General features: G+C 72.4%; 43 protein-coding genes and 1 riboswitch (2 of these 44 running past the window's edge). Of the genes, 28 read left to right on the top strand and 15 right to left on the bottom strand.

Translation table 11 applies throughout. From position 1 onward, the window contains the following. From QSK20_RS23895 to QSK20_RS23855, 9 genes are all read right to left on the bottom strand, one after another. On the bottom strand, positions 1 to 1,874 hold the 5' portion of the coding sequence (locus QSK20_RS23895) for a hypothetical protein (protein WP_285790843.1). Its footprint begins 1,324 nt before the window's first position; the window shows 1,874 of its 3,198 coding nt (coding positions 1-1,874); it begins with the start codon at positions 1,872 to 1,874; its stop codon lies off the left edge, out of view. A gap of 334 nt (positions 1,875 to 2,208) precedes the next feature. Next, entirely contained in the window at positions 2,209 to 4,737 is a 2,529-nt protein-coding gene (locus tag QSK20_RS23890; protein WP_285790842.1) for a pectate lyase family protein, read from the bottom strand. A 176-nt stretch (positions 4,738 to 4,913) separates the two neighbouring features. Continuing rightward, the gene (locus QSK20_RS23885; RefSeq protein ID WP_285790841.1) at positions 4,914 to 6,539 is read right to left on the bottom strand and encodes a pectate lyase family protein; all 1,626 of its coding nucleotides are present in this window, start codon (positions 6,537 to 6,539) and stop codon (positions 4,914 to 4,916) included. A 120-nt stretch (positions 6,540 to 6,659) separates the two neighbouring features. Beyond that, on the bottom strand, positions 6,660 to 8,012 hold the full coding sequence (locus tag QSK20_RS23880) for a pectate lyase family protein (RefSeq protein WP_285790840.1): 1,353 nt from the start codon (positions 8,010 to 8,012) through the stop codon (positions 6,660 to 6,662). A gap of 253 nt (positions 8,013 to 8,265) precedes the next feature. Next, entirely contained in the window at positions 8,266 to 9,474 is a 1,209-nt protein-coding gene (locus QSK20_RS23875; protein WP_285790839.1) for a Gfo/Idh/MocA family protein, read from the bottom strand. Beyond that, on the bottom strand, positions 9,471 to 10,955 hold the full coding sequence (locus QSK20_RS23870; protein WP_502888999.1) for a mannitol dehydrogenase family protein: 1,485 nt from the start codon (positions 10,953 to 10,955) through the stop codon (positions 9,471 to 9,473). The genes QSK20_RS23875 and QSK20_RS23870 overlap by 4 nt, the downstream gene beginning before the upstream one ends. Then, positions 10,952 to 12,256: an enolase C-terminal domain-like protein gene (locus QSK20_RS23865; RefSeq protein WP_285790837.1), complete on the bottom strand. Its 1,305-nt coding sequence runs from the start codon at positions 12,254 to 12,256 to the stop codon at positions 10,952 to 10,954. The genes QSK20_RS23870 and QSK20_RS23865 overlap by 4 nt, the downstream gene beginning before the upstream one ends. After that, the gene (gene uxaC, locus QSK20_RS23860) at positions 12,253 to 13,677 is read right to left on the bottom strand and encodes a glucuronate isomerase (RefSeq protein ID WP_285790836.1); all 1,425 of its coding nucleotides are present in this window, start codon (positions 13,675 to 13,677) and stop codon (positions 12,253 to 12,255) included. The genes QSK20_RS23865 and uxaC overlap by 4 nt, the downstream gene beginning before the upstream one ends. A gap of 32 nt (positions 13,678 to 13,709) precedes the next feature. Continuing rightward, entirely contained in the window at positions 13,710 to 15,038 is a 1,329-nt protein-coding gene (locus QSK20_RS23855) for a Gfo/Idh/MocA family protein (protein WP_285790857.1), read from the bottom strand. 240 nt (positions 15,039 to 15,278) lie between these two features. On the opposite strand from QSK20_RS23855, the gene QSK20_RS23850 reads away from it, so the two are divergent. From QSK20_RS23850 to QSK20_RS23815, 8 genes are read left to right on the top strand one after another with little or no spacing between them, the layout of a single operon-like run. Further along, positions 15,279 to 16,397: a LacI family DNA-binding transcriptional regulator gene (locus QSK20_RS23850; RefSeq protein WP_285790835.1), complete on the top strand. Its 1,119-nt coding sequence runs from the start codon at positions 15,279 to 15,281 to the stop codon at positions 16,395 to 16,397. A 19-nt stretch (positions 16,398 to 16,416) separates the two neighbouring features. Next, positions 16,417 to 17,757 carry an ABC transporter substrate-binding protein gene (locus QSK20_RS23845; RefSeq protein ID WP_285790834.1) on the top strand — a complete coding sequence of 447 codons (1,341 nt, stop codon included), beginning with the start codon at positions 16,417 to 16,419 and terminating at the stop codon, positions 17,755 to 17,757. Positions 17,758 to 17,785: 28 nt separating this feature from the next. Further along, a complete protein-coding gene (locus tag QSK20_RS23840) occupies positions 17,786 to 18,769 on the top strand; it encodes a carbohydrate ABC transporter permease (RefSeq protein WP_285790833.1) in 984 nt (327 codons plus the stop codon). Beyond that, on the top strand, positions 18,766 to 19,644 hold the full coding sequence (locus QSK20_RS23835) for a carbohydrate ABC transporter permease (protein WP_088984600.1): 879 nt from the start codon (positions 18,766 to 18,768) through the stop codon (positions 19,642 to 19,644). Before QSK20_RS23840 ends, QSK20_RS23835 begins: the two co-directional genes overlap by 4 nt. Positions 19,645 to 19,648: 4 nt before the next feature. Then, positions 19,649 to 20,260 carry a hypothetical protein gene (locus QSK20_RS23830; RefSeq protein ID WP_285790832.1) on the top strand — a complete coding sequence of 204 codons (612 nt, stop codon included), beginning with the start codon at positions 19,649 to 19,651 and terminating at the stop codon, positions 20,258 to 20,260. Then, on the top strand, positions 20,257 to 21,186 hold the full coding sequence (locus QSK20_RS23825) for a DUF6807 domain-containing protein (protein ID WP_285790831.1): 930 nt from the start codon (positions 20,257 to 20,259) through the stop codon (positions 21,184 to 21,186). Before QSK20_RS23830 ends, QSK20_RS23825 begins: the two co-directional genes overlap by 4 nt. Further along, positions 21,183 to 22,178: a sugar kinase gene (locus QSK20_RS23820; RefSeq protein ID WP_285790830.1), complete on the top strand. Its 996-nt coding sequence runs from the start codon at positions 21,183 to 21,185 to the stop codon at positions 22,176 to 22,178. The genes QSK20_RS23825 and QSK20_RS23820 overlap by 4 nt, the downstream gene beginning before the upstream one ends. Positions 22,179 to 22,180: 2 nt before the next feature. Then, on the top strand, positions 22,181 to 22,783 hold the full coding sequence (locus tag QSK20_RS23815; RefSeq protein WP_285790829.1) for a bifunctional 4-hydroxy-2-oxoglutarate aldolase/2-dehydro-3-deoxy-phosphogluconate aldolase: 603 nt from the start codon (positions 22,181 to 22,183) through the stop codon (positions 22,781 to 22,783). Positions 22,784 to 22,888: 105 nt separating this feature from the next. Here QSK20_RS23815 and QSK20_RS23810 read toward each other — a convergent pair whose 3' ends face one another. Next, complete coding sequence (locus QSK20_RS23810; protein ID WP_285790828.1) at positions 22,889 to 23,905, bottom strand: LacI family DNA-binding transcriptional regulator; 1,017 nt, start codon at positions 23,903 to 23,905, stop codon at positions 22,889 to 22,891. A 194-nt stretch (positions 23,906 to 24,099) separates the two neighbouring features. Here QSK20_RS23810 and QSK20_RS23805 point away from each other — a divergent pair, with 194 nt between their 5' ends. From QSK20_RS23805 to QSK20_RS23795, 3 genes are read left to right on the top strand one after another with little or no spacing between them, the layout of a single operon-like run. Further along, positions 24,100 to 25,251 carry a Gfo/Idh/MocA family protein gene (locus QSK20_RS23805; protein WP_285790827.1) on the top strand — a complete coding sequence of 384 codons (1,152 nt, stop codon included), beginning with the start codon at positions 24,100 to 24,102 and terminating at the stop codon, positions 25,249 to 25,251. Then, complete coding sequence (locus QSK20_RS23800) at positions 25,248 to 26,399, top strand: dihydrodipicolinate synthase family protein (RefSeq protein ID WP_088984595.1); 1,152 nt, start codon at positions 25,248 to 25,250, stop codon at positions 26,397 to 26,399. The genes QSK20_RS23805 and QSK20_RS23800 overlap by 4 nt, the downstream gene beginning before the upstream one ends. After that, positions 26,396 to 27,238 (top strand): sugar phosphate isomerase/epimerase family protein, encoded by an 843-nt coding sequence (locus QSK20_RS23795; RefSeq protein WP_502888998.1) that lies wholly within the window; start codon positions 26,396 to 26,398, stop codon positions 27,236 to 27,238. Before QSK20_RS23800 ends, QSK20_RS23795 begins: the two co-directional genes overlap by 4 nt. Before the next feature lie 50 nt (positions 27,239 to 27,288). On the opposite strand, the gene QSK20_RS23790 is transcribed toward QSK20_RS23795, so the two are convergent. Further along, a complete protein-coding gene (locus tag QSK20_RS23790) occupies positions 27,289 to 28,464 on the bottom strand; it encodes an FAD-dependent monooxygenase (RefSeq protein ID WP_285790826.1) in 1,176 nt (391 codons plus the stop codon). A 66-nt stretch (positions 28,465 to 28,530) separates the two neighbouring features. Between QSK20_RS23790 and QSK20_RS23785 the strand changes: the two genes are divergently transcribed. The 6 genes from QSK20_RS23785 to QSK20_RS23760 all read left to right on the top strand — a co-directional run bounded on the left by QSK20_RS23785 (position 28,531) and on the right by QSK20_RS23760 (position 33,447). After that, on the top strand, positions 28,531 to 29,157 hold the full coding sequence (locus QSK20_RS23785) for a TetR/AcrR family transcriptional regulator (protein WP_285790825.1): 627 nt from the start codon (positions 28,531 to 28,533) through the stop codon (positions 29,155 to 29,157). Positions 29,158 to 29,309: 152 nt separating this feature from the next. Then, positions 29,310 to 29,489: riboswitch (cobalamin riboswitch) on the top strand. A 29-nt stretch (positions 29,490 to 29,518) separates the two neighbouring features. Beyond that, positions 29,519 to 30,535: an ABC transporter substrate-binding protein gene (locus QSK20_RS23780; protein WP_285790824.1), complete on the top strand. Its 1,017-nt coding sequence runs from the start codon at positions 29,519 to 29,521 to the stop codon at positions 30,533 to 30,535. Between the two features lie 74 nt (positions 30,536 to 30,609). Continuing rightward, the gene (locus QSK20_RS23775; protein WP_285790823.1) at positions 30,610 to 31,602 is read left to right on the top strand and encodes a FecCD family ABC transporter permease; all 993 of its coding nucleotides are present in this window, start codon (positions 30,610 to 30,612) and stop codon (positions 31,600 to 31,602) included. Next, positions 31,602 to 32,369, top strand: a complete 768-nt coding sequence (locus QSK20_RS23770) for an ABC transporter ATP-binding protein (protein ID WP_285790822.1) — start codon at positions 31,602 to 31,604, stop codon at positions 32,367 to 32,369. The genes QSK20_RS23775 and QSK20_RS23770 overlap by 1 nt, the downstream gene beginning before the upstream one ends. Then, the gene (locus QSK20_RS23765) at positions 32,366 to 33,076 is read left to right on the top strand and encodes a (2Fe-2S) ferredoxin domain-containing protein (RefSeq protein ID WP_285790821.1); all 711 of its coding nucleotides are present in this window, start codon (positions 32,366 to 32,368) and stop codon (positions 33,074 to 33,076) included. The genes QSK20_RS23770 and QSK20_RS23765 overlap by 4 nt, the downstream gene beginning before the upstream one ends. A 20-nt stretch (positions 33,077 to 33,096) precedes the next feature. Further along, positions 33,097 to 33,447, top strand: a complete 351-nt coding sequence (locus QSK20_RS23760) for a hypothetical protein (protein WP_285790855.1) — start codon at positions 33,097 to 33,099, stop codon at positions 33,445 to 33,447. Between the two features lies 1 nt (position 33,448). Here QSK20_RS23760 and QSK20_RS23755 read toward each other — a convergent pair whose 3' ends face one another. Continuing rightward, positions 33,449 to 34,093 (bottom strand): TetR family transcriptional regulator, encoded by a 645-nt coding sequence (locus tag QSK20_RS23755; protein WP_285790820.1) that lies wholly within the window; start codon positions 34,091 to 34,093, stop codon positions 33,449 to 33,451. 113 nt (positions 34,094 to 34,206) lie between these two features. Here QSK20_RS23755 and QSK20_RS23750 point away from each other — a divergent pair, with 113 nt between their 5' ends. From QSK20_RS23750 to QSK20_RS23735, 4 genes are all read left to right on the top strand, one after another. Beyond that, positions 34,207 to 35,097 carry a Vgb family protein gene (locus QSK20_RS23750; protein WP_285790819.1) on the top strand — a complete coding sequence of 297 codons (891 nt, stop codon included), beginning with the start codon at positions 34,207 to 34,209 and terminating at the stop codon, positions 35,095 to 35,097. Positions 35,098 to 35,177: 80 nt separating this feature from the next. Next, entirely contained in the window at positions 35,178 to 35,852 is a 675-nt protein-coding gene (locus tag QSK20_RS23745; RefSeq protein ID WP_285790818.1) for a DUF5701 family protein, read from the top strand. Continuing rightward, positions 35,849 to 36,604, top strand: a complete 756-nt coding sequence (locus tag QSK20_RS23740; RefSeq protein ID WP_285790817.1) for a nucleotidyltransferase domain-containing protein — start codon at positions 35,849 to 35,851, stop codon at positions 36,602 to 36,604. The genes QSK20_RS23745 and QSK20_RS23740 overlap by 4 nt, the downstream gene beginning before the upstream one ends. Before the next feature lie 43 nt (positions 36,605 to 36,647). Next, entirely contained in the window at positions 36,648 to 37,547 is a 900-nt protein-coding gene (locus QSK20_RS23735; RefSeq protein ID WP_285790816.1) for a pentapeptide repeat-containing protein, read from the top strand. A 151-nt stretch (positions 37,548 to 37,698) separates the two neighbouring features. On the opposite strand, the gene QSK20_RS23730 is transcribed toward QSK20_RS23735, so the two are convergent. The 3 genes from QSK20_RS23730 to QSK20_RS23720 form a co-directional block, all read right to left on the bottom strand. Further along, the gene (locus tag QSK20_RS23730) at positions 37,699 to 39,813 is read right to left on the bottom strand and encodes a glycoside hydrolase family 99 protein (protein ID WP_285790815.1); all 2,115 of its coding nucleotides are present in this window, start codon (positions 39,811 to 39,813) and stop codon (positions 37,699 to 37,701) included. 131 nt (positions 39,814 to 39,944) lie between these two features. Continuing rightward, positions 39,945 to 43,310, bottom strand: coding sequence for a CARDB domain-containing protein (locus QSK20_RS23725; RefSeq protein ID WP_285790814.1), 3,366 nt, complete (start codon positions 43,308 to 43,310; stop codon positions 39,945 to 39,947). Between the two features lie 306 nt (positions 43,311 to 43,616). Further along, positions 43,617 to 45,578, bottom strand: coding sequence for a glycosyl hydrolase family 28-related protein (locus QSK20_RS23720; protein ID WP_285790813.1), 1,962 nt, complete (start codon positions 45,576 to 45,578; stop codon positions 43,617 to 43,619). A gap of 414 nt (positions 45,579 to 45,992) precedes the next feature. Here QSK20_RS23720 and QSK20_RS23715 point away from each other — a divergent pair, with 414 nt between their 5' ends. The 7 genes from QSK20_RS23715 to QSK20_RS23685 all read left to right on the top strand — a co-directional run. After that, positions 45,993 to 46,994 carry a LacI family DNA-binding transcriptional regulator gene (locus QSK20_RS23715; RefSeq protein WP_088985934.1) on the top strand — a complete coding sequence of 334 codons (1,002 nt, stop codon included), beginning with the start codon at positions 45,993 to 45,995 and terminating at the stop codon, positions 46,992 to 46,994. Positions 46,995 to 47,511: 517 nt separating this feature from the next. Then, positions 47,512 to 48,891 carry an ABC transporter substrate-binding protein gene (locus tag QSK20_RS23710; RefSeq protein WP_285790812.1) on the top strand — a complete coding sequence of 460 codons (1,380 nt, stop codon included), beginning with the start codon at positions 47,512 to 47,514 and terminating at the stop codon, positions 48,889 to 48,891. A gap of 83 nt (positions 48,892 to 48,974) precedes the next feature. Beyond that, positions 48,975 to 49,937 carry a carbohydrate ABC transporter permease gene (locus tag QSK20_RS23705; protein WP_285790811.1) on the top strand — a complete coding sequence of 321 codons (963 nt, stop codon included), beginning with the start codon at positions 48,975 to 48,977 and terminating at the stop codon, positions 49,935 to 49,937. 8 nt (positions 49,938 to 49,945) lie between these two features. Next, positions 49,946 to 50,833, top strand: a complete 888-nt coding sequence (locus QSK20_RS23700; RefSeq protein ID WP_285790810.1) for a carbohydrate ABC transporter permease — start codon at positions 49,946 to 49,948, stop codon at positions 50,831 to 50,833. A 32-nt stretch (positions 50,834 to 50,865) separates the two neighbouring features. After that, positions 50,866 to 52,509, top strand: coding sequence for a glycoside hydrolase family 13 protein (locus tag QSK20_RS23695; RefSeq protein ID WP_285790809.1), 1,644 nt, complete (start codon positions 50,866 to 50,868; stop codon positions 52,507 to 52,509). Between the two features lie 141 nt (positions 52,510 to 52,650). Continuing rightward, positions 52,651 to 55,518 carry a discoidin domain-containing protein gene (locus QSK20_RS23690; RefSeq protein ID WP_285790808.1) on the top strand — a complete coding sequence of 956 codons (2,868 nt, stop codon included), beginning with the start codon at positions 52,651 to 52,653 and terminating at the stop codon, positions 55,516 to 55,518. 91 nt (positions 55,519 to 55,609) lie between these two features. Beyond that, positions 55,610 to 57,671, top strand: partial view of a galactose-binding domain-containing protein gene (locus QSK20_RS23685; protein WP_285790807.1) — the start only. It continues 2,222 nt past the right edge of the window; 2,062 of the gene's 4,284 nt are visible here — the first part of the coding sequence; its start codon is at positions 55,610 to 55,612; the stop codon falls past the right edge of the window.

Below are 57,671 nucleotides of genomic sequence, written 5' to 3'. Positions count from 1 at the left end.
GCGATGAGTCGCGCGGCGTCCCCGATCCGCCGGACGAGCTGAAGCTTGGCCTCGTTGACCGGCCGGTTGGGCACGGATCCGCCGTCGGTCGCCTCCCACTCGTTGTCGATCTCCCGGACCAGTTCGGCGTGCACCGGACGGCGGGCGGTGGTGTCGATCTCCACGGCTGCCGCGTACATCTCGGATCGCCAGCAGGGGTCCTTCTCCGGCTTCGCCGTCTTCCGCAGGTGCCGGACCAGCCGGGCGACCGGTTCCTGACGCTGGGGGAGCGGGAGGAGCCCGGGCAGGGACGGCCGGTCGCGCCGCTCGGCGGCCAGGTGCCGGGAGAGGAGAGTCAACGCGATCAACGCCTCCGGATTGCGTCGTGACGTGGAGAGGCTCCGCAGTAGCCGGTCGAGCAGGGGCCGCTCGGTCAGGTAGCACATGCCCAGGTACGCCTGGACGACGCCGTGCAGGAACTGGGCCTCGTTCTGGCGGACTTCCACGATCGCCCACTCGTCGCCCTCGACGAAGGCGTGCGTGATGTGGTGGTCGAGGGCCTCGGGCCGGATTCGCTTGAGCCGGCCGCGCAGCGCACCCAGGACCTCTCGCTGGTCGGCGGAGCGGTCCTGCAGCACCCTCTGGTGGTCCAGGTGGCTGACCCCGCGCAGCAGGGCGAGGCACGCGAACGCGGACAGCACCTCCAGGGTCACCGTCCGGTCCTCGCGGCTCCGGCTGACGTCCCTCTTGAGGGTGCCGTCGAGGAGCGCGTCGCGCCAGGCGTCGAGCAGCCGCCACCGGGCTTCGTACCGGTCCACGGGCCGTAGCACCCCGGCGGCCTCGGCACGGGACAGCCGCGGCAACCGGTCGCACCGGTGCAGCGCGCGGATGACGGTCAGGAAGAACGGGGAGTCGGTGACGTCCGCCGCTTTGACGAGGTCGACGACCTGCCCCCAGGAGGAGCTGGCCACCTCCGGCGTGCCGTCGAGCCCGTACTCCAGGGCGGCCCCCTCGCAGAGCGGCTCCAACCCGACCAGGATCGCTCGCATGCCCCGCAGCGGGTCGTACGGGCGGGAGGTGACGATCAGCGGCAGTCGTGCCTCGGTGGCCTGACTGATCGCCTCGCGCAGCACGTTCTCCTCGCTCTGTTCCTCGTCCCGGCCGAACGGCTCGTGCAGGCCGTCGGCGATCACCGCGATCCGGTTGCCCATCCGCAGGTGCCGCCAGATCCGACCGCCTGAGCTGTCACTGAACAGCCTCGCGTCCACCAGTTTCTGGAACTGCTTCTTCGCCAGTTCCTCGAAGTCGAGTTGCGTGGTGATCGGGACGTCGCGCATCCGCACCGGGACCGGCAGGATTCCCCGGCGGGCGAGCTGCCGGGTCAGCTCGACGGCGATGGCGGTCTTCCCGGTGCCGACCCCACCGACCAGCACGACCGGGCAGCGCACCTGCGGGTCGCGGATCCGTTCGATGAGCACCTCGCACAGCTCGTCGCGGCCGACGACCCGGTCGATGCTGGGATCGGCGGTCGGCACCAGAGCGGTGGCGGACAGCCGGGCCCGCCGCTTGTACCAGCGGTGGACCCGTAGCTTGTAGACCAGGTAGAAGACACTCAGCCCGAGTGCGGCGGCGACCAGGGGCGCGAAGAACTTGCCGATGGCCGCGCAGTCCGTCTGGTGTGGGCCCTCGCACGGGTTCCAGCCGGACGGGAGGCGGATTCCCCGGCCGTCGGGTAACCGCCCACCGAGAACATGGTCGTTGACCAGGTCTGCGACGATCCGGTACCCCGGAAGAAGCGTCTGGGTGACCAGACAACTGACCGTCACGAGCAAAACGACCAGGGCCACGACGCGCCACCAGCGCTGCTGGAACCACCAGCGGGAGCGGGTGGGCATGGTGGCGGCGTGGGCACGGTACCGACGTTGCCGGGAGTGACCGGCCCGCGTCTGGGCCTCGCGGGTCGTCCTCGCCCACCAGATCCGAGGGCTCCACAACCACCTGCGCCAGAGCGGACCGCGCATGCCCCGTACCCCCGTCGTTGGCGGCGAGCGGCGAGCGAGAGACCGTCATGTACCGGTCAGGCTGAGGGTAATGCCGGTCTACCGGACCGGTGGCGCGAAACGGTGGAACCTGACCCGGTCGGGGAACGGCCGGGGCCACCGGCGAGCAGCTCGCCGGTGGCCCCGGTTGGTGGGGCGGGGGACGGGAGACACCACCCCACCGCCGTCGTCAGACGGTGATCCGTCCGGCGCCCGCGCCGGCCGTGACCGACGCCTTGACCCCGGTGGCGTTCTCCACGCTGTACGGGTACGGGATGGCCGCCACGTCGCCCGCGCTCTCCGGGGTGCCGGAGTTGACGAAGTGGTTGTTGCGCTGGACCAGGTCACCCGGGCCCGAGTCGGCGTAGCCCACTGCGGTCGGCCGGGTCACGTTCTCGAAGTAGTTCCCCTCGACCAGCACGCCGGCCCCCATGGTGGAGGCGACGCCGTAGTCCGCGCCGTTGTAGTAGTTGTTGAACACGTGCACCGGGTCGCCGAAGCGCACCCGGGGGTGGCGCTCCTTGCTCCCGTCGAACCAGTTGTGGTGGTAGGTCACCCGCAGGTGGCCCCGGTCCGCGGTGTGCCCGTCGTCGTGGCCGAGCAGCATGCTCTTGGTGTGGTTCATGACCCGGTTCCACGAGACGGTGACGAAGTCGGACTCCCGCTTCACGTCGACTGCGCCGTCGTAGCCGCCGTCGAAGGTGTTGTGGTCGACCCAGACGTTCGTCGAGCCCTGGATGTTGATCGCGTCGTCGTCCCAGCCCCGGAAGGTGAGGTTGCGGATGATGACGTTGCGGGCCCCGCTGACGTTGAACCCGTTGTCGACGACGGCGTTGCCGACCCCGAGCACGGTCTTGTTCGACCGGACGTCGTTCATCTTGTCCGGCATGGTCAGTGAGCCCTGCACCCGGATGATCAGCGGCGACGACGACTCCAGCGCGTCGGCCAGGGCCTGGCCGCTGGTGACGGTCACGGTCTGGCCGCCGGCCCCGCCGGTGGTGCCGCCGTTCTGGGTGGCCCAGCCGACCAGGTCCCCGCTCGGCGGGTTGGTCGGCGGCGGCGTGGTGGCCGGCGGCGTGGTCGCCGGGGGAGTGGTCGGCGGGGTGGTGGTGGGCGGGTTGCCGGGCAGCCCGACCTTGCCCACGCCGGCCTGGGCGGTGACCACGGCCTTCTGGTCGCAGGCCGTACCGACGGTGTACTGGTACGGCGGGTTGCCGACGCTGCCGCCGGTCTGGCCGGAGCCGGAGTTGACCAGGCAGTTGTTCCGGGCGACCAGTCGCCCGTCGCCGGAGGAGCCCTCGCCCAGGTGGTACGGGTCGTCGACGTTCTCGAAGTGGTTGCCCTCGACGATGACCCCGGCGTCCTCGGTGGAGGCGACGCCGTAGTTGCCGGTGTTCAGGTAGTAGTTGTTGTAGACGTGCACCTGGTCGCCGAAGCGGACCCGGGGGTTGCGCTGGTTGGTGTTGTCGAAGAAGTTGTGGTGGTAGGTGACCTTGAGCCGGCCGACGTCCTGGGCGGCGTTGCCGTCGTCGTGGCCGAGGAGCATGTTCTTGTCGGTGCCGTCGGCGTGGTTGTAGGAGACCGTCACGTACGACGAGCCGCGCTTGATGTCGACGCCACCGTCCGAGCCGGTGGTCCAGGTGTTGTGGTCGATCCAGATGTGGTGGGAGAACATCTGGACGTTGATCGCGTCGTCCGCCCAGCTCCGGAAGTTCAGGTTCCGGATGATCACGTTGTGCACGGCGTTGGCCGGCGGGCTGGTGATCGCGTCACTGAGCGGCAGGCCGATGTTGAGGCCGCCGCCGGTGAAGCCGGAGTTCGCCCCGACGCCGACGATGGTCTTGTCCGAGGTGACCTCGTGCATCGGGCCGGGCAGGGCGATCATCCCGCTGACCTGGATGATCTTCGGTCCGGTCGAGGCCGCCTCGGTGACGAACTGGCTGGCGCTGGTGACCGTGACGGTCGGGCCGCCCGCCCCGCCGGTGGTGCCGTTCTGCCCCCAGGCGTCCACCGACGCCCAGCCGTCGGCGACGTTCGTGCCCGGGTTGCCGGTCGGGCCCGGTGTCGGCGTGGTGGGCGTCGGGCTTGGGGTGCCCCCGCCCGAGGTGACCTGCACGTTGTCGAACTCGGCGCTGGAGTAGAAGGTCGCCAGGCCGATCCGGCCGCTGGCGTACCGGCTGTCCGACGCCTCGGTGACAAGGTTGCCGTCGACGTACCCCTTGAGGGAGCTGCCGGCCACGTCGAGCCGCAGGGTGTAGGTGGTGCCGGCGGAGACCGGGACGCTTGCGGTGTCCAGGGTGGTGGACGAGCCGCCGGCCAGGCTCTTCAGCTCGACGGTGTTGTTGCTGCGCAGCGCCAGGTAGTAGTAGCTGGTGCTGCTCTGCGCGCGGGCCAGCAGCGCGACGAAGCGGTTGCTGCCGTTGAACGCGGTGGGCTTCACCGTGGCCTGCACCGAGTAGTCGGTCCAGCTCGACGTGCCGGCCAGCGAGCGGGCGTCGCTGCTGGTGCCGGTCTGCCGGTAGGTCTGCGACGCCACCGACCAGCTCCCGCCGGAGGGGGTCCAGCCGGAGGAGTTGCCGTCGGCGAAGTCGTCGGAGAAGAGGGTGTCGGCGTAGGCGGTGGCGCCCATGCCGAGGGCGAGCGTGACCGCGCCGAGCGCGGACCCGATCGCGAGCAGGAGACCGCGGCGTCGTCTGCGCCGCGTGTCGGTCCGGTTCACGGAACCTCCCAGTGGTGGTGTGGTCGCCCGGGACGGGCTATCCATCGATCAAGATCGATGTCTTGGGGACGGGTCGGCCCCGGTTCGGCGCAATCGCCGGGGGGGTGTGCGGTGGGGCCGGGTGCGCCGGGACGGGCGCGGTGGAGCAGGTGCGCCGGGACGGGCGCGCCCCGGCCCTAGAAGTTGATTTTTCCGGTGCCGGCGCCGGCCATGACCACGGATTTCACGCTGGCCGGGTCGGTGAGCTGGTACGGGTAGAAGGTGCGCGGCTCGGTGACCGTGCCGCCGGAGTCACCCGGCTCGCTGGTGCCGGACAGGACGTTGTCCCGCGCCACCATTCGACCCCGGGAACCGGAGTAGCTGATCGACCAGGGCACCTCGACGTCCTCGAAGTGGTTGCCCTCGACCACGCAGCCCGAGTTGAGCTGACAGGCCACCCCGACGTCGGTGTTGTAGACGAAGTAGTTGTTGAACACGTGCACCGGGTCGCCGAAGCGGACCCGGGGGTTGCGCTGCGGGGTCCGGTCGTACCAGTTGTGGTGGTAGGTGACCCGGAGATGACCGGTGTCCTGCGCGCCGTTGTTGTCGTCGTGGCCGAGCAGCATGTTCTTCGTGTGGTGGTGGGTGTGGTTCCACGACACCGTCACGTACGACGAACCGCGCTTGATGTCGATCAGCCCGTCGTAGCCGTTCGACAGGTCGTTGTGGTCGATCCAGACGTGGTGGGAGAACATCTGCACGTTGATCGCGTCGTCCACGGTGTTCCGGAAGTTCAGGTTCCGGATGATCACGTTGTGCACGGCGTTCGCCGGTGGGGTGGTCACGTTGCTGACCGGCAGGCCGATGTTGAGGCCGCCGCCGGTGATCCCGGAGTTCGCGCCGATCCCGATGATGGTCTTGTCCGAGGTGACGTCGTGCATCGGGCCCGGTAGGGCGATCATCCCGCTGACCTTGACGGTCAACGGTCCGGGCGTGGCGATCGCGGTGAGCAGTTCGCTGGCGGTGTCCACGGTGACGGTCGGCCCGCCCGCCCCGCCGGTGGTGCCGTTCTGCCCGAGGGCGTTGACCGAGGCGAAGCCGATCGGTGGCGCGCCCGGGTCGATCGGCGGCTCGGTCGGCGGCAGGGTCGGCGTCGGCCCGCCGGTGGGTCCGCCCGTCGGCGGGGCCCCGGTGGCGGTGGCCACCTCCACGTCGTCGAAGGTCGCGCTGGCGTACGACGTGGCCAGCCCGGCCCGGCCGGCGGCGAACGCGGCGTCGGTGGCCTGCACCAGCAGCGCGCCGTTGACGTAGCCGCGCAGCGAGCTGCCGACCGCCTCCAGGCGCAGCGTGGCCCAGGAGCCGACGGTCACCCCGGCGGTGGCCGAGCCGAGCACCACCGGGTCGCCGCCGGCGCGCTTCACCAACTGCACCCCGCCGCTGGCGGTGGCCACCAGGGCGTAGTAGTTGCTGCTGCTCTGCGCCCGCGCGATCACCCCGACGTGCCGGGCGGAGGTGGCGAAGGCGGTCGGTTTGACCCGGGCCTGCACCCCGTAGTCGGTCCAGCTGGCCTGGCCGGTCAGGACGCGGGCGTCGCTGCTGGTGCCGGACTGCCGGAACGCCCGCGAGCCGTCGGTGACCACCGACCAGCTGCCGCCCGAGCGCGACCAGCCGTTGGCGTCACCGTCCTCGAAGGTGTCGGTGAGCAACGTGTCCGCCCACGCCGAGGACGTGGTGACCAGCACCGTGCCGGCGACCAGGGCGCCGGCCGCCAGCGCCGTGGCGAGACGTCCGGCCGGGCGACCCCGGATCGGGAGTCGGTTCATCGGAACCTCCTGTGGTGGTAGGGGGGTGAGGGTCGCGGTGGGCCGCCGCGTGAGCGCGGACGCGGCGACCCACCCTCCCCGGGCGGTGCGTGGGGACGGGACACGCACCGCCCGTGGCTTCTACAGCGGCAGCCGGTCCGCCCCGGCCAGCACCCCGACCACGAGCGGGACCGCCGTTGCCGGCAGCGGACGATGCGTGCGCAGCGTCGGCGTCCAGCCCGCGTCGGCGCCGAGATCGGGGTCGTGGGTGGCGTTGTACGCCGCCACCAGGTCGACCGGGCGGGGCAGCGACCGGTGGGCGTGCACCCAGTTCCCGCGCGCGGTGATCGCGGTGCCGCCCCAGTCGTAGAGCAGGTCCTCGACGGCGATTCCGGCGCCGAGGGTGAAGTGGTTGTTCTCGGCGTACACCGCGGACTGCACGCCGACGCCGATCGCGTAGTCGAAGCCCGCGCCGAGGCGGTACCAGTTGTTGTAGATGTCGACCTGGCCGAAGCGGACCCGGGGCAGCCGCTGGACCACCTGGTCGAAGAGGTTGTGGTGCAGGGTCACCTTGAGCCGGCCGACGTCCGGGCCGACCGTGTTCGACGAGCCGATCAGCATCAGCTTGTCCCGGCCGGTGAACCGGTTGTACGAGGCGGTCACCAGGCTGGCGGTGTGGGTGACGTCCAGCGACCCGTCGTGCACCTGGTACGGCCGGCCGAAGTACACCGGCTGGGCGCTGTCCGGGTTGTCGCCGTCGGTGAACGTGTTGTGGTCGATCCAGACGTTCTCGCTGCGGCGTACCGAGATCTGGTCGTACTGGGAGTTCCAGTTGCCGGCCGAACCGTCCGTCGGCGACCAGGCCGGGAAGCAGTCCCGGGCGTCGTCGAAGGTCAGGTTCCGGACGATGACGTTGCTGGCCGTGTCGATCATCAGGGTCAGCCCGGTCAGCCGGGCCCCGCGCATCCCGACGATGGTGGTGTTCGGGCCGACGTTGATCTGCGTGTACCGGGTCTGGTTGGTCACCGAGCGCACCCGGGCCGCCTCCAACGGTCCGCTCGGCGCGACCATGCCCCACACCGCCGGGTCGTACGCGGCCAGGTACGCCGGGAGCGAGTACTCCGGGTCGGCCAGGTCGGTGCAGTCGAGCAGGCTGCCGTCGGGGCCCTCGAAGCCGTCGACGACCCCGTCGACCACGATCACCTTGGGGGTGGCGTTGGCGCGGTTGGTGGCGTTGTCCCCGCCGAGGGCGCGGATCAGGTCGGCGCGGCTGCGGACCAGGTGGACCTGGTCGGCGGTGGCGGCCGAACCTCCGGTGGTGCCGGGTCCGGCGGCGGCCCAGCCGTCACCGGCCGGCAGGGGCTGGCGCGCGAACCGTTCCACGTGCCGGGGGATGGTTCCGTCGTCGCTCCCCGGCGCGGCGGTGACCGCCGCACCGGGGACGAGGAGCAGGGAAAGGGCGACCAGGGCCGCCCCGGTTATGCGAAGACGCATGGGACTCTCCGAAGTGGTCTGTCGTGCGGCGGACTCCGCGTCCGAAGCGGAATACCGATGATTCGACAGTAAGGAAAATCACTAAAGAGAGTCAATGAACACAATATGCAGCTATTTTGCAGTTAATTGTGGCAGGTGGTATTCGCCCGACCGTCGGTCGTCGGGAACGTGGTGGTCACGTCCGTTTTCCGGGGAACGCTGTCACCCCTCGTTTGCAATGGTTTGCCGGTGGTCCCGCTTCGGACCGCCCGCGTCAGCCGCCCTCCCTCTCCGCCAGCGTGGTCCGCACCGGCGGCACCGCCCACGGCACCGCCAGCTCCGACAGGAGCGCACCCGTCTCGGCCGCCCTGCGGAGCACCCCGTTCACCCCACGGATGGTGACCACCCGGTCCGGGCCCTCCCCGGTCGTGGTGACCAGGTCGCCGTCGAGCAACGTCGGCTCGGGCGCGTGCCGGATCACCTCCAGCACGGCGGTGAACGGCGCGGTCCGGGCCAGCGGCGCGATCAGCGGCGTGCCGGTCGCCCGGTGGTCGAGCAGGTTCTCCAGCAACCCGACCCGACCGGGCACGCTGCGCGGTTCGGCGTCACCGGGCAGCAGCAGCCGGTCCGTCGGGTACTCCAGCACCGCCCGGCCGGCGGTGCCCTCCACCAGAACCTCGCCCCGGACGAAGTCCTCCCCGGCCAGGGTCACCGCCGCCACGACGGGCGGCGCGCCCCGGAACGTCACCCGCATCGCGGCGGTGTCGTCCACCTCGATCGGGCGAACCCGGTACCGCTCCAGTTCCACCACGGTCGGCGTGACCGGTCGCCCGGCGATCGCCTCGGCGACCGCCAGACACTGCATCCACGCGTGCGCGATCGGGTTGGCCAGCACCCCGTCCAGCACCGGGTGCCCGTCGAGCGTCCGCCGGCCGGCCCACGGCGCGCGGGCGTAGTAGCCGTCCGGACGCTGCCAGGCCGCCACCGTCGAGATGCCGAGGACGGTGCCCAGCCGCCCCTCGGCCACCGCCGTGACCAGCTCGCCGAGCGCGGCCGACCCGAGCGCCTGGAACCCGACCTGGCAGGCCCGACCGGTCTCGGCGAGCACCGCGCTCAACGCGTCGTGCTCGGCCAGGGAGAGCACCGGTGGCTTCTCCAGCAGGACGTCCGCCCCGGCGGTCAGCACGTCCCGGGCGATCGGCAGGTGGGTGTGCGGGGGCGTGCAGACCACCACCGCGTCCGGCCGGGTCGCCCGCAGCATCTCCCGGTGGTCGGTGAACACGCCCGTGCCGTCGGGCACCGGCGCGTCCGGGTCCGGCTCCACCGGGCGGACGTCGACCAGGGCGACCAGCCGCAGTCGTCCCGCCGCGTGCAGCGGCGCGATCACCCGCCGGTGCCACCGGCCGTGCCCGTTGGCGCCGATCACCGCGACCCGGGGGACCGGGCCGCCCGCCGTGGACACCGGGCGGTCCGCAGCGGTCATGCCGCGCCCGCCAGCGTCGCCGCGACGCCGTGCCGGTCGAGGTCGGTCAGCCAACCGGTCACCGCCGTCCGGACCTCCTCGTCGCCGCCCATCTCGGCCGGGAACACCTCGGTCAGCCCGAACAGCGCCTCGGTCACGCCGGCGGGGGTGTCCGGGTGCGCGGCGAGGGCGGCCCGGATCCGGTCGGCCAGCGGGTCGTCCAGCGGCAGCGGCGTACCGTCGTCGGCCCGACCCTGGACGAAGCGCATCCAGGCGGCCACCACGAGCGTGGCCCACCGCGCGTCCCGGCCGCCGGCACGCAGGTCGCCGATGGTGTGCAGGACGCGCTGCGGCAGCTTCTGCGAGCCGTCCATCGCCACCTGGATGGTGCGGTGCCGGATCGCCGGGTTGGCGAACCGGGCGAGCGCCTGGTCACCGTAGTCGACCACACGAACCCCGTCCGGCGGGGTGAAGCTCGCCGCGACGTCCTCCGCGACCAGCCGGCGCAGCACCGCCTCCAGGTGCGGCAGGGCCAGCGCGTCGGCGATGGTCTCCCGGCCGGCCAGCGCGCCGAGGTACGCGGCGGCGGAGTGCACCCCGTTGAGCGCGCGCAGCTTCAGCCGCTCCCACGATCCGGCGTCGTCGGTGAGCACCGCCCCGGCCGCGGCCCAGTCCGGCCGGCCGCCCGGGAAGACGTCCTCGATCACCCACTGCATGTACGGCTCGGCCGCGACCGCCGCGAGGTCGGCCACGCCCAACGCCCGGCGTGCCTCGGCGAGGGTCTGCTCGGTGCTGGCCGGCACGATCCGGTCCACCATCGTGCCCGGGAAGGTGACGCAGGCCGCGACCCAGGCGAGCACCCGCTCCGACACCCGGGCGTACGCCAGCGACTGCTCGACCAGCCCGCGCAGCCGGTGCCCGTTGGCCGGCAGGTTGTCGCAGCTCACCAGCGCGACCGGCCCGGCGTCGGCGGCGGCGCGGGCGAGCAGGCCGCGCACCAGCAGCCCCGGCACGGTGCACGGCGGCCGGTCGGTGGTCAGGTCGGCGACCACCTCCGGGTCCGGGCGGAGCCGTCCGCTGACCGGGTCGAGCTGGTACGCCTTCTCCGTCACGGTGAGCGTGACCACCCGGATGGCCGGGTCGGCGAGCAGGGCGACCACGGCCGCCGGGTCGCTGGCCGCGTGCCGCAGCCCGGCGAGCGCGCCGACCACCTGGGTGTGGTTGCCCTCGGCGGAGCTGGTGGTCACACTGAACAGCCCGTCCTGCGCGGCGAGCGTGGTGACCAGCCCGGTGCTGCGCGGCGCGACGCCGACGATGCCCCAGTCGCCGCCGGAGCGCGCGATCGCCGCCTCGGTGTAGACCGCCTGGTGGGCCCGGTGGAACGCGCCGAGCCCCAGGTGGACGATGCCGGCCCCGACCGTTCCGGGGCGCACCAGTGGCCGGCTCGCCTCGGGCAGCCGGCGCAGCGTGCCCAGTCCGAGCCGGGACGTGTCCGGGGTCATCGCCACACCGGGCCGTCCGGGAAACGGAACTCGGCAATCGACGCAGGCTTCATGGTGGCGCTGTAACCGGGTTCGGTGGGCAGCAGGTAGCGCCCCTCGCGGGTGCGGACCGGGTCGACGAAGTGCTCGTGCAGGTGGTCGACGTACTCGACCATCCGGCCGTCCAGGCTGGTGCCGACCCGCAGGTAGTCGAAGATCGCCAGGTGCTGGACGTACTCGCAGAGGCCGACGCCGCCGGAGTGCGGGCAGATCGGCACGCCGAACTTCGCGGCCATCAGGATCTCGGCGAGCACCTCGTTGACCCCGCCCACCCGGCACGAGTCGATCTGCATCACGCCGATCGCCTCGGCCTGGAGCAACTGCTTGAAGATGACCCGGTTGGCGGCCACCTCGCCGGTGGCGACCCGGCACCGGCCGCCGGTCAGCTCGGTCATCGCGCGCGCGATCCGGGCGTGGCCGAGGATGTCGTCGGCGTGCGTCGGCTCCTCGATCCAGTACGGGTCGACCTCGGCCAGGGCGGTCATGTTGGTGATCGCCTCGTCGACGTCCCAGACCTGGTTGGCGTCCATCATCAGCAGCGCGTCCGGCCCGATCTCCTCCCGGATGATCCGCGCGCGGCGCAGGTCGTCGGCGGGCGGGCCGCCGACCTTCATCTTCATCGCCCGCCAGCCGGCCGCGTACGCCTCGCGGGTCAGCGCCCGCACCTTGTCGTCCGGGTAGCCCAGCCAGCCCACCGAGGTGGTGTACGACGGGAAGCCGTCCCGCTCCAGCAGGGCGATCCGGTCGGCCATCCCGTCGCGCCCCTTGTCCAGGATGGTGGCCGCCTCGTCCGGGGTGAGCGCGTCGGTGATGTGGTGGAAGTCGACGCTGGCCACCAGCTCCTCGGTGGACATCTCGGCCAGGAACTGCCACATCGGCTTGCCGGCGAGCTTGGCCCGCAGGTCCCAGACCGCGTTGACCACCGCGCCGGTGGCCATGTGGATCACGCCCTTCTCCGGGCCGAGCCAGCGCAGCTGCACGTCGGCGCTGAGCGACCGCCAGAACGTGACCTGGTCGGCGGCGATCTCCTCGACCGTCTTCCCCTCGACGTGGTGGGCCAGCGCCCGCACCGCCGCGCAGGTGATCTCGTTGCCCCGGCCGTTGGTGAAGGTGAACCCGGCCCCGGTGACGCCCGCGTCGGTGCGCAGCTCCACGTAGGTGGCCGAGTAGTCGCCCTTGTTGATCGCGTCCGAGCCGTCGCCGGTGCGCGCGGTGGGGAACCGCACGTCGTGCACGTCGACGCCGGTGATGGTGACGGTCATTGCTGTACCCCGATCTTGAAGACCTTCTTCGGCAGCCGGTACGCCAGGTCGACGATGGTCTCGGCCGCCTCGTCCTCGGCCAGCCGGTGCTCGGCGACCAGTCGGGCCAGGAAGGCCGCGTCGACCCGACGGGCCACGTCGTGGCGTACCGGGATGGAACAGAACGCGCGGGTGTCGTCGACGAACCCGGCGGTGTTGTAGAAGCCGGCCGACTCGGTCACCGACTCACGGAAGCGGCGCAGCACCTCGGGGGAGTCCAGGAACCACCAGGGCGCGCCGAGGTAGAGGGCGGCGTACCCGCCGGCGAGCGGGGCCAGTTCCCGGCTGAAGGTGTACTCGTCCAGGGTGTAGACCACCACGGTGAGCCGGGGGTCGTTGCCGTACGCGTCCAGCAGCGGGGTGAGCGCGTGCAGGTACTCGGTGGCCTGCGGGATGTCACCGCCGACGTCCCGGCCGTGGGTGGCGTACAGCCACTTGTTGTGGTTGCGCACCGAACCCGGGTGCAGCTGCATCACCAGGCCGTCGTCCAGCGACATCCGGGCGAACTCCACAAGCATGTGGGCCCGGAACGCCTCCGCGTCGGCCGCGTCGGCCTGTCCGCGTCGGCCCCGGTCGTACAGCGCCGCCGCCTCCGACCCGTCGAGGTTCAAGGTCAGGGCGGTGGGGTGGCCGTGGTCGGAGCAGGTGGCCCCGGCGGCGACGAAGGCCGCCCGCCGTTGCCGCAGGGCGCGCAGGAACCCGGCGTACGTGCCGGTGTCCTCCCCGGAGACCTCGGCGAGCTGGTCGACGTTGGCCGACCAGTTGTCGAACTCCATGTCCACCACGTTGTCCGGGCGGAACGTGGTGATCACCCGGCCGCCCGGCCCGCCCCAGCCGTCGGCGGCGAGCTTGGCGTGCCGGCCCAGGTCGTCCAGGGGCGACTCGGTGGTGGCGAGCACCTCGATGCCGAACCGTTCGAACAGGGCCCGGGGGCGGAACTCCGGCCAGGTCAGCTTGGCGGCGACCGCGTCATAGACCTCGTCGGCGGTGGCCGGGGAGAGGGCGGTGTGCACGTCGAAGACGTCGCGGAGGGTCTGCTCCAGCCAGAGCCGCGACGGGGTGCCCCGGAACAGGTGCCAGTGGTCGACGAAGCGTCGCCAGATCCGCCGGCCGTCGCTCTCCACCGGGCTGCCGTCCACCGTCGGGACGCCCAGCTCGGCCGGGCGGACCCCCTGGCTGAGCAGCATCCGGGTGAGGTAGTGGTCGGGGACGATCAGCAGCCGCGCCGGATCGGGGAAGGGCTGGTCGTCGGCGAGCAACGCCGGGTCGACGTGCCCGTGCGGCGAGATGATCGGCTGGCGGGCCGCCAGGGCGTACAGCTCCCGGGCCAGGGCGCGTTGTCCCGGTTCGGCGGGGAAGAGCAGGTCGGGATTCGTCGGCACGGGTGTCGCTCCTCGGGCGATCGGCGGGCGGATCAGGGCAGGGTCAGCAGGTCGGCGACCCGGACCGGCTGCCCGGTGTCGAAGGATCGGTTGGCGGCCAGGCCGGTGAGCAGCGCCAACGCGCCGTCCTGGGCGGTCGCCGCGCGACCCATCGGGTCGGCTTCGCCGCCGAAGAGCACCCGGGTCATCCGGGCGTCCGCGCCGCCGTGCCCCGCCCGGGTGTACCCCTCGACCGGTACCGTCTCCGGCGGGGACCAGAACGGGCGCAGGGTGATGGTCGCCGAGCCGGCCTCGGCCGCCGCCTCGTTGCCGTGCAGGGCGGCGCCCTTGAGCGCGCCGGCGGCCTGCGGGCTGACGAAGTCGCTCTCCACGACCTCCAGCTCCAGCCGGCCCCGGCTGCCGTTGACCATCACCCGGTAGCCCTCCCAGGGGGCGTACGCGGTGAGGTGGTAGGTCATGGTCGCGCCGCTGGAGTAGCGGGTCAGCACCGCCATGTCGTCCTCGATCGTCACCCCGGGGGCGAACACGTTGCGGTCGCGGTGGTAGCCGTCCTCGCCCTCGGCGTCGAGGTACAACTCCCGCAGCCGGGGGTGCGCGGCCATGTGCAGGGCGAACGGGTCGTCGGACGCGGCGGGGGAGCCGTGCACCCGGTCGTAGTCGCGGGCGTAGCCGTGGCGGCGGCCGTGCTCGCCGTAGAAGAAGAGCTGGCCGGCGGCGTAGACCTCGACCGGGGTGGCGTCCAGCCACCAGTTGACCAGGTCGAAGTGGTGGCTGGCCTTGTGCACCATGAGCCCGCCCGAGTTGGCCCGGTCGCGGTGCCAGCGGCGGAAGTAGTCGGCCCCGTGCCGGACGTCGAGCAGCCACTCGAAGTGCACCGAACCGATCTCGCCGACCGCTCCGTCCGCGAGCAGCTGCCGCACCTTCTCGTGCAAAGGGTTGTAGCGATAGTTGAACGCCACCCGCACCTGCCGGCCGGTCCGCGCCACCGCGTCGAGAATCCGCTGGCAGCGGGGCGCGTCGACGGTCATCGGCTTCTCGGTCACCACGTCGCAGCCGGCGTGCAGCGCGGCCACGATGTACTCGTCGTGGGTGACGTCGACGCTGGTCACCAGCACCACGTCGACCCGCTCCTTGGCGAGCATCGCGGTGAACTCGTCGGCGCGGTAGGTCGGTACGGCGGAGTGGCCCAGCTCGGCCAGCCAGCGGTTGTGCGCGTCCATCCTGGCCTGGTTGACGTCGGCGAAGGCGACCAGTTCGGCGGTTTCGGCGTGGTCGAGCACCAGGGCCCGGACGAACATCTCGGCCCGGGCTCCGGCGCCGACCAGGGCGTGCCGGACCCGCGGTCCGGTTCCGGATGACATCACGATCGCCTCCCGGCGGCTGCAAAGGTTTGCAGCGAAGTAACCATGCCGGTTACACCTGCGTCAACGGTCGATGTCAAAGCGGTGGTGTACATCCCGATTTGACCCGTTAGCTCCGGGGGATGGGAGCGCGGCCGAAACCGAACCGACATCGAAGAACCCGTTGACAGCAACACAACCGTTTGCATTAATTGGCGGCACCCACGTGACCGCAGCCACACCCGCAACCAAGGGGTCGCCGTGCCAGCCACCATCCGAGACGTCGCGCGGGCCTCCGGCGTGCACATCTCCACGGTTTCCCGCACGTTCTCGGCCCCGCACCTGGTCAACCCGGAGACCCGGGTCCGGGTCCTCGCCTGCGCCGAGGAGCTCGGCTACCGACCGAACCGCGCCGCCCGGGCCCTGATCACCGGGCGCACCCACAACATCGGCCTGATCATCGCCGACATCGCCAACCCGTTCTTCCCGCCCCTGATCAAGGCGGCGGAGAGCCAGGCCCGCCACCGCGACTACCACGTCTTCGTGGCCGACACCAACGAGGACGTGGTCGCCGAGGAGGAACTGGTCCACGCGCTGGCCAAGCAGGTGGACGGGGTCCTGCTCTGCAGCCCCCGGATGAGCAACAGCCTGATCGAGCAGCTCAGCCGGGAGGTGCCGTTGGTGGTGATAAACCGCCAGGTCGCCGGCCTGCCCTGCGTGATGATGGACGTGGGTCAGGGCGCGCGGGCCGCGATCGAGCACCTGCTCGACCTCGGCCACCGCAAACTGGCCCTGCTCAGTGGCCCCCGGGGCTCCTGGACCAGCCGGGAGATCCGACGGTCCGCCGTCGCGGCGGCCCGCAGCGGGGGCGCGGAGCTGACCGTGCTCGGCCCCAACCCGCCCACCGAGACCGGCGGCGCCGGACTGGCCGACCAGGTCCGCCGCAGTGGGGTCTCGGCGGTGCTCGCCTACAACGACCTGATGGCGATCGGGCTCATCGAGGGCCTCGACGCGTACGGGATCCGGGTGCCGCAGGACGTCAGCGTCGTCGGGATCGACGACATCGCGCTGAGCCGGCTCACCCGACCCAAGTTGACGACGGTGGCCACGCCTACCTCGGCCGCCGGCCGGACGGCCGTGGACATGCTCCTGCAACACGACACCGGCGTTCGCGCGCGCGGTGTCCGCAGCGGCACGTCCGACGACCGTCGCACCACCGCACAGGTAATGCTCCAGACCGAACTGGTCATCCGCGACTCGACCGCACCCGCAACCCCGGACGGTCGAAGCCGTTCCGGTGCCGTCGCCGACCCGGACCCGCACTGTCCTGCGGGCCCGGGTCACCCGGTGGCGGCCACCGGTGGCGTCGTCGCCTCCTAACGCCAAGGAGTGAGCGCACATGCACCCCGCAACCACCCCCACCGCCGGCCCGCCCTCCGGGCCTTCCCACCGTACTCCCCGCCGTCGGCTGCTTCGCGGCCTGCTCGCGGCGGTCGTCGCCGTGCCGCTGGTGCTCGGTGCCGCGGCCTGCGGCGACGACGAGGCGGCCAGCTCCGACCCGAACGCCCCGGTCAAGCTCTCCATCTTCTGGTGGGGTGGCGAGGCCCGGGCGAAGCTGACCGAGGAGGCGCTGGCCCTCTACACCAAGAAGCACCCGAACGTCACGTTCGAGAAGACCTGGCAGGCCAACCAGGGCTACTTCGACAAGCTCGCCACGCTCACCGCGGGTGGCAACCCGCCGGACATCTTCCAGATCGACGACAACTACCTGTCGGAGTACGCCTCCCGGAACACCACCCTCGACCTGACCAAGTACAAGGACGACGGGGACCTCGACGTGTCGAAGTTCCCGGAGAGCCTGTGGCAGTACGGCGTGGTCGACGGCAAGCTGGCCGGGATGGCCTCCGGGGAGAACACCCAGGGCCTGGTCTACAACAAGACCCTGCTCCAGAAGAACGGCCTGCCCGAGCCGACCACCGGCATGAGCTGGGAGGAGCACATCGCCTGGGCCGAGCAGGTCGCGAAGAAGACCAAGCTCGGCACCCAGGACCCGAGCGCCGACTACAAGGCGTTCTGGGTGTGGCTGCGCCAGCAGGGCAAGGACCTCTACAACGGCTCCGACCTCGGCTTCACCGTCGAGGACGTGACCAAGTGGTTCGAGCTGTGGAAGGGCGCCCGGGACCGCAAGGCGACCCCCACCCCGGACGTCATCCACGAGGGCAACGCCACCGACATCACCAAGCAGCTCGTGGTGACCGGCAAGGCGGCGACCTCCTGGGTCTGGGTCAACCAGATGCCGGAGCTGAAGAAGAACACCAAGGACGAGCTCGGCGTGATCGCCTACCCGGGTGACCCGAGCGCCCAGTGGGCCCGCGCCTCGATGTACTGGTCGGTGTTCCGGGGCAGCAAGCACAAGGACGTCGCGGTCGACGTGCTCAACTTCCTCGCCAACGACCCGGAGGCGGTCAAGATCCTCGGCACCGACCGGGGGCTCCCCTCCAACCTCGACCTGCGCAAGCAGGTCAGCGACGCGGTCTCCGACCCGGCCATGAAGCAGTCCATCCAGGTCGAGTCGGACCTCGCGCAGAAGTTCGGCGCGGCGCCGCAGGTGCCGATCAAGGGACACAGCAAGGTCCGCTCCGAGCTGACCAAGGCCGCCGAGAACGCCCAGTACGGGCGGGCCACCCCGGCCGAGGCGGCGAAGCAGTTCGTCGACGCCTGCAAGTCCGCCATCGCCTGACCCGCCAACGCTCGGAAGGAGTCGGCCCGTGGCCCTGACCACCGCGCCCGACCCGACCCGCCGCGGCACCGGATCCGTCCGGCCCCACGCCAACCGGCGCGGGGCCGGCGGATACCGGAACAGCGAAGGTCTGGCGGGTTACGTCTTCCTGTCGCCCTGGCTCATCGGCCTGATGGCCGTCACGGCGATCCCCATGCTCCTGTCGCTCTACCTGAGCTTCACCAACTACGACATCCTGACCCCCTGGTCAGAGGTCGAGTGGGTGGGGTTCGCCAACTACGAGCGCATGTTCACCAACGACCCGTCCTACTGGCACGCGGTCCAGGTGACCCTGAAGTTCGCCCTGATCGCGGTCCCGCTCAAGCTGGCCGCCGCGCTCGGGGTGGCCCTGCTGCTCAACCACGCCTGGCGCGGGGTCGGGCTGTTCCGGGGCCTGTTCTACCTGCCGTCGCTGCTCGGTGGCAGCGTCGCGCTCGCCATCGTCTGGGTGAACATGTTCAACCGCGACGGTGCGTTCAACTCGCTGCTCGGCCTCTTCGGCATCGAGGGCAAGCCCTGGGTCAACGACCCCGACTGGGCGCTGGAGACCCTGATGGTCCTGGCGATCTGGCAGTTCGGCGCGCCCATGGTGATCTTCCTGGCCGGCCTCAAGCAGGTCCCGACCGAGCTGTACGAGGCGGCCTCGGTCGACGGGGCCAACAAGTGGCGGCAGTTCCGCAACGTCACCCTGCCCATGCTCTCCCCGGTGATCTTCTTCAACCTGGTGCTGGAGACCATCAACGGCTTCCAGGGCTTCACCGCCGCGTTCGTGCTCAGCAACGGCACCGGCGGCCCGGTCGACTCGACCCTGATGTACACGCTCAACCTGTACATCGCCGGCTTCACCGACCTGAGCATGGGCTACGCCTCGGCGATGGCCTGGGTCTTCCTCATCGCCATCGCGATCATCACCGTGGTCTTCTTCAGCACCGGTCGGTTCTGGGTGCACTATTCGGACGGGGAGGACCGGTGACGGCGATCGCAACCCCGGCGGCCGTCCGGCGGCGCGGTGGCGCCGGCCGGCAGACGGTACGCCTGCTCGTGCTGGTCGCGATCCTGGGCGTGGTGCTCTACCCGCTGTTCTGGATGCTCGGCACGTCGGTGAAGTCCCAGCAGGAGATCGTCAACAACATCGGCCTGCTGCCGGAGGTCTTCACCCCGGGCAACTACCGGGACGGGTGGACCAACTTCGACGTCAGCTTCGGCCGGTTCTTCCTGAACAGCGCCATGGTCAGCCTGCTGTCGGTGGTCGGCAACGCGGTCTCCTGCCTGCTGGCCGCGTACGCCTTCGCGCGGCTGCGGTTCAAGCTGCGCGGCGTCTGGTTCGCCGTGATGATCGGGACGCTGCTGCTCCCCGGTCACGTGCTGATCGTGCCGCAGTACATCCTCTTCCGGAGCATGGGCATGGTCGGCGGCGACTGGCCGTACCTGCCCCTGCTGGTGCCGCAGTTCCTGGCCACCGAGGCGTTCTTCGTCTTCCTCATGGTGCAGTTCATGCGCGGCATCCCCCGCGAACTGGACGAGGCCGCCAAGATCGACGGAGCCAGTTCCTTCGGCATCTTCCGGCACGTGATCCTGCCGCTGAGCCGACCGGCGCTGGTCACCACGGCGATCTTCTCGTTCATCTGGACCTGGAACGACTTCTTCCGGCAGTTGGTGTTCCTCTCCGAACTCCAGGACTACACCGTCCCGGTGGCGCTGACCCTGTTCATCGACTCCACCAGCCAGAGCGCGGTCGGACCGATGTTCGCCATGTCGGTGCTCTCCCTGCTGCCGGTGTTCCTGTTCTTCGTCGCCTTCCAGCGGATGCTGGTCGAGGGCATCAACACCAGTGGTCTGAAGGGGTGAGGTGATGAGCGTCGACGCGCCCGCCCGGCGGGACTGGCGGGACACCGCCCGCGACGCCAGTGACCTGGCGGTGCTCGGCTTCGCGCTGGTCCTGGCCGCGCTGCCGGTGCTGACCGCCGGGGCGGCCGTCGCATGCGCCAGCGCGGCGGTGCACGACTGGCTGACCACGGGAACGTGGCCGTCGGCGCGCGACAACCTGCGCCGGTACGGCCGGGCGCTCCTGCCCGGCGTACCGGTGACCCTGCTGGCCCTGGCCGTCGCCGCGCTGGTGGTGCTGGACCTCAGCGCCCTGGCCCGGGGCGCGGTGCCCGGGGGCCCGCCGATGGTGCTGGTCACCGCCGTGGTGGTGGCCGCGGCCCTCGGTTACGCCGCGGTGACCGTGGTCGAGGTCGGCCGGACCGGCGGTCGGGGCTGGCGGGCGGCGGCCCGGACCGCCGCCCGGTCCTGCCTCGACCGGCCGGCGCTCTGGGCCGGCACCGGGGCGGTGGCGGCGGTCGTCGTGCTGCTCACCGCCCTGGTCCATCCGGTCGCGGTGCCGGTGCTCGCCGGGTACGCCGTGGCCGCCCTGCACGCCGTGAGCCGTCGTCTCCCGGCGACCCGATGGGAGCACCCGTGACCGGAACGACCAGAACGCCGCCCGGCGACCATCTGTCCGACCCGCGCCGGCCGACCCGGCCGGACGTCGACCCGGGGAGCCCGGACGACCCCTGCCTCCGGGTGGGGGAGCGGGAGGTGGCCCGGTACGTCCTCGACCCGGCCCTGGACGTCACCCACGGCCCCCGTCCCTACCTGCACCCGGTGCGGACCCTGGCCGGCACGGCGGTCACCGACGCGCTCCCCGCCGACCACGTCTGGCACCTCGGGGCCTCGCTGACCGTGCAGGACGTCAACGGCACCAACCTGTGGGGCGGGCGCACCTACGTCCGGGGCACCGGCTACACCTGGCGGGAGGACCATGGGCGGATCCGCCACGTCGACTGGGCGCGGCGCGACCCCGACCGGCTGGAGCACCGCCTGCACTGGTGCGACCGCGACGGCGGGGTGCTGCTCACCGAACGACGCCGGCTCGCCGCGCGGGCCCTCGACGACGACGGCTGGGTGCTGGACCTCGACTACACGCTCACCGCCCCCGACGACACCGACGTCACCCTGGGCAGCCCGGCCACCAACGGTCGCCCCGGCGGGGCCGGCTACGGCGGGTTCTTCTGGCGGGCCGTCGCCGCCACCCCGCCCCGGGTCTTCACCGCGCTCGCCGAGGGGGAGGAACGGGTCAACGGCAGCGCCGAACCCTGGGTCGCGTTGGCCGGCAGCACCGCGGAGGGCGCGACGTACACGCTGCTCTTCGCCGGTCTCGCCGACGGCGACCGGTGGTTCGTCCGCAGCAGCATGTACCCGGGGGTGTGCGCGGCGTTCGCCTTCGAGACGCCCCGGGTGATCCCGGCCGGCGCGTCCCGGTCGAGCCGGCACCGGATCGCGGTGCTCGACGGGCACCTCGACCGGGACGCCGCGACCGCGCTGGCCGCCCGGCTGGACCGCCCGTGACCGGCGGCCCTCCGGCTCCGGAGGTGGTCACCGTCGGGGAGACCATGGTGGTGTTCAGCCCCGACGGGCCGGTCCCGCTGGAACAGGCCGAGCGGGTGGCGGTGCACGTCGGCGGCGCGGAGTCCAACGTCGCCATGTACCTCGCCGCGCTCGGTCACCGGGTGGCCTGGGCCAGCCGGGTCGGGGACGACCCGTTCGGCCGGATGGTGCTGCGGCACGTCGCCGCCGCCGGGGTCGACGTCACCGGGGTCACCGTCGACCCGGACGCGCCGACCGGCGTCTACGCCAAGGACCCGACCCCGGACGGGACCCGCGTCCACTACTACCGGGCCGGCTCGGCGGCGTCCCGGCTCGATCCGACGCTGCTCGACCGTCCCGGCGTCGCCGACGCCCGGCTGCTGCACCTCAGCGGCATCACGCCGGTGCTCTCCGCGTCGTGCCGGGCACTGGTCGAGGCGGCGCTGGTGGCACGGGCGCGGCCCGGCGTCACGGTGAGCTTCGACGTCAACTACCGGCCCCGCCTGTGGCCGGTCGAACGGGCCGCGCCGGTCCTGCGGGACCTCGCCGACCGCGCCGACGTGGTCTTCGTGGGTCTGGACGAGGCGTGGACGCTGTGGCGTACCCCCGATGCGGCGGCGGTGCGCCGGCTCCTGCCCGGACCGTCCGTGGTGGTGGTCAAGGACGGGGCGGTGGGCGCGACCGCGCTGGCCCGCGAGGGCCGGACGAGTTTCGTGCCGGCGCTGCGCGTCCCGGTGGTCGAGCCGGTCGGCGCGGGCGACGCGTTCGCCGCCGGCTACCTCTCCGCGTGGCTGCGTGACCTCGATCCGGTGACCACCCTGCGCTGGGGCCACCTGGTCGCCGCGCACGCCCTGCGGGTGCCCGGCGACCAGGCCCCGCTGACCGCGCGGGCGCACCTCGACGACCTGGCCGGCGTGCCGGCCGACCGCTGGCCGGCGGTACGCCTGCCCGAACCCCGCCCCGAGAGGACATGACCATGTCTCCGCACGACTTCGCCCCGGTCTTCGGCCGTGCCCGGGTGATGGTGATCCTGCGCGACCTGCCGGCGGAGGAGACCGTCCGGCTCGCCGGCCGGGCCTGGGACCTGGGTATCGACGTGGTGGAGGTGCCGGTGCGCACCCCGGACGCGCTGCCCGCCCTGCGGGCCGCGGTGAAGGCCGGCCAGGAGCGGGACCGCCGGGTGGGGGCGGGCACCGTCTACACCGTCGAGCAGGTACGCGAGGCCGCGGACGCCGGGGCGGCGTTCACCGTGGCGCCCGGGTTCGACCCTGCGGTGGTGGACGCCGCCACCGGGTGTGGCCTGCCGCACCTACCGGGGGTGGCCACCCCCACCGAGGCGCAGCGGGCCCGGGACCACGGGCTGCGGTGGCTCAAGGCGTTCCCCGCCGCCAGCCTCGGTCCGCAGTGGTTCCGTGCGCTCGCCGGGCCCCTGCCCGAACTGTCCTTCGTGGCCACGGGCGGGATCGACGCCGGCAACGCCGGTGACTTCCTCGCCGCCGGGGTGCGGGTGGTGGCGGTCGGCTCCGCGTTGGCCGATCCGGCGCAGATCGACCGGCTCGCCGACCTGGCCCGTGGCTGAGTCGCCCGGGGCCGGGGGGAGTGTCCGGACGCGGCGGCCGTGAACTGCTGCCCGACCGCGCCGGCCGGCCGCCGGCCGGCGACCCCGCCGGTGCCGGGAGGTCGGTCAGGCGGGTGCTGTCGCGGTGCTGTCGCGCAGCACCACCCCGGCGTCGAGCACCTCGATCCGGTCGCCGACCTTGCCCGGCTCCAGCGCCAGGGTCATCGCCCGCGCGCCCATCTCGACCAGCGGGAGCCGGACGGTGGTCAGGGTCGGCGTGACGTCACGGGCGATCGGCATGTCGTCGAAGCCGGTGACCGAGACCTGGTCGGGCACGGCCACGCCGCGGAGCCGCAGCAGCGACAGCGCGCCGACCGCCATGGAGTCGTTGAGCGCCACGATCGCCGTCACGCCGGGTACCGCGTCGAGGAGACTCGCCGTCGCCTCGGCTCCGCTGTCCCGGTCGAACTCGGCGTAGCGGACCTGCTCCTCGGGCAGGGACAGATCCTGTTCGGCGAGGGCGCGGCGCAACCCGACCAGCCGGTCGGTGGTCGTGGTGAGCAGCCGGGGACCGGCCACCACCCCGATCCGCCGGTGACCGAGTGCGAGCAGTTCCCGGGCCAGCAGGTAGGCGCCGTTCTCGTTCGCCGGCATCACCGCGTCGCCGGCGTGCTCGTGCCGTCCGATCACCGCCACCCGGCCGCCGGTCGCCTCGTACGCGGCGAGCTGCTCGTTGAGGCGTGTGGTGAAGCTCGGGTCGTGGTAGCCGGAGCCGGCCAGGATCATCGCCGCGACCTGCTGACCGCGTAACAGGTCGACGTACTCCAGTTCCCGTTCCGGGTCGCGGTAGCTGTTGCAGATGATGAGCAGCTTGCCGCAGGCGGTCGCGACCCGTTGCAGTCCCCGGGTGATCTCGGCGAAGTACGGGTCGGAGACGTCGTGCACGATGACGCCGACCACGCTGCGCTGGGGACGGGCCAGGAGCTGGGCGTGCGCGTTCGGGACGTAGCGAAGGTCGGCGACCGCCCGCAGCACCCGGTCGCGCAGCTCCTCGGTGACGGTCTTGCTGCTGCCGTTGATAACCCGCGACGCGGTCGCGGGGGAGACCCCGGCCCGCCGGGCGACGTCGGCCAGCGTCGCCATGGCCACCCCCGAGTTGCTCTGCTGATGTGGTCGCGCCGTGGGGCGCGGCCCCAGGCTACCGCAGCGCCCGGGACGGTCCCAGCCGCGTGAGCTCCGGCACGCCGGGGCAACGGGCGGGGGAAAGGCCTTGCCCGGCGGGTCGGCGGCCCCATACCCTGCTTAGGAAAGCGCTTGCCTGAGGTGGAAGGAAGATCATGACCCGCAGGCCGATCGGCATCATCCTCAACGGCGTCACCGGCCGGATGGGGTACCGCCAGCACCTCGTCCGCTCCCTGCTCGCCATCCGTGAGCAGGGCGGCGTCCCGCTGGACGACGGCACCACCATCTGGCCGGAGCCGGTGCTCGTGGGCCGGAGCGAGACCCGGCTCCGCGAGATCGCGGAGCGCCACGGTCTGGCCGACTGGACCACCGACCTGAGCGCCGCGCTGGCCCGCGACGACGTCAAGATCTACTTCGACGCGCAGGTGACCCAGCAGAGGGAGAAGGCGATCCGGCAGGCCATCGAGGCCGGTAAGCACATCTACACCGAGAAGCCCCTCGCCGAGACCAGCTCCGGCGCGCTGGAGCTGGCCCGCGCCGCGAGTGCCGCCGGGCTGCGCACCGGGGTGGTCCAGGACAAGCTCTTCCTGCCCGGCCTGCGCAAACTCAAGCGGCTCATCGACGGTGGCTTCTTCGGCCGGATCCTGTCCGTCCGCGGCGAGTTCGGCTACTGGGTCTTCGAGGGCGACTGGCAGCCCGCCCAGCGTCCCTCCTGGAACTACCGCGCCGAGGACGGCGGCGGCATCGTCGTCGACATGTTCCCGCACTGGCAGTACGTGCTGGAGGAGCTGTTCGGCGAGGTCAAGGCGGTCACCACGGTCATCGCCACGCACATCCCGCGCCGGGTCGACGAGTCCGGCAACTCCTACCCGGCCACCGCCGACGACGCCGCGTACGGCATCTTCGAACTGGCCGGCGGGATCGTCGCCCAGCTCAACTCCTCCTGGTGCGTCCGGGTCAACCGCGACGAACTCGTCGAGTTCCAGGTCGACGGCACCGAGGGCAGCGCGGTCGCCGGGCTGCGGGGTTGCCGGATCCAGCACCGGGCGGTCACCCCGAAGCCGGTCTGGAACCCGGACCTGCCGGTGACCGAGAACTTCCGGTCCCAGTGGACCGAGGTGCCGGACAACGAGGAGTTCGACAACGGCTTCAAGGTGCAGTGGGAGGCCTTCCTGCGGCACGTCGTCGCCGGCGAGCCCTTCCGCTGGGACTTCCTCGCCGGGGCGCGCGGGGTGCAGATGGCCGAGCTGGGCCTGGTCTCGGCCCGCGAGGGCCGCCGGGTCGAGGTGCCGGAGCTGGACCGATGACCGTCGAGGTGCGGCTGCCGGGTGGCGAGACGTACCGGCTCGGCGGTGGGGCCGGGTTCGCCCGCCCCGCCGGCCCACCGACCTCCCGGATCGCGTACGCCGCCGCACACGTGGTCGCCGATCCCACCGCCGAGAACGTCCCCGGGGCCCCGGCCGCCCTGGACTGGGAGACCACCCTGGCCTTCCGGCACCACCTCTGGGCCCACGGCTTCGGGGTCGCCGAGGCGATGGACACCGCCCAGCGGGGCATGGGACTCGACCACGCGGCCACCCGCGAGCTGATCCGCCGCAGCGCCGCCGAGGCCCGATCCGTCGGCGGGCGGATCGTCGCCGGGGTCAACACCGACCACCTTCCCCCGGGCAGCTACCCGGTGGCCGAGCTGACCGCCGCGTACCGCGCCCAGCTGGAGGAGGTGCTGACCGCGGGGGCCCGCCCGGTGCTGATGTGCAGCCGGCACCTCGCGGCGGCGGCGACCAGCGCCGACGACTACCTGACCGTCTACTCCGAACTGCTGGCTGCCAGCGACGAGCCGGTGGTGCTGCACTGGCTCGGCGACATGTTCGACCCGGCGCTGCACGGCTACTGGGGCGCCACCGACCTGGACCTGGCCGCCGACACGGTGGTCCAGCTCGTCAAGGACCACGCCGACAAGGTCGACGGCATCAAGGTCTCCCTGCTCGACGCGGGCCGCGAGATCGCCCTGCGTCGCCGGCTGCCCGCCGGGGTGCGCCTCTACACCGGCGACGACTTCCACTACCCGGAACTGATCCGGGGCGACGAGCAGGGGTACTCCGACGCCCTGCTGGGGATCTTCGCCGCCATCGCCCCGGCCGCCGGGGCGGCGCTGGCCGCCCTGGACGCCGGGGACCTCGACACGTACGAGCGGATCATGGCGCCCACCGTGCCGCTGGCCCGACACCTGTTCGGCGCCCCCACCTGGCACTACAAGACCGGGATCGTCTTCCTGGCCTGGCTGACCGGCCACCAGGAGCACTTCACCATGGTCGCCGGTCAGCAGGCCGGCCGGTCCCCGGCGCACCTGGCCCGGCTGCTCGTCCTAGCCGACCGCGCCGGCCTGCTGCCCGACGCCGAACGGGCCGCCGCGCGGGCCCGAGCCTTCTTCACCGTCGCCGGGGTTGCCCAGTGACCGCCCCCCAGGTCGCGCCGGACGTCGCCCACGCGCCAGGGCTGGCCCGGTTCTCCTTCAACCAGGCCACCGCCAAGCACTGGCCCCTCGAAGAGGTGGTCGCCGGCTGCGTCGACGCGGGCGTACCCGGCATCGGGCTGTGGCGCGAACCGGTCGGCGAGTACGGCGCGCAACGGGCCGCGCGTCTGGTCCGGGACGCCGGACTCACCGTCACCTCGCTGTGCCGCGGCGGGTTCTTCACCGCCGACGACTGGCGGACGGAGAACCTGCGGGCCATCGAGGAGGCGGCCACCCTGGACTGCCCGGTGCTGGTGCTGGTCTCGGGCGGGCTGCCCCCGGGCAGCCGCGACCTCGACGGGGCCCGGCAGCGGGTCGCCGACGGGATCGCCGAACTGGCCCCGCACGCCGCCGCGGCCGGGGTGACCCTGGCCATCGAACCGCTGCACCCGATGTTCTGCGCGGACCGGTGCGTGATCGCCACCCTCGGCCAGGCCCTCGACATCGCCGAACGGTTCGAGCCCGGCACGGTCGGGGTGGTGGTGGACGCGTACCACGTCTGGTGGGACGACACGGTCCACCACCAGATCGCGCGGGCCGGGGACCGGATCGCGGCGTTCCAGGTGTGCGACTGGATCACCCCGTTGCCGGAGGGGGTGCTGCTCGGGCGGGCCCTGCCCGGCGAGGGCTGCATCGACCTGCGGCGGCTGCGGAGGGCGGTGGACGCCGCCGGCTACACCGGCCCGATCGAGGTGGAGGTCTTCCACGCCGACGTGTGGGCCCGCCCCGGCCGGGAGGTGCTGGACGCCTCCGTCCGGGGCTACCGGGAACACGTGCTCTGACGCCGACCGCCGCCGCCCGGTCCCCTCCACCGGGCGGCGGCGGTGGCGGGTCACACCCGGGTGCGGGTGTCGACCGGGGGACGCCAGCGGGCGTAGCCGAGCATCGGGCGCAGCGCCACGCCCGGCGGCACCAGCCGGGTCAGCGTGTCCCGCACCGTGATCGCCGCCGGGCTGCGCAGGTACTGACCGAAGCGTCCGAGCCGGTACGACGCGCGGGCCATCTCCTGGGTGCGCGGGCGGCGGTCCCGGTCGTACGCCGCCAGGGCGGTGGCCGGGTCCGGTGCCGCCGCGCAGTGGTGGCCGAGGACGGCGGCGTCCTCGAGTGCCATGGCGGCACCCTGACCCAGGTGCGGCGTCATCGCGTGGGCGGCGTCGCCGAGCAGCGCCACCCGGCCCCGCGCGTAGCTGGGCAGCGGCGTGGCGAGGTGGTACACGTCGTGGCGGAGCACCCGCTCGGGCGCGGTGACGGCGAGCAGCTCCGGGATCGGGGCGTGCCAGGACCCGAAGATCCGGCGTACCTCGGCCAGCTCGTCGCCGGCCCGCTCCCCGGGCGGGCAGGTGATGCCGCCGAACCAGAAGACCCGGTCCCCGCCGAGCGGCACCATGCCGAACTCCGTCCCCGGCCCCCAGGTGACCGACGCCGGCACCGGCGCCGGCCACTCGACCACCGCCCGCCAGGCGGTGGTGCCGGCGTACGCCGGTGGCGGGGTGTCCGGCCAGAGGCAGCCCCGTACGACGCTGCGCAACCCGTCCGCCCCGACCACCAGGTCGGCGCGGAGGGTCCGCGTCACCCCGGCCCGGCGCACGTCGACCTCGGCTCCGTGGTCGTCACCGCGAACCGCCCGCACCTCCGCGCCGCCGTGCAGGGTGTCCGCCGGCAGCGCCTCCCGCAGGATGCGGTGCAGGTCGACCCGGTGGACCCCGAGCGTGGTGGTGCCCAGCCGGCGTGCCATGTCGGCGCTGTCCATCCGGGACAGCCAGCGGCCGGTGGGGGTGCGCAGCCCGCCGGTCGGTCCGACCCGGCCGGCGGCGCGGACCCGGTCACCGAGGCCGAGGGCGTCGAGCGCGCGCAGCGCGTTGGCCATCATGGTGAGCCCGGCACCCACCTCGCCGGGTTCCGCGGCCCGTTCCAGGACGGTCACCCGCCACCCGGCCCGAAGCAGTCCGACCGCCGTGGCGAGGCCGCCGATGCCACCACCGACCACCACCGCCTGAGAACCTCTCACGCCCGCCATCCTTCTACAGGTGTAGAAGGCCATACTACGGCGGACGGACCACCAGGGAGGGGCACAGTGACGGGCCGGGCAAAACGGGTTGAACTGCTGGCGGACGCGGCCATCACGCTGATCGCCGAGCGGGGGATGCGCGGGCTCACCCACCGCGCGGTCGACGCCCGAGCCGAAATGCCGGCCGGCACCACATCGGCGTACCTGCGGACCCGCCGGGCCCTGGTGGAGGCGGTGGTGCAGCGCCTGGTCGACCTGAACCGCGTCGACTTCGCCGCCCGCCGGCTGCCGGTCGACGCACCCGCCGGAGAACGGCCACCGCTCACCCCGGCGGACCTCGACCGCCTCGCCACCGGCATCGCCGCGCTCTTCGACACCTGGCTCAGCACCGGCCGGGACCGGGTCCTGGCCCGGTACTCCTGCCAACTGGAGGCCACCCACCACCACGGGCTGCGGCAGATCCTCGAACACGGCACCGTCATGCGGGAACAGGCCCGCGACATCCTCGCCCGAGCCGGCGCGGCGAACCCGGACCGGCAGGGCGACCAGTTCCTCGCCTTCGTCGACGGCCTGCTCTTCGACCGGCTGGTCGGCACCGGCGGGCTGAGCGCACCCATCCCCGGCACCGAGGAGAGCCGCGCCGACCTGCGCGACGCCATCCGCAGCCTGCTCCGCGCGCTGACCGGCCGCTGATCCGCAACGGACGCCCGCCCGGCCGCCTGCCCGTCGGGACGCCCTGCCGCCACCTGGGCGGCGTCCGCTGGGGCATCCGGTCGTCGGCTGTGGACCGATATGTCGATCATCTTCGTGGCGTTCGTCACCGTGACACCCCGGCGGGCCAGCGGCTAGGGTGACGCTGCCGTGGTGCTCGGGAAGCCGGTGAGATACCGGCGCGGCCCTCGCCACTGTTATCGGGAAGTCCGCGACCCTCGTCGTCAAAGAGGCCACTGGGCGTACGCCTGGGAAGGCCGGTCACGGACGCACCACCCGTAAGCCAGGAGACCGGCCACGGCACTGTGACGAACCGTCCACGAGGTGCTGGAAGGCGATCCCGATGCGCGAGCGTGCTGTCTGGTCCACCCTGTCCCGGCGTGCCGCCGCGCCGCTGACCGTTCTGGTCCTCCTGCTCGGAGGCTGTGGTGCGGCGGACGACGACCCCGCGACCGCCCCGGCGTCGGCCGCCCCGGTCAGCGTGACCAACTGCGGCACGCCGGTCACCGTGGCCGCGCCGCCGAAACGGGCGGTGACGTTGAACCAGCCGGCCACCGAGATCATGCTGGCCCTGGGCCTGGCCGACCGGATGGCCGGGACTGCGTACCTGGACGACGCGATCCTGCCCGAGTACGCCGACGCGTACGCCACGGTGCCGGTGCTGGCCAAGGAGTACCCGGCCCGGGAGAAGCTGCTGGAGGCGGAACCGGACTTCGTCTACGGCTCCTTCCAGAGCGCCTTCGGTGACGAGGGGGCCGGTGACCGGGCCGAACTGGCGAAACTCGGCGTCGGCTCGTACCTCTCCCCGGCCGGCTGCCCGGCACCGCACCGGCCGGCGAAGCTCACCACCGACCACGTGTTCACCGAGATCCGCGACATCGCGGCCATCTTCGGTGTCCCCGAGCGGGCCGAGAAGCTCATCGCCGACCAGCGGACCCGGCTCGCCGCCGCGGCGGACCGGATCGACGACGCCGCGAAGCTCTCCGTGCTCTGGTGGGACGCGGGCACCGACGCCCCGAGCGTGGGGGCCTGCTGCGGCGGCCCGGGCATGATCATGTCGGCGGTCGGCGTCACCAACGCCTTCGCCGACCTGACCGGAGCGTGGGCCGACAGCGGTTGGGAGACGGTCGCCGACCGCGACCCCGACGTCATCGTGCTGGTCGACGCGACCTGGGACACCGCCGCCGCGAAGCGGACCTTCCTGACCGGCCACGCCACCCTGCGGCACCTCGGGGCGGTGGCGGGCCAGCGGTTCGTGGTCATCCCCTTCTCGTCCACCTCCGCCGGGGTGCGGCTCGTGCTCGGTGTCGAGGCGCTCGCCGACGGCGTCGCCGGGCTCGGCGAGGGGACCGGACGCTGACCACCGCCACCGTCCCGACCGTCCCCGCCCCGGCCGGGGTCCGGCCCCGCCACCCGGCCGGGGCGGCCCTGCTGGTGGGCGGGCTGCTGGTGGCGCTGGTGGCCTCGATCGGCGCGGCGGTCACCGTCGGACCGGCCGACATCTCGATCCGTACCGTGTGGACGGTGGTCGGCGACCGGCTGGGCCTGGTCCACTCCGACGTGCCGCTGCTGCGCGAGCACATCGTCTGGCGGCTGCGGCTGCCCCGGGTGCTCGGCGCGGCGGTGGTCGGGGCGGGACTGGCGGCGGTCGGCGCGGTGATGCAGACCGTCACCCGCAACCCGCTGGCCGACCCGTACCTGCTCGGGGTCTCCTCCGGGGCGTCGCTCGGCGCGGTCGCGGTCCTCGTCGTCGGGCTCGGCGGCGGGATCGCCTCGCTGACCGGCGGCGCGCTGGCCGGCGCGCTCGCCGCGTTCCTGGCGGTGATCGCGGTGGCCGGCCTGCGCGGCGCCCTGGATCCCACCCGGGTGGTGCTCGCCGGGGTGGCCGTCGCCCAGCTCTGCGCCGCCGCGACCTCGTTCGTCATCATCTGGGTCGCCGAACCGCACGCCACCCAGAGCATCACCTTCTGGCTCTCCGGCTCGATGGCCCGGGTCGACTGGTCGGCGCTGGCCTGGGCCACCCCGATCCTGGTGGCGGTGCTCGCCCTGGTGGCGGTGTACGCCCGGCTGCTCAACGCGTTCGCCTTCGGCGAGGACGCCGCCGCCGCCCTGGGCGTGCCGGTCAGCCGGGTCCGCTGGCTGCTGCTGGTGGCGACCGCCCTGCTCACCGCCGTGCTGGTCGCGATCAGCGGGGCGATCGGCTTCGTCGGGTTGATCCTGCCGCACGCCGTCCGGTTCCTCACCGGGGCGGACCACCGGCGGCTGCTGCCCGCCGTGGTGCTGGCCGGCGCGATCTTCCTGGTCTGGGTGGACACCGCCGCGCGGACCCTCTTCGCGCCCCGGGAACTACCGGTGGGTGTGCTGACCGCACTGCTCGGCGTGCCCGCGTTCGTGGTGCTGCTGCACCGGCGGAGGGCGCGCGGCTGATGCTGGACGTCACCGGTGTGTCCTGGACCGTCGCGGCCCGACGGATCCTCGACGACGTCACCTGCGCGGTCCCGTCGGGCAGCCTGGTCGGACTGCTCGGACCGAACGGCTGCGGCAAGACCACCCTGCTGCGGATCGTCGCCCGGCTCACCGCCGCCGACCGCGGGCGGGTCGTCGTCGACGGCGACGACCTCGCCACCCTCTCCCGGTCCACGCTGGCGCGTCGGACCGCGCTGCTCGCCCAGCACGCCGACACCGACCTCGACCTCACCGTCGCCCAGGTGGTGCTGCTCGGCCGCATCCCGCACCGCCGTTCGCTCTGGTCGGACACCGCCGCCGACCGGGAGGCGTCGGCCGAGGCGCTGGCCCGGGTCGACCTGGCCGGGTACGCCGACCGTCGCTGGCACACCCTCTCCGGTGGCGAACGGCAGCGGGTGCAACTGGCCCGCGCGCTGGCCCAGCAGCCCCGGCTGTTGCTGCTCGACGAACCCACCAACCACCTCGACATCGGCCACCAGTTGCACCTGCTGCACCTGGTCCGCCGCTCCGGGGTCACCACGCTCGCCGCGCTGCACGACCTGAACCTCGCCGCGATGTTCTGCGACAGCGTGGTCGTCCTGGCCGGCGGGCGGGTGGTCGCCACCGGCCCACCCGCCGAGGTGCTCACCCCCGGGCTGCTCGCCGAGGTGTACGGCGTCCGGGCCGACGTGGCGGCGCACCCGGTCACCGGCCGGCCCACCATCACCTACCACCCGCCGCCGTCATGACCCACGTGCTGCTGGTGGCCCGCGCGGTCGTCCACGTCGGCGGTCAGGACACCGTGCACCGGCTCGCCGACGAGGTCGCGGCAGCGCTCGGCGTGCCGGTGGCCGCGTGCTTCCTGGACGGCGCGGCCCCGTCCCTGCACGCCGCGCTGGACGCGGCCGTGGCCGCCGGCGTCGACGAGGTGCTGCTGGTGCCGACCCACCTGCCACCCGACCGGTACCTGGAGACCTGGATCCGCCGCGCCCACGCGCACTGGGCCGCCGGGCACGACGACCCGCCCCGCGTCTCGGTCAGCGCGCCCCTGGCCGACCAGCCCGCCCTGGTCGGCGCGATCACCGAGGCGGTGACCGGCCCGCGCCAGCCGCTCGGCGGCACGCCCGGTCCGTTCCGCAGCCCGGCGTGGTCGCACATCACCCCGCACCGGCACCACGTGCTGGTCTGCCGGGGCCCGCGCTGCACCGCGTACGGCGCCAACGAGGTGGCCGAACGGCTCACCCGGGGGCTGGCCGCGCACGGCCTGGGCGACCAGGACGCGCTCGTCACCGCGACCGGCTGTCTCTTCCCCTGCAACCTGGGCCCGCTCGTGGTGGTCCACCCGGACGACGTCTGGTACGAGCGGGTGGACCCGGATCTCGCCGGGCGGATCGCCGAGGAACACCTGGGACGGGGACGGCCCGTCGACGACCGACGCCCGAGGAGTCGACCATGACCGATCCGTCCGGCTGCCTGGTGACCGTGTGCCGGGACTGCTGCTGCGGCAGCGCGCGCAAGCATCCGTCGGTCGACCACGACGCGCAACTGCGCCGGCTGCGGGCCGGCCTGCCCGCGCCGCACCGGCTGCGGGTCAGCGCCTGCCTCGACCTGTGCGCACAGTCCAACCTGGTGGTCGTGCACCCCGCGCCGAAGGCCCGGCGGGCCGGCGCGCGGCCGGTCTGGTTCGGCCTGGTCCTCGACGACGAGGTGGTGGACGACATCACCCGGTGGGTCCGGGCCGGCGGGCCGGGGGTGGCGCCGCTCTCCGCCGCCCTCGAACTGTCGGTGGTCGCGCCCGGGCTGCCCGAGCCGGGCCGCCGCCGTTGACTCAGCGGGCGGGTCGGACGGCGTAGTCGCCGAGGGCGGGTTCCAGCGTGGCGAAGGCCGTCCGGGTGCAGGCGGCGACGCGCCGCGCGATGTCGTCGTCGGCGTGCCCGTCGAGGGTGAGGCGCAGGGTCTCCTCCAGCAGCAGCCGCAGGACACCGCCGAGCTGGGCGGCCACGACACGCGGGAGGAAGTCGTCGGGTGCCGCGCCGGTCTCCTCGGCGAGCGCGCGGGCCAGGGCCCGCTCACGGTCGTCGTGGAACTCGCGCAGCCGGGCGACCAGCGCGGGGCTGCCGGTGACCATCCGGGCGAACTCCGGCCCGGAGAATCCGATGACCGGGTCGTGCGCGGCCACGGCGGCCAGGTAGGACCGGCGCAGCGCGGCCAGGGCCGACTCCCCGGGCGCCCGGTCGCGGACGGTGGTGGCCGGCCCGTCGACGAACGCGTCCCGCAGGTCGAGGGCGAGATCCTCCTTGCGGGGGAAGTAGTTGGTGACCGTCATCTTGGCCACCTGGGCCGCAGCGGCCACCTCGGCGATCGTGACGTTGTCGAAGCCGCGCTCCAGGAACAGCCGGGTGGCGTGCTGCGAGATGGTGTCCCTGGTGATGCGCTTCTTCCGGGCTCGCAGCCCGGTCGCCTCTCCGCTCATGGCGTCATCGTACTGAGGTCGATACCAAATTTATAGTTGACATATTTTTTGGTTGGGTCTAGGTTCGTCCCCTGTCCGGAGCGACGGGCCGTCCACGACCAGGAGGAGCCACTGTGCGCAGCGTGACCATCGACGAGTTCCCGGTGTCCGAGCCGGACGCCGGGCCGTACGCGCTCGTCACCGGCCCGGACGGCGCGCTCTGGTTCACCCTGGTCCACCGGGGTGGGATCGGCCGCCTCGTCCCCGGGGAGGCGCCGACCGTCCATCCACTCGACCCGGACTGCGGCCCGACGACGATCACCTCGGGACCGGACGGCGCCCTGTGGTTCACCGAGTACCGGGCCGACCGCATCGGGCGGATCACCACCGACGGCGCGGTGACCGAGTTTCCCGCCACCCCCGGCTGGGGGCCGTACGGCATCGCCGCCGGGCCCGACGGCGCGCTCTGGTTCACGGCGACCGCCGCCGACCGGATCGGCCGGATCACCACCGACGGCCGGGTCACCGAGTTCCCGCTCCCGACCACCGGTGCCTTTCCCTCCATGATCGTCGCTGGCGGCGACGGCGGTATGTGGTTCACCCTCAACCAGGCCAACGCCGTCGGCCGCATCGGCATGGACGGGTCGGTCACCCTGCGCCCCCTGCCGACTCCCGCCGCCGCGCCGGTCGGGATCACCGTCGCCCCGGACGGCGTCCTCTGGTTCGTCGAGATCGGCGCCGGTCAGCTCGGACGGATCGCGCCCGGCGGCGAGGTCGAGGAGATCCCGCTGCCCGACCGGACCGCCCGCCCGCACGCCGTCACCACCGACCGCACCGGTGCCCCGTGGTTCACCGAATGGGGCGCCAACCGGGTCGGCACCGTCACCCGTGACGGCACCGTCGTCGTCCACGACCTGCCCACGCCGGGCTCCGAACCGCACGGCATCACCTGCGGTCCGGACGGGGCGTTGTGGGTGGCGCTGGAGATCGGCGCGCTGGCCCGGGTCGCCCCCGTCCCCGTCTGACCGCCCCGTCCCAGTTCCGCCCGCCCGCGAACCCGGCCCACCGTCGGATCGTCCCGACCGGCCCCTTCCGAGAGGACCCCATGACCCAACAGCCCTCCCACGACCCGGGCACCGAGTTCGACCGGCAGGTCCGTACCCTCCTCGACCTCGACTACCCGGCCCTGGCCGGTCTCGCCCCGGAACGGTTCGCGGACTCGCTCGCCCCCCTGCGCGAGGTCGCCGTCGGCCACGGCGACACCCCGCCGGACCCGGAGGCCGGTCGGGTGCCGTTCCTGCTCGTGGTCACCCGTCAGCTCGCGCCGATCGAGCAGACCATGCCGCGCACCACGCTGTCCGGCGGACGTAAGCCGGGATTCGTCGACGGGTCCTTCGAGCCGGGCTCCCTGGAACGCTTCGTCGCCACCGCCGGCACGCTCCTGCCCGACCGGGACGCCTACCTCCTGCTCGACGTGGAACGCGGCGAGGAGTTCTGCGACGTCGTACCCAACGACGCGATGGACACCATCGCCGGGCGGGGACGGACCCTGCTCACCATCGAGGAGGGGATCGCCCTGATCACCCACTTCCCGCAGGTGCTGGTGAAGAACAAGTGCTTCTCCCTCGGCGGCTCCCGCTCGGGTGACCGCCGGGTGCCGGCGATCTGGATCAGTCAGCGGTCGCCCAAGCTCGGCTGGTGCTGGGCGGGCAACCCGCACACCTGGCTGGGGATGGCCTCCGCCGGCGCGCGCCGGGCCGCCGGCACGAACGACGGATGAGCCACGACACCGCCACCCGCGTCGCGGTGGACGAGCTCACCGCGTCGATCGTCACCGCGCTCGGCACCGGGCTGCGATCGGTGATCCTGCACGGGTCCCTGGCCACCGGTGACTTCCGGCCGGGCCGCAGCGACGTCGACGTCCTCGCCGTCGTCGCGGACGGCCTGACCGACCGGCAGGCCGACAACCTGGAGGAGGTGGTGCGCCGCGCCCGCCTCGGCGACGCGACCGGTGTGGACCTGCACGTGGTCACCGCCGACGTCGCCGGCACGCCGACCCGGAACCCGCCGCTGGAACTGCACGTCGGCCGCTACGACCACACCTCGGTCGGCGTCGAGGTGGCCCGCCGGGTGCCCGCCGACCCGGACCTGCCGGCCGAGTTCTCCACGGCCCGCGCACACGGGCGGTCGCAGTACGGCGCCGGGGCCGGCGAGGTCCTCGGGCCGGTGCCGCCCGGCTGGCTGCACGAGCGCGGTCGGCACTGGCTGACCACCTGGCGGTCGCTCACCGACGACGTGGAGAACGCCACGTTCATGGTGTTCACCGCCGCCCGGATCTGGCGGTTCGCGGTGGAGGGCACGCACTGCGGGAAGACGCGGGCGGCCCACTGGGCGCTGGCCCGGGACCCGTCCCTGACCGTGCTCCGCGAGGCGCTGCACCACGACGAGGTCGACCCGGCCGCCCCGGTCGGCGAGGAGGGCATGCTCCGGTTGTTCGACACCGTGCTGCGGCAGATCGCGCCGCCCCGGTGACCGTCGGCGGCGCTGCCGTCCGGGCCGGATAGGCTTGCCTGCCGTGCCCACCGACCGCAGCCCCAGGCCCACCGCCCTGCCCCGCGCGGCGGACCTGCGGGCGGACTGCGCGCGGTGCTTCGGGCTCTGCTGCTACGTGCCGGCGTTCGCCGCGTCCGCCGACTTCGCCGTCGACAAGCCCGCCGGCACACCCTGCCCGAACCTGGGGGACGACTTCCGCTGCGGCATCCACGACCGGCTGCGGGACCGGGGCTTTCCCGGCTGCACCGTCTTCGACTGCTTCGGGGCGGGACAACAGCTCGCCCAGGTCACCTTCGGCGGTCGGGACTGGCGGGCCCACCCCGAGCTGGCCGAACCGGTGCGTGCCGTCTTCCCGGTGCTGCGCGCCCTGCACGAGCTGCTCTGGTACGTCACCGCGGCGGTCGCGCTGCGTCCCGGCGACCCGCTCGACGGCGAGCTGCTACAGGTGGGGGAGCGGCTCACCGCCCACACCCGGCTGGGCCCGGACGAGCTGCGCGCGGTCGACGTGGACACCCTGCGCGGGGAGGTCAACCCGGTGCTGACCCGGGCCAGCACCCAGGTGCGGTCCCGGAGCGGCCGACCGGGGCGTGACCACCGGGGCGCGGACCTGGTCGGGGCGGACCTGCGCCGGGCTGACCTGCGGGCGGCGAACCTGCGCGGGGCGTACCTCGTCGGGGCGGACCTGCGGGGCGTGGACCTGCGCCTGGCCGACCTGACCGGTGCCGACCTGCGCGGTGCCGACCTGCGCGGCGCGGACCTGACCGGCAGCATCTTCCTCACCCGCGCCCAGCTCGACGCCGCCCGGGGGGACGCCGGGACGCAGGTGCCGGTGTCGCTCGGCCGCCCGGCGCACTGGTCGCCGACCCCGGTCACCATCGCCCGACGCCCCGCCGGCGGCCGGCGCGGCCCCGCCGCGAGGTAGCAGGGGTCCCCTGTTCATCAAAAAGCGACTGCAGGGGGCCCCTGCTACCACCCGGGCCGGCGGTGGGCGGACGGCGATGGGCGGCGGTGGGCGGACGGCGGTGGGCGGACGGCGGTGGGCGGTGTCGGTGGAGCGGTGGGGGCGGTCGCGGTCAGGTGGCGTACACCTCCAGTCGGGAGAGCTGCCCGGCGGGCCACCCGGTGTTGCCGGTGACCTGGATCCGGACGTACCGGGTCGTGGTCGCGGCGACGGCGACGCCCACCTGGTTGCCGGCCGCGGGGTCGAAGACCCGGGCGGCCGGCGCGACGATCGTGCGCCAGGCGCTGCCGTCGCTGCTGGCCAGGACGGACAGGGTCTGGGTCCGGGTCGACCAGGCGGTCGAGGGCGGCAGCCCGAGCACCAGCCGGCCGACCGACGTGGCGGCGCCGAGGTCGACCTGCACCCACTGCGGGAACGCGCCCCCGGCGCTCTCCCAGTAGCTGTGGGCGTCGCCGTCGACGACGTGTCCGCTGACGTACCCCTGGCTGTGGCTGCTGGTCGCGGTCGGTCGGCCCCGGGCCAGGTCGGTTGTCGGCGGGGCGGTGGTGGTCGCGTACACCTCGACGTGGGCGAGCTGCGCCGCCGGCCACGCGGTGTTGCCGGTGACCGTCACCCTGAGGTGCCGGACGGTGGTCGTCGGCACGGTGACGGTCGCGGTGTTGCCGGTCGCCGGGTCGAACCGGACCCCGGCCGGCGCGGCGAGCGTGGTGAAGGTCGAGCCGTCGGTGCTGCCCTGCACCGACAGGGTCTGGGTACGGGCCTCCCAGCCGGCCGGCAGGGCGAGCACGACCCGGGACACCGGGTGGCCGGTGCCGAGGTCGACCTGCCACCACTGGGGGAAAAGACCGTTGGTTGCCTCCCAGTAGCTGTTCCGGTCGCCGTCGACCGCGTTGCCGGCGACGAACGGACCGTTCTGGCTGCTGGCGCTGGTCGGCCGACCGGCGGCCAGGTTGCCGCCGGGCGGCGGTGGGCCGCCGACCACGGGCGGGGTCGGCCGGACCGGGGTGAGGGCGAGTTGGCCCTTGAGCATCCGGCCGCCGTCGGCGGTGATGCGCAGGTAGTAGTCGGCGGAGCATCCGGTGCCGTCCTCGTCGAGTGAGCGGATGCCCGCCCCGGCCGGCGTGGTCGCCTGCGTCTCGGTGGTCTTGGCGATCTGGTTGCCCTCGTTGTACTCGTCGAACATCGAGACGTAGAGGCCCTGCGCGCCGAGGCGCACCATGTTGTAGAGGTGCCGCCAGTAGAAGTCGCCGTGCCGGCGGTGCCCGGCCGACAGGTCGCCCGGCATCACGCAGGGCTGGTAGTCGATGCCGTGCGCGGCGCAGTCGGCCAGGTCGGGGACGTTGACGTTGGTGTGGAACCAGTCGAGCCCGTCCAGGGTGCCGGTACGCCCGACCATCCACGGGGAGAGCATGTGGAAGGCGTGGTAGACCTCGGAGAAGCCCGGCCGCGAGTCGTTGATGCCCTGTCGCCAGTAGGTGGGCACGCCGCCGATGACGTAGCAGCCCCGCGCCTTGAACCACTGCACGACGTCGAGGCAGGGAGCCGGGGCGAACGGGCGGCCGTCGTCGTTGAACCCGAAGCCCCAGATGCAGACGACCGGCTTGCCGTTCTGCCGGGCGTACGCCGGGGAGGCGGTGTGCGCCGACATCTTCGTCGTCCAGTCCTCCTTGATCTGGGACTGCATCGCCGTCCAGCTGGTGACGTCGTACATGATGTAGAACTTGCGGCCGTGCCGTTCGGCCGCGTCGCGGACCTTGACCGCCATGGCGTCCCGGGTGGGTCCCTCGTCGCCGAACGGGTTGAACCGCTGCAACGCGGCGGTGTCGCAGCCGTGGTCCCGCATCCAGCGGAAGTGGGTGTCGACGGTCTGCTGGTCGTAGGAGGAGAAGAGCCGCGCCGGCTGCCCGTTGCCGAGCGCCGGGTAGGCGGTGGGGTAGCCGTTGGTGTACTCCCGCATGTCGGGCCAGGACACGATGGTCGTGTTGCCCGGTGACGGCGGCTGGAAGCGGTCCCGGCTCCAGTGCCACCAGCCGCCGATCGGCGCGCTGTCGCCCGGGCAGCTGAACCAGCCCTGGTAGCCGACGGTGATCTTGCCGACGACGTCGCCCGGCGGGCTCGCCGCGGCGGCCGGCGGGGTGTCTCCCCGCACCAGGTCGTCGGGGGACACGGCGGCGAGCGCGGTGCCGGCCGCGACGGATCCGATGAGCGTACGGCGAGAGAGTCCCATGGTGATCCCTCCTCGTGGGGGATGACGAGAGTCGACGGTGGGCGGGTGACCCGACCGGGGTCCTCCGGGGCGGCCCTCCGGGATGCCGCCGCCGCTCACGGATCGGCGACATCCCGGAGGGGCACTGGGTCTCAGCCGCCCGTGATGGCGAAGGTCGAGCCCGGCTGCCGGACGATGTCGCCGTCGGCGGAGTTGGTGATGGTGACGTTGGTCAGCGTGGCGTTGCCCCGGGCGCCGCTCATCGCCAGGATGCCGGCGCCGTGGTTCGACTTGTCGATCTTCACGTTGGTGATGGCGACGTTCGGCATGTTGCCGCCGCCGGTCTTGAACTGGATGCCGTCGTAGGTGGAGTCGTGGATCTCGGTGTCCCGGATGGTGACGCCGGGGATGTCACTGCCCGCCGCGAAGAGGGTGATCGCCCCGAACTCCTGGTCCTCGTTCCAGAACACACCGCCGCACCGGTACAGCCCGTTGTTGGCGACCAGAGTGGTGCCGGAGAAGGGCAGCGGACTGTGGTCGGTCGCCAGCATGATGCCCGGGTAGTTCATCGTGTCGTGGATCAGGTTGTTCTCGATCGTGTTGCCGGAGCCGCCGTAGATCGCGATGCCGTTGGCCCGCCAGGGGAGTTGGACGGTGTTGTTGACGAACCGGTTGTTCCGGGCGACGTCGGCCGTGGCGTCCTTGACGCGGGGGTTGGCCCAGACCGCCAGGGCGTCGTCGCCGGTGGTGCGGAACGTCGAGTTGAACACCCGGGAGTTGCGGGTGCCGTTGGAGAAGTTGACGCCGTCGGCGTAGGTGTTGCGGATCCGCATGCCGGAGAAGTCGAGGCCGTCGCCGGGGTTCCAGTACGCGGGGGTGTCCGAGTAGTCGCGGCCGACCCAGGCACCGACGTTGACGTGCTCGATCCACACGTTGCTGATCTTCGTGTTCCGGCCGAACCGGCCGTTGAGCCCGTGCCCACGGTGGGCCCGGTTGGTCGTCATGCCGAAGATCGCGATGTCGGAGATCTGGGTGTTGTCGTCGATGTCGAAGCCGACGTTGCCCTCGTGCGGGTGGTTGATGTTGCCCACCACGTTCTGCGGCTCGGTCTGCGTGTAGAGCTGGGCGTGCCACATGCCGGCGCCGCGGATCGTGACGTTGCGGATGCCCTGCTGGTTGTACTGCCCCCGGGTCGGGTCCGGCGAGAGGATCTTCTGCTCCTGCCGCCACTGCCCGGCCGGGATCCAGACGCAGGCGATGACGCCGTTCTGGTCGTCGGTCACGGCCCGTTGGATGGCGGCGGAGTCGTCGACGCCGTCGTCGGGCACCGCGCCGTAGGCCGTGATCGAGGTGCACTCGGCCGGTTTGCTGGCCGGGGGCGCCACCTGCTCCAGGTTGATCAGGTCGATGACGTAGAACGACGCCGTGTCGGTCGCGTCCCGCTGGAGCTTGAACCGGGTGCCGGCCGGGTAGGAGCGCGCCAGCAGCGCGTGTGACTCGTCGAAGAGCCGCCGGGCGTCGGCCTGGGGCGTGTTCGTCAGCGACTCGGTGTCGTCGGTGGTGCCGTAGAGCCAACTGTGCCGCGACGAGAGGGTCACCTTCTGGACGAAGACGTCGTTGACGTAGAGGCTGATGGTGGCGTTGATGCCGCCGCCGTTCGGGGCGTCGGGGATGGAGTTGCGCACCACGATCGAGTTGGCCTGGTTGGTCGAGGTGAACTCGACGAACTGCCCGGTGTTGTTCAGTCGCACCGACCTGCGCCCCGACGACTCGGTGCCGAAGTTGGTGTGCCCGAAGGTGCGCAGCGGGTCGGCCTCGACCAGGGTGCCCTGGTAGCGGGCGGCCTCGGCCTCGTACTCGACCCACGGCGTCGCCGCGCCCCGCCCGACCACGATCGTCCGGGAGAACCCGTTGTTGGACTCGTTGGTCTCGGCGACGGCGTTGGTGGCGTCGGCGGTGGCGGTGACGGTGGCCCCGCCGGCGGTGGCGGTCCACTGGCCGCTCATCGCCACGTTCACCGTCGCCCCGGCGGCCACCGTGGACGTGGTGGTGTTCAGCGTGGTGCCACCCACCACGAGTCGGGTGACGGTGGCGGCGGTCGTCGCGGTGGTGCCCCGGTTGCGTACCGACACGGTGAACGTGACCGCCGCTCCCACCGCCGGGTTCGACGGGTTGGTGGCGATGCCGACGACCTGGAGGTCGGGGCCGGGCGCCTGGGTGACGACCAGCGGCGTGGCGGCGGTGAAGCTGTTGTTGTCGTTGTTCTGCTCGGGAACCGTGTTGGTCGGGTCGACCACCGACGAGACGGTGTGGCTGCCCATCGGCTGCGTGCCGACGTTCGCCGAGACGGTGGCCGAGGCGCCGGCGGCGAGCCCGCCGACCGGGGCGCTGCCCACCACCGTGCCGCCGATCCGGAAGTCCACCCGGGTCGCGCCCGCGGCGGCGGTTCCCGCGTTCCGGACCGTGGCGGACAGGGTGACCGGGGTGGTCTCGTTCACCGAGGTCGGGCTCCAGCTCGTCGCGGTGACCACCAGGTCCGGATTCGGCGCCCACGCGCCCAGCACCTGGAGGTCGGCGACCTGCCCACCGGGCGCGCCGGTGTTGCCGAGGAACCGCAGCTGCACGTCGGCGATCCGACCGGTGACCGGGATCGTCACGGAGTTCTGGTTGCCGGACGGGCTGAAGGCGTAGTCGGCCGCCGCCTTCAGCGAGGTGAAACCGCTGCCCGCGGTGGCCCGGCCCAGGATCTGGAGGTTCTGGGTACGGGGTCCCCAGACCGGGTCCGGGTTGAGTTTGACCACGACCGCCGTGACGTCGGCGTCGGCGCCCAGCTTCACCGTCAGCGTGGCCGGGAACCCGGCGGACTCCCAGTACGAGGTGGGGCTGGTGTCGTTGGCGTTGGCCGCGACGAAGGTGAAGACCGACGACGACGCCTCGATCGGCTTGCCACCGGCCAGGTTCGTGCCGACCGGCGGGTCGACGGGTCCACCGCCGCCGTCCACGCCGTAGATCTCGAACTCGGAGATCTGGGCGGCGGGCCAACCGGTGTTGCCGGTGACGTGCAGCCGTACGTACCGGACGGTCGCGGCGGTGAAGTCGATGGTGACGGTGTTGCCCGAGGCCGGGTTGAAGACCCGTCCGGCGGACGCGGAGAGGGTGCTGAAGGTGCTGCCGTTGGTGCTGCCCTGCACGGCGAGGGTCTGTGTCCGGGCGCCCCACTCGGCCAGCGGCGGCAGCTTGAGCCGCACCTGGTCGACGGCGACGCTGCTACCCAGGTCGACCTGCACCCACTGGGGGAAGGCGTGGGACGGGCTCTCCCAGTAGGTGTGCGGGTTTCCGTCGGCGACGTTGGCCGCGACGTAGGGGCCGTTGGCGCCGCTCGCCGAGGTCGCCTTACCGGTGGAGAGGTTGGGGCCGCCGGCGGCGAGCGCCGGGCTGGGCGAGATCGCCATCGTGGCGGCCAGGCCGGCGGCGAGGAGACCGCCGACCAGCCGTCGACTGTGCTTCTTCCGTTTCATGACGCCCTTTCGCGGGGGAGTACGACGGAGCGTGGTGCCGAGGCCGTGAACCCCGGGGCCGGGGTCGGTGCGCGGGTGTGCGGATCCGGGGGAGGGGTGGCGGTGGGGCCAGCACGGGCCGGGGCGGCATGGTCCACGATTGTTTCGCTGATAGACGCGCAGACTTACGTCAGTCTGTCGACTTCTTTCAGCTCGATGGCCCTCAATGTTTCAGATGTACTACCGGTTCGTCAACGGTTCCGGCGGCCGGCCGGACAGCGAACGGCCCCGGTGCCGGACGACGTCCGGCACCGGGGCCGCCCGCGCTCACCAGGCGGCGGGGGGTGGGGGCGCCACGACCGGTGGCCGGTCGTCGCAGGTGATCGTGTTCGGCAGTTGCCACGGGGCGAGCCATCCGCCGTCGTTGCCGCCGAGGTCGGTCAGGCCGAACTCGGATCCGGCGGGGGTGAAGTGGAAGGAGCCGCAGTTGTTGACGCCGACCGCTCCCACGTTCCGCGCGTCGACGTTGCGGAACGACGCCGAGCCCGCCGTGCGGGCGCTCACCACGGAGGTTCCCGCCCCGTCGACCCGGATGTCGGAGAAGTGCACGTTCGTGATCGCGTACCGGTCCTTCACCGCCCACTCGCTGACCAGCATGACGGCGTTGTAGGTGTTGTCCAGGTAGTGGTCGCCGACCACCTGGATGTCGGCGTCGATGCTGCGGTCCAGGGCGTAGAGCCAGATGGCCCCGAGGCCGATCTTCCAGTTCAGCTCGTAGGTGCCGGCCCGGACGGTGGTGTTGTTCCTGATCCACAGGTGGCCGGTGAAGGGCTCCGCGCCGAACCGGGCGCCGACCTGGATGGCACTGCCCTCGCGGACCGGATCGGCGATCAGGTTGCCCGAGACGGTGTTGTCCGTGCCGCCGTAGACGGCGATGCCGTTGGCCAGGACCGGTGACTGGACGGTGTTGCGGTCGATCGTGTTGCCGGCGTTGCCGACCTTCTCGGACCACATGGCGATCGCGTCGTCACCGGTGTTGCGGACGAAGTTGTTCCGCACCACGGAATTCGTGACGCCGGTGTGGAAGTTCAGGCCGTCGGCGATCTGGTCGACGATGATGTTGTCGGTGACCCGCAGGTTGGTCATCGGTCCGTCGAACCACAGCCCCACCTTGGTGTGGCGCAGGTGGAGGCCGTCGATGCTGGAGTCGCTCATCGCGCCGCCGACGCCGTTGACCTGGTCGGTGTCGATCCGCTCCCGGACGTCGCCCTCGATCGCGAAGCCGGAGAGGTGGACGTTGCGGCTGCCACCTTCGGAGGCTGGTCTGCCGTAGAAGCCGACCCCGGTGTGCACCGAGCCGTCGGGGGCCGGGGTGTCGAGCGTGACCTCCCGTCCCCGGACCACGGTGTGCCAGTTGCCGGCCCCGACGATGGTGACGTCGTCGACGATGATGTGGCGGTTCACCTGGTAGGTCCCCGGCGGCAGGTAGACCGGGAGCTTCGTGCGACGGGCGAGGGCGATCGCCCGGTCGATGGCGTCGGCGGAGTCCCGCCGGCCGGTGGGGTCCGCACCGAACAGCAGGACGTTCGCCGCGACCGGCAGGACGCGGGGCGGGCCGACCAGTTCCGAGTCGAGCAGGTCGATGACCGTCCACGGGGCGACGCTCCGCGCCGGCACCGCGAGCCGCAGCACGCTGCCCGCCGGGTACGTCCGGTCCAGCCGCAGGCGCTGCTCGTCGTAGAAGTGGTGCGGACGGAACGGCTTGGTGATCGTCGGCGCGGGGGTGGTGGCCGCCGGCACACAGGAGCACTCGGTGATCCACCAGTCGGGGTGCAGCAGGTCGGCGGTGGGGTCGTTGGAGAACGGGTACTGGTTGTACAGCCAGGCGTACTCCGAGGTGAGCGTCATGGTCCGGATCGGCCGGCGACCGACCGAGACGTCCAGCGGCGCGGTGATGCCGCCGCCGGTGGGCGCGTCCGGGATGCTGTAGCGCACGGTGACGGCGTTGGTCGCGGCCGGCAGGGTGAACTCGACGAACTGGCCGGGCGCCAGGCTGACCGCCCGGCGACCGGAGGCCTCCGAGGCCAGGGTGTACGCCGCACGGTCCGGGCCGATCGGTGTGCCGTTCGTCCGGGCGTGTTCCGCCTCCTGTTCCACGAAGCGGACGTCGGCGCCCCGCCCCGCCAGGAGAGCCGGGTCGAGAGCTGCCCGGGTGACCACCGGGACCGGCCGCGTGGGGGAGCCCCCTGCCTGGGCCGCCCCGGCCCCGCCGGTCACGGTGACGGCCATGACCGCTGCCAGGGCCGTCGCCAGTGCCGCTCCGACGGGTCGCCGGCGTGCCGGTCCGCCCGGCCGCCGTGTGCTGGTTCGAGACATCGCGTGTATCCGTTCTCCTGAGGACCCGGCGACCGTCATCGACGCCGCAGGCGGTCCCCGTCGTGCCGCGGTGGATGTCAGAAGCGAGGCGGGATAATTGCGGGGATGTTATTTCGATGGGCTGTCAATCTTCAAGCACACTCTTGTGCGGCAATTGCAGGACCGGGCGCCCGGCCGTGGGGCGACGGCGCGGCCTGCGTCGCGCCAGGCGGGCTGCCGGCCCCTGGTCCGGTCACCGGCGTGGCCGGCTTCCCGCCCGACCGCCTTTGACGTGACACGTCAGCAGGCAGCCCATTTCTTGCAGAGCCGGTGCAGTACCATCGCGGCGTGACGAAGCGACTGACCGAGGTGGCGCGGAAGGCCGGCGTCAGCGAGGCCACCGTCAGCCGGGTGCTCAACGGTCGTGGTGGCGTCTCCGAGGCGACCCGCACCGCGGTGCTGACCGCCCTGGACGTGCTGGGCTACGAGCGGCCGACGAAGCTGCGCGGGGAGCGTGCCCGGCTGGTCGGGCTGGTGCTCCCGGAGTTGCAGAATCCGATCTTCCCGGCGCTCGCCGAGGTGGTGACCGGGTCGCTGGCCCAGCGCGGCTACACCCCGGCGCTGTGCGCCCGGACGATCGGTGGCGTCTCCGAGGCCGACTACGTCGAGATGCTGCTGGACCACCAGGTCTCCGGGGTCATCTTCGCCGGCGGGTCGTACGCGTTGGCCGACGCCCCGCACGAGCACTACCGGCGGCTGACCGACCGGGGTCTGCCGGTGGTGCTGGTCAACGCGGGGGTGGACGAGCTGAGCTTCCCCCGGGTCTCGACCGACGACGCGGTCGCGGTGGAGCAGGCGTACGGGCACCTGCGGTCGCTGGGGCACAGCCGGATCGGCATGGTGCTGGGCCCGGAGGGGCACGTGCCCTCCCGGCGCAAGCTGGACGCGATGGTCCGGGCCGCGAACTGGGCCGACGACCGGGAGTGCGTCGAGCGGTCCAGTTTCTCCCTGGAGGGGGCGCGCGTCGCCGCGAGCCGGTTGATCGAGCGTGGCGTGACCGGCATCATCTGCGCCAGCGACGTGCTGGCCCTCGGCGCGATCCGGGCCGCCCGGCGGTCGGGTCGCGCGGTGCCGGCCGAGGTGTCGGTGGTGGGCTTCGACGACTCCGCGTTCATGACCTGCACCGACCCGCCGTTGACCACCGTGCGGCAGCCGATCGAGACGATGGGGCAGGCCGCGGTGGACCTGCTGGTCACCCAGATCGAGGGGGCCGGCGTGCTGCACGACGAGTTGCTGTTCGAGCCCGAGCTGGTGGTACGGGGTTCCACCGCGCCCGCCCCGGGTCGCTGACCGCCCTCCGGCCGTCCGGTCGCCCCGTCGCCGGGTGACCGGACGGCCGTCGTGTTCCCGCCGTCGACCTCCGCGCGGACCAGAGGCTGACCCGCCGACCACAGCCCTGCACCCGTCCGCCGCCGTCGATCATGGACTTCGGGCGCCACTCAAACGTCACGATCGGCACGAGTCGGGCACCACGACTCCATGATCGACGGGTTGTCGGTTGTACGGCGGGTCGGCGGGGTGGCGTGTTCCGGTGGGGCGAGGGGCTGATCGCGAGTGTCGCGTTGGGCCACTTTGGAGGGGTGACAAGATCAAGTCCGGGTCTGTTGTTTCTGGGTCGTGTCCTTTCAAGGTTCAGTCGACACCTTGCTGAAATTAGTCCACCTCGTTACAGTGGCCCCACTCACACCTGACACCACCCAGCTCCAGGGCCTGGTCACCCGGCGGGAAGCAGCAGAGCCCGGTCACGGGGCGATCCGGTGGATCGGCGACGGTCACGGAGCCTCACGTTCCCCGAAGGGATGGACAGATGTCCGTACCGCAGTACCGGAAGGTCGCGGCGTTGACGCTCGCGGCCGGCCTGGGGCTCGGCCTCACGGCATGTTCCACGAAGAGCGACGACTCGGACGCGACCGCCGGCGGCAAGGTCACCATCACCGTCGACTGCCAGCCGGTCGGCTCGCAGAAGGAGCTGTTGAAGAACTGGAACGACGACGTCGCCGAGTTCCAGCGGCAGAACCCGGACATCGTCATCAAGAGCGTGAGCGTCGGCGAGCAGTGCAACAACCCGCCGGACTTCACCGCCCGCCTGGCCGGCGGCACGGTGACCGACGTGTTCTACGGGTACATGACCGACCTCCAGCAGGTGCTCGACTCCGGTCAGGCGATGGACATCACCGAGTACGCCACCAAGGACTCGATCCCGACCTGGGACAGCGTCGACCCGGCGCTGAAGGCGGCGTTCACCGACGGCGGCAAGCTCTACGCCGTCCCGGTGAAGAACTACTCGATGGGGCTGGTCTACAACAAGGTCCTGTTCCAGCAGGCCGGGCTGGACGTGAACAACCCGCCGAAGACGTGGCCCGAGGTCCGGGACGCGGCCAAGAAGATCTCCGCCCTCGGCAACGGCGTCGCCGGCTACGCCGAGTACAGCGCCGGCAACACCGGCGGCTGGCACTTCACCGCCCTGCTCTACTCGCAGGGCGGCCGGGTGCTGACCGAGGACGGCAAGAAGGCCGACTTCAACAACGCGGCCGGCAAGCAGGTCCTGCAGAACCTCAAGGACATGCGGTACGGCGACAACAGCATGGGCGCCCGCCAGCTGTTGCAGTGGGGTGACCTGCTCACCAACGCCGGCGCGGGCAAGGTCGGCATGTTCGTCGGCGCGCCGGACGCCACCCAGGCGATCGTCAGCCAGTTCCAGGGCAAGTTCCAGGACTGGGCGATGGGCCCGCTGCCCGGCCAGGACGGGCAGGCCAAGGGGACGCTCGGCGGTGGCGAGGGCTACTTCTTCAAGAAGGGCCTCACCCCCGAGCAGGTCGAGGCCGGTCTCAAGTGGATCGCGTACCAGAAGCTGACGCCGGGCAAGGGCCAGTTCGACTACGTCCGGGCCAAGCCGCAGAACTACCCGGTCGGCCTGCCCCAGCCGCTGCTGTTCACCAACGGCAGCGAGGCCCAGAAGCAGGAACTCGAACTGCGCAAGGCGAACGCGAACGTGGACACCGCGAACTTCGCGGTGTTCGAGGCGAACCCGGTCCCGATCAGGGGCGAGCCCCGGAACGCGCAGGCGATCTACGCGGTCCTCGACGCCGCGATGTCCGGGGTGCTGACGAACCCGGACGCGAACATCGACGACCTGCTCAAGACGGCCGAAGACAAGGTCAACAAGCTCCTCGCCGCCGAGGGCTGATCCGCGACGCGGGGGCCGGTCAACCGGCCCCCGCACCCTCCGCGCCGCACCGTCGGTGTCACAGACTCAGGCAGGGAGTTGCCTTGGCGATCACCACCGTCCCGGGGACCAGGAGAGAACCGGGTCGCCCCGCACCGCCGTACCCGTCGGGGCCACGGCGGGCCAGTCTCGGCCGGAAGGTACGCGACAACCTCACCGGGCACGCGTTCCTGATCGGCGCGGTGATCTGCTTCGCGTTCTTCTCCTGGTACCCGATGATCCGCGGCGTCGTGATGAGCTTCCAGCGCACCCGGCGCGGCGTCACCACCTGGGTCGGCTGGGACAACTACGAACGCATCCTCGCCGACCCCAGCTTCTGGGCGGCCTGGAAGAACACGTTCACCTTCACGGTTCTCGCGCTCGTCCTCGGGTACGCGGTGCCGTTCTTCGTGGCGATCCTGCTCAACGAGTTCCGCCACGCCAAGGGGTACCTGCGGATCCTGGTCTACCTGCCGGTGATGCTGCCGCCGGCCTCGGCGCTCTTCCTCTTCAAGTTCTACGCCTACGACCCCAGCGACGCGGGCCTGTTCAACTCGATCCTCACGGCGCTGCACCTGCCCACGTCGCAGTGGATGCAGAGCGCCGAGATGACGATGCCGGCGATGGTGATCGCATCGACCTGGATGAACATGGGCGGCGCGGTCCTGATCTACCTGGCCGCGTTGCAGAACATCCCCGGCGAACTCTACGAGGCGGCCGAACTCGACGGCGCGGGGATCTGGCGGCGGATCCGCCACGTGACGATCCCGCAGACCCGGCTGATCCTCGCGCTGCTCGCGATGCTCCAGATCGTCGCCACCATGCAGTTCTTCGTCGAGCCGCTGATCCTCGCCAACGGCACCGGCACCCAGGACTCCGCGACCTCGGTGGCGTACCTCATCTACCAGCACGGGTTCTTCCAGAACGACCTGAACGGCGCGGCGGCGCTCGGCGTGATCATGCTCGTGGTGCTGGCCGGCTTCTCCGCCGCCTACCTGCGGCTGACCGCGAAGCAGGACCAGGACTGAGGCGGACGATGGCACACGACACCGGGACCCGGACCCTCATCTCCCACGCCCAGCTCCGGCGGGGGCGGGGCAGGATCCTCTACTGGACGCTGCTCGCCGTCGTCGTGGTGGGGTTCACGCTCGTCTTCCTCGGGCCGCTCTACTGGATGGTCACCGGCGCGCTCAAGTCCGGCCAGGAGATCGCGCAGACGCCGCCCTCACTGTTCCCGAAGGACCCCCAGCTCGCGAACTACGCCGACGCGTGGCACCACCTGGATCTCGCCAAGCTGCTGTTCAACACGTTCTACTACGCGGCCGGCGCGCTGGTCTTCCAGGTCGTCCTCGACACCGCCGCGGCGTACGCGCTGTCGAAGCTCCGACCGGTCCTCGGCAACCTGATCCTCGGGATGATGCTGGCCACGCTGATGATCCCGGCGATGGTCCTCATCGTCCCGCAGTACGTGACCGTGATCGACCTGCCGATCCTGGGCGTCAACCTGCTCGACTCGCCGTTCGCCATCTGGCTGCCCGCGGTGGCGAACGCGTTCAACATCTTCCTGCTGAAACGGTTCTTCGACTCCATTCCGGAGGAGCTGATGGCCGCGGCCCTGATGGACGGCGCGACGCCGCTGCGCACGCTGTGGTCGATCATCCTGCCGATGTCGCGTCCGATCCTCGGAGTGGTCTCGATCTTCGCCGTCACGGCGGTCTGGAAGGACTTCCTGTGGCCGAAACTGGTCATGCCGTCGCCCGAGACCCGGACGGTAAGCGTCGGCATCTACGCCTTCTCGGGTGGCACGCCCATGAACGTGGTGATCGCCGCATCGGTGATCGCCGCGATCCCGACCGTCCTGGTCTTCCTGGTCTTCCAGCGGAACATCATGTCCGGTCTGACCACGGGCAGCCTCAAGGGCTGACCCACTCCGACGACGCAGAAAGCAGGGTGCTCGTGACCACAGCAGACGGTAGTCCGTGGTGGCGTGGAGCGGTGATCTACCAGGTGTACCCACGGAGCTTCGCCGACGGCGACGGCGACGGCATCGGCGACGTCGCCGGGATCCGCTCCCGACTGGACCACCTCGCCGCGCTCGGCGTCGACGCGATCTGGTTCAGCCCCTGGTACCCCTCGCCGATGGCCGACGCCGGCTACGACGTGGCCGACTACCGCGACATCGACCCGGTCTTCGGCACCCTGGCCGAGGTGGAGGCGCTGATCGCGGAGGCGCACGCGCGCGGCATCCGGACCATCGTCGACGTGGTGCCGAACCACTGCTCCGACGCGCACCCCTGGTTCCAGGCGGCCCTCGCCGGCGGGCCGGGCGCGCCCGAGCGGGACCTGTTCTGGTTCCGCCCCGGCCGGGGCCCGAACGGCGACCAGCGGCCCACCGACTGGGTGGGCGAGTTCGGCGGCGAGACCTGGACCCGGACCACCGACCCCGACGGCACCCCCGGCGACTGGTATCTCCACCTGTTCACCGCCGAGCAGCCGGACTTCAACTGGGACCACCCGGCGGTGCGGGCGGAGTTCGAGGACATCCTGCGGTTCTGGTTCGACCGGGGCGTGGACGGCATCCGGATCGACTCGGCCGGACTGCTGGTCAAGGACGGGACGCTGCCGGAGACCCGACCGGACCAGCCGCACCCGTTCCGCGACCAGGACGGGGTGCACGAGATCTACCGCGCCTGGCGGCGGATCGCCGACGAGTACCCCGGCGACCGGGCGCTCATCGGTGAGGTGTGGATGCCGGACCGGCAGCGGTTCGCCAACTACCTGCGCCCGGACGAACTGCACGCGGCGTTCAACTTCGACTTCCTCGGCTGTGCCTGGGACGCCGCCGCGATGCGGGAGAGTATCGACGGCACGTTGAGCGCGCACGCCCTGGTCGGCGCGCCCGCCACCTGGGTGCTCTCCAACCACGACGTGACCCGGCACGTCACCCGCTACGGCCGGGCGGACACCCGGTTCAGCTTCGCCACCAAGCGCGAGGGCACCCCCACCGACCTGGAACTGGGCACCCGCCGGGCGCGGGCCGCCGCGCTGCTCTCGCTGTCGCTGCCCGGCGCGGCCTACGTCTACCAGGGCGAGGAGCTGGGTCTCTACGAGGTCGAGGACATCCCGTACGCGCTGCGTCAGGACCCGATGTGGGAACGCTCCGGTCGGGTCGACCCCGGTCGGGACGGCTGCCGGGTGCCGCTGCCGTGGGCCGGCGACGAGCCGCCGTTCGGGTTCAGCCCGGACGGGGCGGCGGCGCCCTGGCTGCCCCAGCCGGCGGACTGGAAGGACCGGACGGTCCAGGCGCAGACCGGCGACCCGAACTCGATGCTGGAGCTGTACCGGGCGGCGATCCGGGCCCGGCGGGCCGAACCGGCGCTCGGCGACGGCGAGTTGAGCTGGCTGCCCGCCCCGGACGGGGTGCTCGCCTTCCGCCGCGGCGGGGGTTTCCGCTGCCTGGTCAACCTCTCCGACGCGCCGGTCCCGATCCCCGCCGACGGGGAGATGGTGCTGGCCAGCGGGCCGCTCGACCACGGTCTGCTGCCCCCGGACACCGCCGTCTGGCTGCGTACCGCTTCGCCGGGGTCCGCCCCGAGTTGACCGTCCGGCTGCCGGTGGCGTCCGTCCCCGCCGCCGGCAGCACGCCGTCCCCCTGCGACCCCGGTCGCGGGGACCAGGAACGGAGGGAACACCGCCACGCCGCGCACGGGGGACCGGGCCACCTGACGAAAGGGATCGCTCATGGCCGACCACACCACCCCGCCCCACCGCCCACCACGACACCGTCGCCACGTCGGCCTGGCCGCGCTCGCCGCCACCGCCCTCGCCGCAGCCTCGATCACCGTCGTCGCGCTGACCTCCACCGCGACCCCGGCCCGGGCCGCCGGGCTCTCGCCGTTCGACATCCCCGGCCGGGGGGCGACCGTCCCGTTCGTCGAGCACGAGGCGGAGGAGGCCGCCCACACCGGCACCCGGATCGGTCCGGACCGGCGGTACGGCACGCTGCCCTCGGAGGCGTCCGGCCGGGAGGCCGTCACTCTCGACGCGGTCGGCGAGTACGTCGAGTTCACGCTCACCCAGCCGGCCGACGCGGTCACCTTCCGGTACAGCCTGCCGGACAACGCCGCCGGCACCGGCCGGGACGCCACCATCGACCTGCGGGCCAACGGCGCCCTGGTCAAGAGCGTGCCGGTCACCTCCCGGTACGGCTGGTACTACGGCGGATACCCGTTCAACAACAACCCGGGCGACACCAACCCGCACCACTTCTACGACGAGGCCCGCACCTTCCTCGGCGCCACCTACCCGGCCGGCACCAAGATCCGCCTCCAGGTCTCCTCGACCGCCCAGTCACCGACCTTCACCATCGACCTGGCCGACTTCGAGCGCGTCGGAGCAGCGATCGCCAAACCGTCCGGTGTGCTGGACGTGGTGACCGACTTCGGCGCCGACCCGACCGGGGCGACCGACTCCACCGCGAAGTTCCAGGCCGCGGTGGACGCCGGGAAGGCGCAGGGGCGGGCGGTCTGGATCCCCACCGGCACCTTCACGCTCTGGGACCACGTGGTGGTCGACGGGGTGACCCTGCGCGGCGCGGGGCCGTGGTACTCGGTGCTCGGCGGCCGGCACCCCACCGACCGCAAGCGCGCCGCCGGCATCTACGGCAAGTACGTCCCCGGCGGCGGCTACTCCGGCGAGATCCGGCCGCACGAGGCGAACGGGCCGAGCCGGAACGTGACCCTGCGGGACTTCGCCATCATCGGCGACATCCGCGAGCGGGTCGACGAGCACCAGGTCAACGCCATCGGCGGGGCGATGAGCAACTCGGTGGTGGACAACGTCTGGATGCAGCACACCAAGGTCGGGGCGTGGATGGACGGCCCGATGGACAACTTCACCATCCGCAACAGCCGCATCCTCGACCAGACCGCCGACGGGGTGAACTTCCACACCGGAGTCACCAACTCCACCGTCACCAACACGTTCGTCCGCAACACCGGCGACGACGCCCTGGCCATGTGGGCGCAGAACGTGCCGAACGTCAACAACTCCTTCACGTTCAACACCATCGGCGTGACCATCCTCGCCAACCACCTGGTCAGCTACGGCGGCCGGGACATCAAGATCACGGACAACGTGACCGCGGACTCGGTCACCAACGGCGGTGGCATCCACGTCGCCAACCGGTACCCCGGGGTGCAGGGGCCCACCGCCGTCCTGGGCACCTGGACGATCGCCCGGAACACCCTGATCCGTAACGGCAACTCCGACTACAACTGGCGCTTCGGGGTCGGCGCGATCTGGTTCTCCGCGCTCAACGAGCCGTTCCAGAACCCGACCGTCAACATCACCGACACCGACATCCTGGACAGCTCCTACGCCGCGCTGCACTGGATCGAGGGGGAGACCAACGGGATCAACCTGAACAACGTCCGCATCGACGGGGCGGGCACGTACGCCCTCCAGGTGCAGGCCGCCAGCCGGGTCTCGTTCACCAACGTACGGGCCACCCGGATCGCCCAGGCCAACCCGATGCACAACTGCGTGGGCAGCGGCTTCCAGATCACCCAGGGGACCGGCAACTCCGGCTGGTACACGGCCACCCCGTACTGCGGGCCGTGGCCGGAGCCGCAGTGGGGCAACGGCCCGACCAGCCCGCCCGGCCCGACGCCGACCACCCCGACGCCGAACCCGACCACCCCGCCGCCCACCGGCGGAAACCTGGCCCTCGGCCGACCGGCCACCGCGTCCAGCCAGAACCAGACCTACGCGGCCGGCAACGCGGTGGACGGCACCGCCGGCAGCTACTGGGAGAGCGCCAACAACGCCTTCCCGCAGACGCTGACCGTCGACCTCGGGGCCGTCCGCCGGGTGGACCGGGTGGTGCTCCGGCTGCCCGCCGGCTGGGAACGCCGTACCCAGACGGTCGCCGTGCTCGGCTCCACCGACGGGTCGGCGTACACCACGCTGGCCGGGGCGAGCGGGCGTGTCTTCGACCCGGCCGGCGGCAACACCGTGTCGATCCCGCTGCCCGCCGGGGACCGCCGGTTCGTCCGGCTCAGCGTCACCGGCAACACCGGCTGGCCCGCCGCCCAGGTCGCCGAGTTCGAGGTGTACGGCGACGGCACCACCACGCCGCCGCCCACCACGCCACCGCCCACCACGGCCCCGCCGACCACCCCGCCGCCGTCGGGGAACCTGGCCGTCGGCCGCCCGGTCACCGCCACCAGCCACGCCGACGTGTACGTGGCCGCGAACGCGGTGGACGGCAACCCGGGCACCTACTGGGAGAGCGCCAACAACGCCTTCCCGCAGTCGCTCACCGTCGACCTGGGCGCGACGCAGCAGGTGTCCCGGGTGGTGCTGCGGCTGCCCCCGTCGGCGGCCTGGCAGACCCGTACCCAGACGCTCGCCGTGCTGGGCTCCACCACCGGGTCGACGTACACGACGCTGAAGGCGTCGGCCGGGTACACCTTCGACCCGGCCACCGGCAACACCGTGACCGTCACCTTCCCCGCCACCGGCCAGCGGTACCTGCGGCTGACCGTCACCGGCAACACCGGCTGGCCGGCCGGCCAGCTCGCCGAGTTCGAGGTCCACCGCTCCTGACCCGGTCGGCCCCCGCCCACGGTGGGGGCCGACCGCGCACCCCCACCCCCGTCCACCTCTCCATCCCCCGGGAAGAAGGTGTCGCCTCACCATGTCCAGACTGCGTACCAGAGTCGTCGCGGCGCTCGCCGCGATCGGGCTGGTCCTCACCGGGCCGGCCCCGACCCCGGCCGCCGCGGCCGGCGGGCCCAACCTCGCCCTCGGCCGCACCGCCACGGCCAGCAGCACCAACGCCCCGTACGCCGCCGCGAACCTCACCGACGGCGACCCGAACAGCTACTGGGAGAGCAGCGGCGCGCTGCCGCAGTGGGCCCAGGTCGACCTGGGCAGCGTGCAGTCGGTCGACCAGGTGGTGCTGCGGCTGCCGGTGAGCTGGGAGACGCGTACCCAGACCCTCTCCGTGCAGGGCAGCACCGACGGCAGCGGCTTCGCCACCCTGGCCGGCGCGGCCGGACGCGTCTTCAGCCCGGCGGGCGGCAACACCGTCACCGTCAGCTTCCCGGCCACCCCCACCCGGTTCGTCCGCGTCGCGGTCACCGCCAACACCGGCTGGCCGGCGGCCCAACTGGGCGAACTGGCCGTGCACGGGGCGACGGCCTCGTCGACCAACCTGGCCGCCGGCCGGACGATGAGCGCCAGCAGCCACGCCGACGTCTACGGCGCGGGCAACGCCAACGACGGTAACCCGGGCAGCTACTGGGAGAGTGCGAACAACGCCTTCCCGCAGTGGCTCCGGGTCGACCTCGGCGCCACGGTCGGGGTCAACCGGCTGGTGCTCAAGCTGCCACCCGGCTGGGGCGCCCGGACCCAGACGGTGGCGGTGCAGGGCAGCACCACCGGGTCGACCTTCACCGACATCCTGGCCGCCGCCAACCACGCCTTCGACCCGGCCAGCGGCAACACGGTCACCCTGACCTTCCCGACCGCCAGCACCCGCCACCTGCGGCTGATGTTCACCGCGAACACCGCCTGGCCGGCCGGTCAACTCTCCGAACTGGAGGTGTACGGCCCCGCCACCGGGGACACCCAGGCGCCCAGCGCGCCCGGCAACCTCGCCTACACCCAGCCGGCCCCGGACCAGATCCGGCTGACCTGGACCGCGTCCACCGACAACGTCGGGGTCGTCGGCTACGACGTCTACGCCAACGGGGTGCTGCGCACCAGCGTCAGCGGCTCCACCCTGACCTGGACCGACACCCAGCCGGCCAGCGCGACCGTCGCCTACCACGTCCGGGCCCGGGACGCCGCCGGCAACGCGTCCGCCAACAGCAACACCGTCACCCGGACCGGCAGCACCGGCGACACCACCGCGCCGACCGCCCCGGGCAGCCTGGCGTACACCCAGCCCGCCGCCGGGCAGATCCGGTTGACCTGGACCGCGTCCACCGACAACGTCGGGGTCGCCGGCTACGACGTCTACGCCAACAACGCGCTGCGGGGCAGTGTCGGCGGATCCACCCTGACGTACACCGACAGCCAGCCGGACAGCGCCACGGTCTCCTACTACGTCCGGGCCCGGGACGCGGCCGGCAACGTCTCGGCGAACAGCAACACGGTCACCCGGACCGGCAGCACGCCCGGCGGCAGCAACCTGGCCGTCGGCAAGCCGATCACCGCCTCCTCGACCGTGCACGTCTTCCAGGCCACCAACGCCAACGACAACGACGTGGCCACCTACTGGGAGGGTGCGCCGGGGGCGTACCCGAGCACGCTGACCGTCGCGCTCGGCGCGAACGCCAGCATCAGCGCGGTCGTGGTCAAGCTCAACCCCGACCCGGCCTGGGGACCCCGCACCCAGACCTTCCAGGTGCTCGGCCGGGAGCAGTCCGCCTCGTCGTTCGGCAACCTGGTCGGCTCGGCCACCTACTCGTTCAGCCCGAGCAGCAGCAACACGGTGACCATCCCGGTCACCGCCACCGCCGCCGACGTGCGGTTGCAGTTCACCGCGAACTCCGGCTCGTCCAACGGGCAGGTCGCCGAGTTCCAGGTGCTCGGCACCCCGGCGCCGAACCCGGACCTGACCGTCACCGCGCTGACCGCCAGCCCGTCCGCCCCGGTGGAAACCGACCCGGTCACCCTGTCGGCGACCGTGCGCAACGCCGGTCCGGCCGCCGCCGGAGCCTCCCGGGTCGCCTTCAAGCTGGGCGACACGA

This window comes from Micromonospora sp. NBRC 101691 (genome assembly GCF_030269285.1).
GTDB lineage: Bacteria > Actinomycetota > Actinomycetes > Mycobacteriales > Micromonosporaceae > Micromonospora > Micromonospora echinospora.
This window is presented reverse-complemented; position numbering and strand designations above follow the sequence as displayed.

Coding starts and splice junctions, on each gene's coding strand:
- QSK20_RS23885 (WP_285790841.1), bottom strand. CDS start 6,539: ATGAACCGACTCCCGATCCGGGGTCGCCCGGCCGGACGTCTCGCCACG.
- QSK20_RS23880 (WP_285790840.1), bottom strand. CDS start 8,012: ATGCGTCTTCGCATAACCGGGGCGGCCCTGGTCGCCCTTTCCCTGCTC.
- QSK20_RS23875 (WP_285790839.1), bottom strand. CDS start 9,474: ATGACCGCTGCGGACCGCCCGGTGTCCACGGCGGGCGGCCCGGTCCCC.
- QSK20_RS23870 (WP_502888999.1), bottom strand. CDS start 10,955: ATGACCCCGGACACGTCCCGGCTCGGACTGGGCACGCTGCGCCGGCTG.
- QSK20_RS23865 (WP_285790837.1), bottom strand. CDS start 12,256: ATGACCGTCACCATCACCGGCGTCGACGTGCACGACGTGCGGTTCCCC.
- QSK20_RS23855 (WP_285790857.1), bottom strand. CDS start 15,038: ATGTCATCCGGAACCGGACCGCGGGTCCGGCACGCCCTGGTCGGCGCC.
- QSK20_RS23845 (WP_285790834.1), top strand. CDS start 16,417: ATGCACCCCGCAACCACCCCCACCGCCGGCCCGCCCTCCGGGCCTTCC.
- QSK20_RS23830 (WP_285790832.1), top strand. CDS start 19,649: ATGAGCGTCGACGCGCCCGCCCGGCGGGACTGGCGGGACACCGCCCGC.
- QSK20_RS23815 (WP_285790829.1), top strand. CDS start 22,181: ATGTCTCCGCACGACTTCGCCCCGGTCTTCGGCCGTGCCCGGGTGATG.
- QSK20_RS23810 (WP_285790828.1), bottom strand. CDS start 23,905: ATGGCGACGCTGGCCGACGTCGCCCGGCGGGCCGGGGTCTCCCCCGCG.
- QSK20_RS23805 (WP_285790827.1), top strand. CDS start 24,100: ATGACCCGCAGGCCGATCGGCATCATCCTCAACGGCGTCACCGGCCGG.
- QSK20_RS23800 (WP_088984595.1), top strand. CDS start 25,248: ATGACCGTCGAGGTGCGGCTGCCGGGTGGCGAGACGTACCGGCTCGGC.
- QSK20_RS23780 (WP_285790824.1), top strand. CDS start 29,519: ATGCGCGAGCGTGCTGTCTGGTCCACCCTGTCCCGGCGTGCCGCCGCG.
- QSK20_RS23770 (WP_285790822.1), top strand. CDS start 31,602: ATGCTGGACGTCACCGGTGTGTCCTGGACCGTCGCGGCCCGACGGATC.
- QSK20_RS23765 (WP_285790821.1), top strand. CDS start 32,366: ATGACCCACGTGCTGCTGGTGGCCCGCGCGGTCGTCCACGTCGGCGGT.
- QSK20_RS23755 (WP_285790820.1), bottom strand. CDS start 34,093: ATGAGCGGAGAGGCGACCGGGCTGCGAGCCCGGAAGAAGCGCATCACC.
- QSK20_RS23745 (WP_285790818.1), top strand. CDS start 35,178: ATGACCCAACAGCCCTCCCACGACCCGGGCACCGAGTTCGACCGGCAG.
- QSK20_RS23740 (WP_285790817.1), top strand. CDS start 35,849: ATGAGCCACGACACCGCCACCCGCGTCGCGGTGGACGAGCTCACCGCG.
- QSK20_RS23730 (WP_285790815.1), bottom strand. CDS start 39,813: ATGGGACTCTCTCGCCGTACGCTCATCGGATCCGTCGCGGCCGGCACC.
- QSK20_RS23725 (WP_285790814.1), bottom strand. CDS start 43,310: ATGAAACGGAAGAAGCACAGTCGACGGCTGGTCGGCGGTCTCCTCGCC.
- QSK20_RS23720 (WP_285790813.1), bottom strand. CDS start 45,578: ATGGCCGTCACCGTGACCGGCGGGGCCGGGGCGGCCCAGGCAGGGGGC.
- QSK20_RS23710 (WP_285790812.1), top strand. CDS start 47,512: ATGTCCGTACCGCAGTACCGGAAGGTCGCGGCGTTGACGCTCGCGGCC.
- QSK20_RS23700 (WP_285790810.1), top strand. CDS start 49,946: ATGGCACACGACACCGGGACCCGGACCCTCATCTCCCACGCCCAGCTC.
- QSK20_RS23690 (WP_285790808.1), top strand. CDS start 52,651: ATGGCCGACCACACCACCCCGCCCCACCGCCCACCACGACACCGTCGC.